The organism is Pseudarthrobacter sp. AL07 (assembly GCF_029960665.1).
GTDB lineage: Bacteria > Actinomycetota > Actinomycetes > Actinomycetales > Micrococcaceae > Arthrobacter.
In genome coordinates this window covers 1-54,751 of the sequence record NZ_JASBRB010000020.1, presented here as the reverse complement: position 1 = coordinate 54,751, position 54,751 = coordinate 1, and the positions used below count along the sequence as shown (strand labels likewise).

General features: G+C 64.7%; 52 protein-coding genes and 2 pseudogenes. 27 read left to right on the top strand and 27 right to left on the bottom strand.

Translation table 11 applies throughout. The features are described 5' to 3' along the window. Window positions 1-345 precede the first annotated feature (345 nt). Entirely contained in the window at window positions 346-1,023 is a 678-nt protein-coding gene (locus QK290_RS14175) for a hypothetical protein (RefSeq protein WP_282331283.1), read from the top strand. Window positions 1,024-1,494: 471 nt separating this feature from the next. Here the strand turns inward: QK290_RS14175 and QK290_RS14170 are convergent, their stop codons facing one another. The 3 genes from QK290_RS14170 to QK290_RS14160 all read right to left on the bottom strand — a co-directional run bounded on the left by QK290_RS14170 (window position 1,495) and on the right by QK290_RS14160 (window position 5,809). Then, window positions 1,495-2,097 carry a recombinase family protein gene (locus tag QK290_RS14170; RefSeq protein ID WP_282331282.1) on the bottom strand — a complete coding sequence of 201 codons (603 nt, stop codon included), beginning with the start codon at window positions 2,095-2,097 and terminating at the stop codon, window positions 1,495-1,497. A 274-nt stretch (window positions 2,098-2,371) separates the two neighbouring features. Further along, entirely contained in the window at window positions 2,372-5,509 is a 3,138-nt protein-coding gene (locus QK290_RS14165) for a Tn3 family transposase (protein ID WP_282331281.1), read from the bottom strand. Window positions 5,510-5,605: 96 nt separating this feature from the next. After that, window positions 5,606-5,809: a hypothetical protein gene (locus QK290_RS14160; RefSeq protein WP_282331286.1), complete on the bottom strand. Its 204-nt coding sequence runs from the start codon at window positions 5,807-5,809 to the stop codon at window positions 5,606-5,608. A 132-nt stretch (window positions 5,810-5,941) separates the two neighbouring features. Between QK290_RS14160 and QK290_RS14155 the strand changes: the two genes are divergently transcribed. Further along, complete coding sequence (locus tag QK290_RS14155; protein WP_348994478.1) at window positions 5,942-6,139, top strand: hypothetical protein; 198 nt, start codon at window positions 5,942-5,944, stop codon at window positions 6,137-6,139. A 210-nt stretch (window positions 6,140-6,349) separates the two neighbouring features. Further along, a complete protein-coding gene (locus QK290_RS14150) occupies window positions 6,350-6,742 on the top strand; it encodes a hypothetical protein (protein WP_282331280.1) in 393 nt (130 codons plus the stop codon). 237 nt (window positions 6,743-6,979) lie between these two features. Here the strand turns inward: QK290_RS14150 and QK290_RS14145 are convergent, their stop codons facing one another. From QK290_RS14145 to QK290_RS14115, 7 genes are all read right to left on the bottom strand, one after another. Beyond that, window positions 6,980-8,485, bottom strand: a complete 1,506-nt coding sequence (locus QK290_RS14145) for an NAD-dependent succinate-semialdehyde dehydrogenase (protein WP_282331279.1) — start codon at window positions 8,483-8,485, stop codon at window positions 6,980-6,982. Window positions 8,486-8,506: 21 nt separating this feature from the next. After that, entirely contained in the window at window positions 8,507-9,310 is an 804-nt protein-coding gene (locus tag QK290_RS14140) for an HpcH/HpaI aldolase/citrate lyase family protein (protein WP_282331278.1), read from the bottom strand. Then, window positions 9,295-10,080, bottom strand: coding sequence for a 2-oxo-hept-4-ene-1,7-dioate hydratase (hpaH, locus tag QK290_RS14135; RefSeq protein ID WP_282331277.1), 786 nt, complete (start codon window positions 10,078-10,080; stop codon window positions 9,295-9,297). Before hpaH ends, QK290_RS14140 begins: the two co-directional genes overlap by 16 nt. A gap of 2 nt (window positions 10,081-10,082) precedes the next feature. Further along, on the bottom strand, window positions 10,083-11,162 hold the full coding sequence (gene hpaD, locus QK290_RS14130; RefSeq protein ID WP_282331276.1) for a 3,4-dihydroxyphenylacetate 2,3-dioxygenase: 1,080 nt from the start codon (window positions 11,160-11,162) through the stop codon (window positions 10,083-10,085). 39 nt (window positions 11,163-11,201) lie between these two features. Then, complete coding sequence (gene hpaE / locus QK290_RS14125) at window positions 11,202-12,746, bottom strand: 5-carboxymethyl-2-hydroxymuconate semialdehyde dehydrogenase (RefSeq protein ID WP_282331275.1); 1,545 nt, start codon at window positions 12,744-12,746, stop codon at window positions 11,202-11,204. Between the two features lie 61 nt (window positions 12,747-12,807). After that, window positions 12,808-13,506 (bottom strand): GntR family transcriptional regulator, encoded by a 699-nt coding sequence (locus tag QK290_RS14120; RefSeq protein WP_282331274.1) that lies wholly within the window; start codon window positions 13,504-13,506, stop codon window positions 12,808-12,810. After that, the gene (locus QK290_RS14115; RefSeq protein ID WP_282331273.1) at window positions 13,499-14,986 is read right to left on the bottom strand and encodes a fumarylacetoacetate hydrolase family protein; all 1,488 of its coding nucleotides are present in this window, start codon (window positions 14,984-14,986) and stop codon (window positions 13,499-13,501) included. The genes QK290_RS14120 and QK290_RS14115 overlap by 8 nt, the downstream gene beginning before the upstream one ends. A gap of 220 nt (window positions 14,987-15,206) precedes the next feature. Between QK290_RS14115 and QK290_RS14110 the strand changes: the two genes are divergently transcribed. Beyond that, window positions 15,207-17,192, top strand: coding sequence for an FAD-binding monooxygenase (locus QK290_RS14110; protein ID WP_282331272.1), 1,986 nt, complete (start codon window positions 15,207-15,209; stop codon window positions 17,190-17,192). A 218-nt stretch (window positions 17,193-17,410) separates the two neighbouring features. Next, window positions 17,411-17,569 carry a hypothetical protein gene (locus QK290_RS14105; protein WP_282331271.1) on the top strand — a complete coding sequence of 53 codons (159 nt, stop codon included), beginning with the start codon at window positions 17,411-17,413 and terminating at the stop codon, window positions 17,567-17,569. A gap of 125 nt (window positions 17,570-17,694) precedes the next feature. Here the strand turns inward: QK290_RS14105 and QK290_RS14100 are convergent, their stop codons facing one another. From QK290_RS14100 to QK290_RS18680, 3 genes and pseudogenes are all read right to left on the bottom strand, one after another. After that, window positions 17,695-17,943 (bottom strand): hypothetical protein, encoded by a 249-nt coding sequence (locus QK290_RS14100; protein ID WP_282331270.1) that lies wholly within the window; start codon window positions 17,941-17,943, stop codon window positions 17,695-17,697. A gap of 180 nt (window positions 17,944-18,123) precedes the next feature. Then, window positions 18,124-18,435 carry an AGE family epimerase/isomerase gene (locus QK290_RS14095; RefSeq protein ID WP_282331285.1) on the bottom strand — a complete coding sequence of 104 codons (312 nt, stop codon included), beginning with the start codon at window positions 18,433-18,435 and terminating at the stop codon, window positions 18,124-18,126. A gap of 119 nt (window positions 18,436-18,554) precedes the next feature. Beyond that, window positions 18,555-18,680, bottom strand: a pseudogene (locus QK290_RS18680) (AGE family epimerase/isomerase); the annotation flags it as partial. Between QK290_RS18680 and QK290_RS14085 the strand changes: the two are divergent. The 3 genes from QK290_RS14085 to QK290_RS14075 all read left to right on the top strand — a co-directional run bounded on the left by QK290_RS14085 (window position 18,630) and on the right by QK290_RS14075 (window position 21,485). After that, the gene (locus tag QK290_RS14085) at window positions 18,630-19,712 is read left to right on the top strand and encodes a Gfo/Idh/MocA family oxidoreductase (protein ID WP_282337325.1); all 1,083 of its coding nucleotides are present in this window, start codon (window positions 18,630-18,632) and stop codon (window positions 19,710-19,712) included. The pseudogene QK290_RS18680 and the gene QK290_RS14085 overlap by 51 nt on opposite strands. Before the next feature lie 73 nt (window positions 19,713-19,785). Beyond that, window positions 19,786-20,568: a DeoR/GlpR family DNA-binding transcription regulator gene (locus QK290_RS14080; protein WP_282331268.1), complete on the top strand. Its 783-nt coding sequence runs from the start codon at window positions 19,786-19,788 to the stop codon at window positions 20,566-20,568. After that, on the top strand, window positions 20,565-21,485 hold the full coding sequence (locus QK290_RS14075) for a 2-hydroxyacid dehydrogenase (RefSeq protein ID WP_282331267.1): 921 nt from the start codon (window positions 20,565-20,567) through the stop codon (window positions 21,483-21,485). Before QK290_RS14080 ends, QK290_RS14075 begins: the two co-directional genes overlap by 4 nt. On the opposite strand, the gene QK290_RS14070 is transcribed toward QK290_RS14075, so the two are convergent. Further along, window positions 21,482-22,870 (bottom strand): phosphomannomutase/phosphoglucomutase, encoded by a 1,389-nt coding sequence (locus tag QK290_RS14070; protein ID WP_282331266.1) that lies wholly within the window; start codon window positions 22,868-22,870, stop codon window positions 21,482-21,484. The genes QK290_RS14075 and QK290_RS14070 overlap by 4 nt on opposite strands. Window positions 22,871-23,188: 318 nt before the next feature. Between QK290_RS14070 and QK290_RS14065 the strand changes: the two genes are divergently transcribed. After that, complete coding sequence (locus tag QK290_RS14065; protein ID WP_348994662.1) at window positions 23,189-23,842, top strand: alpha/beta fold hydrolase; 654 nt, start codon at window positions 23,189-23,191, stop codon at window positions 23,840-23,842. A gap of 47 nt (window positions 23,843-23,889) precedes the next feature. On the opposite strand, the gene QK290_RS14060 is transcribed toward QK290_RS14065, so the two are convergent. The 6 genes from QK290_RS14060 to QK290_RS14035 all read right to left on the bottom strand — a co-directional run bounded on the left by QK290_RS14060 (window position 23,890) and on the right by QK290_RS14035 (window position 29,847). Further along, window positions 23,890-24,018, bottom strand: a complete 129-nt coding sequence (locus QK290_RS14060; protein ID WP_282331265.1) for a hypothetical protein — start codon at window positions 24,016-24,018, stop codon at window positions 23,890-23,892. 431 nt (window positions 24,019-24,449) lie between these two features. Next, window positions 24,450-24,827, bottom strand: a complete 378-nt coding sequence (locus QK290_RS14055; RefSeq protein ID WP_282331264.1) for a RidA family protein — start codon at window positions 24,825-24,827, stop codon at window positions 24,450-24,452. Beyond that, the gene (locus tag QK290_RS14050) at window positions 24,824-25,564 is read right to left on the bottom strand and encodes a hypothetical protein (RefSeq protein WP_282331263.1); all 741 of its coding nucleotides are present in this window, start codon (window positions 25,562-25,564) and stop codon (window positions 24,824-24,826) included. The genes QK290_RS14055 and QK290_RS14050 overlap by 4 nt, the downstream gene beginning before the upstream one ends. Beyond that, window positions 25,564-26,640, bottom strand: a complete 1,077-nt coding sequence (locus QK290_RS14045) for a membrane dipeptidase (RefSeq protein ID WP_282331262.1) — start codon at window positions 26,638-26,640, stop codon at window positions 25,564-25,566. Before QK290_RS14045 ends, QK290_RS14050 begins: the two co-directional genes overlap by 1 nt. Next, on the bottom strand, window positions 26,633-28,360 hold the full coding sequence (locus QK290_RS14040) for a hypothetical protein (RefSeq protein ID WP_282331261.1): 1,728 nt from the start codon (window positions 28,358-28,360) through the stop codon (window positions 26,633-26,635). Before QK290_RS14040 ends, QK290_RS14045 begins: the two co-directional genes overlap by 8 nt. A gap of 11 nt (window positions 28,361-28,371) precedes the next feature. Next, window positions 28,372-29,847 carry an aldehyde dehydrogenase family protein gene (locus tag QK290_RS14035; RefSeq protein WP_282331260.1) on the bottom strand — a complete coding sequence of 492 codons (1,476 nt, stop codon included), beginning with the start codon at window positions 29,845-29,847 and terminating at the stop codon, window positions 28,372-28,374. Window positions 29,848-29,966: 119 nt separating this feature from the next. Between QK290_RS14035 and QK290_RS14030 the strand changes: the two genes are divergently transcribed. After that, window positions 29,967-30,842 carry a LysR family transcriptional regulator gene (locus QK290_RS14030; protein ID WP_282331259.1) on the top strand — a complete coding sequence of 292 codons (876 nt, stop codon included), beginning with the start codon at window positions 29,967-29,969 and terminating at the stop codon, window positions 30,840-30,842. A gap of 92 nt (window positions 30,843-30,934) precedes the next feature. Here QK290_RS14030 and QK290_RS14025 read toward each other — a convergent pair whose 3' ends face one another. Beyond that, the gene (locus QK290_RS14025) at window positions 30,935-32,554 is read right to left on the bottom strand and encodes a BCCT family transporter (protein WP_282331258.1); all 1,620 of its coding nucleotides are present in this window, start codon (window positions 32,552-32,554) and stop codon (window positions 30,935-30,937) included. Window positions 32,555-32,993: 439 nt separating this feature from the next. Between QK290_RS14025 and QK290_RS14020 the strand changes: the two genes are divergently transcribed. From QK290_RS14020 to QK290_RS14005, 4 genes are all read left to right on the top strand, one after another. Beyond that, window positions 32,994-33,296 (top strand): DUF427 domain-containing protein, encoded by a 303-nt coding sequence (locus tag QK290_RS14020; protein WP_282331257.1) that lies wholly within the window; start codon window positions 32,994-32,996, stop codon window positions 33,294-33,296. 287 nt (window positions 33,297-33,583) lie between these two features. Continuing rightward, window positions 33,584-35,431, top strand: coding sequence for a glycoside hydrolase family 15 protein (locus tag QK290_RS14015; RefSeq protein WP_282331256.1), 1,848 nt, complete (start codon window positions 33,584-33,586; stop codon window positions 35,429-35,431). Between the two features lie 32 nt (window positions 35,432-35,463). Further along, window positions 35,464-36,099 (top strand): TVP38/TMEM64 family protein, encoded by a 636-nt coding sequence (locus QK290_RS14010; protein WP_282331255.1) that lies wholly within the window; start codon window positions 35,464-35,466, stop codon window positions 36,097-36,099. Further along, on the top strand, window positions 36,092-36,805 hold the full coding sequence (locus tag QK290_RS14005) for a CDP-alcohol phosphatidyltransferase family protein (protein ID WP_282331254.1): 714 nt from the start codon (window positions 36,092-36,094) through the stop codon (window positions 36,803-36,805). Before QK290_RS14010 ends, QK290_RS14005 begins: the two co-directional genes overlap by 8 nt. Here QK290_RS14005 and QK290_RS14000 read toward each other — a convergent pair. After that, a complete protein-coding gene (locus QK290_RS14000; RefSeq protein ID WP_282331253.1) occupies window positions 36,690-38,129 on the bottom strand; it encodes an NAD(P)/FAD-dependent oxidoreductase in 1,440 nt (479 codons plus the stop codon). The genes QK290_RS14005 and QK290_RS14000 overlap by 116 nt on opposite strands. Window positions 38,130-38,155: 26 nt before the next feature. Between QK290_RS14000 and QK290_RS13995 the strand changes: the two genes are divergently transcribed. The 9 genes from QK290_RS13995 (at window position 38,156) to nhaA (ending at window position 44,458) form a co-directional block, all read left to right on the top strand. Further along, on the top strand, window positions 38,156-38,884 hold the full coding sequence (locus tag QK290_RS13995; RefSeq protein ID WP_282331252.1) for a class I SAM-dependent methyltransferase: 729 nt from the start codon (window positions 38,156-38,158) through the stop codon (window positions 38,882-38,884). A 155-nt stretch (window positions 38,885-39,039) separates the two neighbouring features. Then, window positions 39,040-39,492 carry a hypothetical protein gene (locus QK290_RS13990; RefSeq protein WP_282331251.1) on the top strand — a complete coding sequence of 151 codons (453 nt, stop codon included), beginning with the start codon at window positions 39,040-39,042 and terminating at the stop codon, window positions 39,490-39,492. After that, window positions 39,489-40,277 carry a Crp/Fnr family transcriptional regulator gene (locus QK290_RS13985; protein ID WP_282331250.1) on the top strand — a complete coding sequence of 263 codons (789 nt, stop codon included), beginning with the start codon at window positions 39,489-39,491 and terminating at the stop codon, window positions 40,275-40,277. The genes QK290_RS13990 and QK290_RS13985 overlap by 4 nt, the downstream gene beginning before the upstream one ends. After that, on the top strand, window positions 40,274-40,573 hold the full coding sequence (locus QK290_RS13980; protein ID WP_282331249.1) for a DUF427 domain-containing protein: 300 nt from the start codon (window positions 40,274-40,276) through the stop codon (window positions 40,571-40,573). Before QK290_RS13985 ends, QK290_RS13980 begins: the two co-directional genes overlap by 4 nt. 70 nt (window positions 40,574-40,643) lie before the next feature. Beyond that, window positions 40,644-40,937, top strand: a complete 294-nt coding sequence (locus QK290_RS13975; RefSeq protein WP_282331248.1) for a carboxymuconolactone decarboxylase family protein — start codon at window positions 40,644-40,646, stop codon at window positions 40,935-40,937. 19 nt (window positions 40,938-40,956) lie between these two features. Beyond that, window positions 40,957-41,331 (top strand): hypothetical protein, encoded by a 375-nt coding sequence (locus QK290_RS13970; RefSeq protein ID WP_282331247.1) that lies wholly within the window; start codon window positions 40,957-40,959, stop codon window positions 41,329-41,331. 261 nt (window positions 41,332-41,592) lie between these two features. Beyond that, a complete protein-coding gene (locus QK290_RS13965; RefSeq protein WP_144662938.1) occupies window positions 41,593-41,850 on the top strand; it encodes a metal-sensitive transcriptional regulator in 258 nt (85 codons plus the stop codon). Between the two features lie 108 nt (window positions 41,851-41,958). After that, window positions 41,959-42,393 (top strand): DUF302 domain-containing protein, encoded by a 435-nt coding sequence (locus QK290_RS13960; RefSeq protein ID WP_282331246.1) that lies wholly within the window; start codon window positions 41,959-41,961, stop codon window positions 42,391-42,393. 721 nt (window positions 42,394-43,114) lie between these two features. Continuing rightward, window positions 43,115-44,458 (top strand): Na+/H+ antiporter NhaA, encoded by a 1,344-nt coding sequence (gene nhaA / locus QK290_RS13955; protein ID WP_282331245.1) that lies wholly within the window; start codon window positions 43,115-43,117, stop codon window positions 44,456-44,458. 79 nt (window positions 44,459-44,537) lie between these two features. On the opposite strand, the gene QK290_RS13950 is transcribed toward nhaA, so the two are convergent. Then, the gene (locus QK290_RS13950; RefSeq protein WP_282331244.1) at window positions 44,538-46,058 is read right to left on the bottom strand and encodes a SulP family inorganic anion transporter; all 1,521 of its coding nucleotides are present in this window, start codon (window positions 46,056-46,058) and stop codon (window positions 44,538-44,540) included. 179 nt (window positions 46,059-46,237) lie between these two features. Here QK290_RS13950 and QK290_RS13945 point away from each other — a divergent pair, with 179 nt between their 5' ends. The 3 genes from QK290_RS13945 (at window position 46,238) to QK290_RS13935 (ending at window position 50,131) form a co-directional block, all read left to right on the top strand. Beyond that, window positions 46,238-46,621, top strand: coding sequence for a MerR family transcriptional regulator (locus QK290_RS13945; protein ID WP_282331243.1), 384 nt, complete (start codon window positions 46,238-46,240; stop codon window positions 46,619-46,621). Window positions 46,622-47,588: 967 nt separating this feature from the next. After that, window positions 47,589-48,512, top strand: coding sequence for an ABC transporter ATP-binding protein (locus tag QK290_RS13940; protein WP_282331242.1), 924 nt, complete (start codon window positions 47,589-47,591; stop codon window positions 48,510-48,512). Further along, window positions 48,512-50,131 (top strand): polyketide antibiotic transporter, encoded by a 1,620-nt coding sequence (locus QK290_RS13935; RefSeq protein ID WP_282331241.1) that lies wholly within the window; start codon window positions 48,512-48,514, stop codon window positions 50,129-50,131. The genes QK290_RS13940 and QK290_RS13935 overlap by 1 nt, the downstream gene beginning before the upstream one ends. 609 nt (window positions 50,132-50,740) lie before the next feature. On the opposite strand, the gene QK290_RS13930 is transcribed toward QK290_RS13935, so the two are convergent. From QK290_RS13930 to QK290_RS13915, 4 genes and pseudogenes are all read right to left on the bottom strand, one after another. Beyond that, a complete protein-coding gene (locus tag QK290_RS13930) occupies window positions 50,741-51,148 on the bottom strand; it encodes a four-helix bundle copper-binding protein (protein WP_282331240.1) in 408 nt (135 codons plus the stop codon). Between the two features lie 60 nt (window positions 51,149-51,208). Beyond that, window positions 51,209-51,682 carry a hypothetical protein gene (locus QK290_RS13925; protein ID WP_282331239.1) on the bottom strand — a complete coding sequence of 158 codons (474 nt, stop codon included), beginning with the start codon at window positions 51,680-51,682 and terminating at the stop codon, window positions 51,209-51,211. A gap of 221 nt (window positions 51,683-51,903) precedes the next feature. Next, on the bottom strand, window positions 51,904-53,274 hold the full coding sequence (locus QK290_RS13920) for a DUF2254 domain-containing protein (protein ID WP_282331238.1): 1,371 nt from the start codon (window positions 53,272-53,274) through the stop codon (window positions 51,904-51,906). A 371-nt stretch (window positions 53,275-53,645) separates the two neighbouring features. Beyond that, a pseudogene (locus QK290_RS13915) lies at window positions 53,646-53,951 on the bottom strand (Na+/H+ antiporter NhaA); the annotation flags it as partial. A gap of 106 nt (window positions 53,952-54,057) precedes the next feature. On the opposite strand from QK290_RS13915, the gene QK290_RS13910 reads away from it, so the two are divergent. Further along, the coding region (locus tag QK290_RS13910) for a CHRD domain-containing protein (protein WP_282331237.1) at window positions 54,058-54,751 on the top strand (694 nt) is incomplete at its 3' end.

Genomic DNA, 54,751 nt, shown 5'->3' with positions numbered 1-54,751 from the left:
AACCAACACCAACCCTGCCAGCCAGTCCCAGACCAGCCACATCAAGACTCACAGTTGGATATTTCACTTTTTCACAAGCCAGCCCTATTCCACGTTGCACGGAAAGAAGCTACCCGTTACGGTGATTGACACTGGATGGAACGCATTGGGGGTTTCTCGACCCACATCTCATGGCGCCCGGAAATAATGGTCGATTATTCATGGTCAAAATTGACAACCGTTGCTAGACTCCGATCACCGATTTGTCCAATTGGTTGAATAAGGGCATCCGGGGCAATGCCCTCGGCTGGGTTTTGGTTATTTGGGGGCACCGCCAATTCTCAAGACAGGAGCACTACGTGAAGTTTGGATACCCTTACCGGTCTTGCAGTCCTGGCACTGCTGGCCACCACGGGCCTCTCATCGGCAACCGCAGCACCGAGAAAGTCGCCGGACGCGGTAGCTGTCGCACCCACACCCGAGAATGCCAAGAAAGCGGAGCTCATTTCCCGTGAAATTGCCACCTCGGCCGACCCTAAAGCCGCCGAACGAGCGCTGAGTGCATTCGATCGGGCTCTCCTCAAAGCCTTCAATACCGTCACCGGCACAGTTAACCTTCCAGAAGTCACGACCCCCGCGCCCGGCCCGGGAGAAGGAGCCACCCTGGTCAAAGGTGACAAACGAGAAATGACCCTCATGGCAGCCGGCTGCTGGAATACCTCGTACTCGTATGCCCAAACGAACGCATTCGGAAACTGGCTGTACAAGCTGACGGTGAGCGGCGGCTTCTGCTCCAACGGATCGTATGTCTACGCCTCATGGTTCAACGGAACCTGGGGGGAGACGTATTGGATCGGCTGGCGCGACGGCGGCCAGCAGTACAGCAACGCCATTATTGCCGGTGGCAGCGCTAGAATCGTCGGACAACGGGCCTTCTATTATGGTGTGGGCGGCTGGGATATTCAGTCCAACTACCCCTGCATTCGGATATTCGGCTGCTCAAGCGGCGGAACAGGAGCGGACCTATCATGCAACCCCTGGTAACCCCGAAGACCCACAGGGTCACGGTCTCCACGTACTTCCTGATTGCTGCAGCGGCAGCCATGCTCATACCGGTATTCCCATTTACTGGTGTGTCCGCAGCACTATCCGGAATAGGCCTTCTCCTAGCCATACGTGAAGCTCCCGGACGCAACCGGACCATCACGATCGTGCTGGCATCGCTATTCCTGGTGGCAGCCGTCGGCATAACGTTATTGTCGCTCCAGACCGGATCTACTGGGCCGGTTATGGGGGAAACAACAGAGACAACACCCAGGTAACCCACGCCGAGATGGAAAGCCCTTCCCTGGATGAACAGGGAAGGGCTCTCCATTGTGTGTCCAGGGACCGAAGACCGGACGCGGAACCGATGGACGACTGACTGGTACTGCAGGATAGGGATGCTGACCCAGACGGAAAGCCACTTCAGTTCAAGAAGCCGGGGTCTTGGTAGTAATCGGGACGGATTGAGCGCTAAGCCTGTCCAGGCTTACTGACGGTTGGGCGGCGGCCGATGCTTACCTTGTTGAGGTGCCCGTAGATCGTGGATCGCGGGACTTGCAGGAGGTCTGCGATGCGTTGGACTGTGTGATTTCCCGCGTCGTAGAGCTGCTGCGCGTGGTTCGCCTGGTCCGGTGTGAGTTTGGGGCGTCGGCCGCCTGTTCGACCGCGGGCGCGGGCGGCCGCGAGGCCGTCCCGGGTGTTGGCGATGATGAGTTCTCTTTGGAGTTCAGCGAGAACGGAAAGCATCCCGAACATCGCCCGCCCTTCCGCGGTCGTGGTGTCGATGCCTTGCTCGAGGACACGCAATCCCACACCACGTTCCCGGAGATCCGCGCCGAGGGTGACGAGGTGGAGTACCGACCGGCCGAGTCTGTCGAGGCGGGTGATGACGAACTGATCACCTGCCCTGTTGGCTGAGGCGAGTGCCTTTTCGAGCTCGGGCCTACTGGCTTTGGCGCCGCTTGCGTGGTCGAGGTAGATGTTTGCTGGGTCGACGCCTGCGCGGACGAGAGCATCCGTTTGGTGGTCAGGGTTTTGCTCGGCGGTGGAGACCCTCGCGTATCCGATCAACATGTGTCGATAATAGCGCGATAGGGTTTGCCGACATTGATTTCCGGCGCGGGTTTTCGACATGGATTTCTCGGCGTGTCGCCGGCGTGTTCGGGGTGTCGGTAGATGATCCTTTCCCGACACCGGTCTAAGCGTGGCTTTTTCGAGCATTGGTCCTCAACCTCGGACATGAGCCAGGGCCGTTAGCGCCGGATCCGGTTCCATCGTTCGTGACGAATAGCGGCACTTCGGTGGTGGCTAGGACGCTGATCACCGCCCTAGCCGGCCTTGGCACCGTTCAGTCTTCCGCGCCGTCCTCGTCGTCGTCGAGTCCGGCTGTGTCCGGATTACGCAGCGGTCGTAGGTTGCCGCCCGACGGCTGGGTGGCGGTGAAGTTGTAGCGGCCAAGGAGGTTGAGGTTCTTGTGTTTGAGCGGGGAGAGCCGGGCCGCGTCCTCGTCGCGGATCTCATGGCCATCGGTGCGGAGTTGGGCAACTGCGGCGTCGATGTAGCGGGTCGTCCAGAGCACGACGGCGTTGAGGACCAGGCCGAGCGAGCCGAGCTGGTCTTCCATTCCGTCACGGTACGCCTGGTGAATGGTGCCCTTCTTGCCGTGGCAGATGTCGCGGGCCAACTTGTGCCGGGACTCCTGCACGGTGAGCTGCTTGTGCATTTGCCGCCGGTAGGTGTCATCCACGGGGTCGACGACGGCAAGTAGGTGCAGCGTCTTGGCGATCCGCCCGTATTCAGCGAACGCCTGACCGAGCGGTGTGGGGCGGCCCTCGTGGCCGAACATCCGCAGCAGGTCATAGGCGCGCACCTGGTTGGTGACCAGGGAGCCGGCCACCCGCAACATGTCCGGCCAGGCGGTGAGCACTTTGTTCACGTTCACTTTGTTGTTGCGGGCCAGCGCCTCCAACGGTCCGTAGTCATCTGCCGGCTCGGCGCCGGGCATCTGGGCTTTCCAGAACCGTTGGTCTTCAAGGTCCTTGAACCGCGGGGAGAAGCGGTAACCGAGCATCTTGAAGATACCGAAGACCATGTCGGAGTAGGAGGCGTTGTCGGTGGCGATCATCTCCGGTTTCACCCCGCCGTCCAGGTTCAACAGGGCGTCCAGGATGAACAGGGAGTCGCGCGGGGTGCCAGGCACCACCATCTGCCCGATGCCCGCCACCTGGTCATTGATCGCGTTTAGCCAGGTGATGCCCTTCTTCTTAGCGAAGTACTTCGGCGAGGGCGCGGCGTTGATGGTGCGGACGGGAACGACGAAGCGCAGGCCGTCGACGGAGGCGAGCAGGCCCTTGCCCCAGAACTGCACTATAGGCACCTGGGCCTGGGCTTCGATCAGTGCAGCGTTCGCCGCGGCGATGGTGTTGGTGCGCAGGTAGTACTGGTCAACGTGGACCAGCCTGGCGCGGGTGAGTGCCTCATGGCCGGGGTTGATCACTGGGGTCATGCCGATGTTGCAGGCCTCCGAGACGAGCAGCGCGACGATCGAGGTCGTCAGGTCCTTCATCCGGGTCCTGCCATCGCCCAGGTGCACGAAGGCGTCCAGGAATCCGGTCCAAGCGTGTACCTCGAAGAGAAGGTCCGGCAGGTCGATCTTCGGGAGCATCTTCTCCACCCGTTCTCGTAGCCAGGCCAGCGACTTCGGCTCGCCGAGCGCGTGGAGCTTCTCCACATTCAGTTTCGCCCGCCCATTTGGCATCACCTCGATGCTGATCTTCGCGTCGCCACCGGCTTCTTCGAGGCGCTCGGCCATCTGCTTCCAGGTGGCGTCCAGTACGTCGATCAGCTCCCGCAGGTGCTGATCGACATCCTCATCCAGGCTCAGGCCAGCCAGGATGTCCTCTCGTACCGCTTCCCAACCCGTGCCAATGAGCAGGCGGGCACGAGGGTCCGACCAGCGGTGGGAAGGCGAAGCGAAGATATCCCGGCGCTTCAGAGCGCGGAAGAGCTGTTCCAGGACGCACACCACGTACGCGTCGCGGTCCACCGCGCCATACGGCAGCTCGGCGTTCGCATACACTGCCTTGTGCCAGTGCGCCGGCACGATCTTGTCGTCGATCTCCCGGGGCAGCAGTGGTCTCTCGCTTATCTTCCGACGCGAAAGTGCGGGCAGCTTCTTCACCCCGGCCAAGATGCGCACCCCGCCAGCCGCGGCCTCCAGCGCCGAGGTCTCACCCAGCGGAGACAGGAACGGCTTGACGGTGTTGTAGCGCAGCGCCAGCGCCCCGCGCAGTGCGGTTTGCGCCGAATCGCCGTCCTCCGGCACCAAGGTCACCACTGTGGCCGCTGCGCCCGACATGACCGACCGAGGCGCGACGTCCTCCAACGCCCGCCATAGCGCGGCCACATCCACATCACCCCCAGCCTCATCGAGCAACTCCAGCTCCTCGATGAACACCTTCGCCGCCCTTGCCAGGATTCGGGACGCCTTCTCCAGCTGCGGCAGGGTGGACAAGCGCTGTTTATCCGTGGATCGCTTCGCAGTGCTGATCAGTCTGGTCGCCATCAGGATCTCGAACAGGTCCAGGGCATCATCAATCGCCTTGGCCTCCAGATGGCGCATCACTGCAGTGAGAATCGCCGTGAGCTTGGGTTCCGCCGTCCGCTCCAACTTCGGGGCCTTGGTGCCCAGCCCGTACCGAGCCAGCACGGAAAGACGGTTCGGCGGTACCTGTTCCAGCTTCAGCCTGCCCAGCTGGAAGATGGCTATGTCCTCAACCCGCTGCAACGCACCCTTCATCGCTGTGCCGGTGGTTCGCGTTGGCGGACGGCGCATCCGCTCCAGTTCCGAGTACCGTTTGCCCGCCGGTGTCTTCAGCGTGGCAACCAAGTCCCCGGGCAGCGCCGGATCCGCCCGCAGGGCAGCCTTGGCGATAGTGGCATGCAGCCGCTTCTCGGAGATGGTGCGGACCTCGGAAACCTGCCGTGCCAGCACGTTCACCCCGGGTAGTAGCACCCGGTGCCGACGCAACCAACCTGCCGCGTGGTCGAACAACGCGACCGGTCCCTCGGCGTGCGTCCATGCCCGCCCGTGCAGGAACGCCCTAAACTTCCGGGCGTGAGCGGGGTCCTCGTACTGGTGGTAACCGTACGCATCGCGGATCTCCCACGCGTGCTCGTACGCCGTCTTCGGGCGCTCGGTGTACTCCTTGACGCAGGAGGCATCCTCAATCTCCAGCTGCTCCGCCAGATGCTCAACGACCACCCACGGCACAGCCAAGGGGTCCTCCAGGAACAGCCCGATGTACCGGACCGTACACATCTGCAGGGCAAAACCCAAGCGATTGTGGTCACCACGCCGCTTCGCGATCAGGCTCAGGTCCTCGTCGTCGAGGAAGAAGAAGCGCTCCAACTCAGGCCGCGTCGGTTCCTCGGCGAACCTTCCATAGGCCTCAGCCTGCTCATCAGTCAGAAATTCCACTGGCATGAGACCGACAATAGCCGCCCCACCAGCAATCGACAGTCTTCCGACGAAACTCCGCGCACCATGGCTCGCCTGCGTTAAACGATCACGGTCAAGTGCTTACCGCCATCCGCTGTACCGATAGTCCCCAAGGCCGGGGGCGTAGTCGATGTTGTAGAGCAGAGCGTCATTCCTGGTCGCGGCAACTCCGGACTGGTCCGTGATGCCCGGCCAATGAATGATCATCGGCAGCCGGTGCCCAGGCTCGGAGGCCAGGCTGGCGACGCCGAGTCCCCGGACAGGCCAGCGAAGACGATTCCGCAACCGACAACATACCTGCCGGCCAAGAAGCACGAGATTTTTTCGACGGCAATAAGGACTGATGCCGGGGGGCAGGTGCAGTGTGCGGGCCTGTGGGCCCTATTTATCGGTGGGGTGGTGGCCCCGGCAGGACGCATGGCTACGGTCATGACGGTGCTGGCCAGCGGGATCGTGGCCGGCACGGCCTTCGGGTCCTCCATCGCCGGCCAGCTGGCGGAGACCCGGGGCCCGGCGGCGGCGTTCGTGGTCGCCATGGCCGCGTCTGTTGCATTGTTCGTCCTGGGCGGGATCGCCGCGATGGTTCTGCGGCGCAGCCAGCACGCTGCACCCTGAAACACGCTTCGCGCTGAACACGGCCGGTCCCTGCGGGCAGCGGCGCGCTATCCGTGCGCGGGAAATCAAACCCTGAGCGCGGCCGCTGCTGACGTCGTCGCCGGCCGCGGGAAACAATGATGGTCATCGGAACCGTGAAGGAGGACCACGACCCACGGCCTGGCCACCCCGCCGCAGTGGCAGGGCCGACCGCTTCCGGCCAAGCCCGGGATGCTGCATCCGCGGCTCGCGGCAGCAGCGGCAGGGGCGTTGTCATACGTCTTCATGCTCTCCACGCACACGAATCCCGTGGCGGTGGCGCTGGCGGCGGTCATGACGGCTGCTTGCGTGCCGTGTGCTGTGTCGCTGTGGCGCCGCGGAGATCCCGGGTCTGCGCGGATGCCCATGGCGGTGTCGCTTGCGATGGTGACAATTCACGGATTTATGCTGACCGGGAGCCTCACAAGTGCAGCTCCGCACGCCGGGCATACCGCCGGTACCGGCCACGTTGCCGGTGGGGGAGCGGAGAGTGGAGCGGTGTCGATGATCGCCGTGATGGGGTGTGACTACATTGCCGCAGCCTTGGCCGGTCTCTGGCAGAGTGTCCGACGGCCAACAGAATAGCCTGGGGACGGCCTCCTGAGTTTGCCGTCCCTGAGCTGGTCAGGCGTAGTCGAGGCTTCGGGCCAGACCGCGCGCGAGCAGTTCGACGAGCTGCTTGGACCTGGCTTCGTCCGGATCTGCCAGATGCGATAAAGCGCGGGCCGACGTGGGCGTGGGCCAGCAACTGGATCCTGGCGACTCGATAGGGCCCTTGTCGTCGCCGGAACGACAACGGGACGGACGCCCACTCGGGCGTGGTCAGCGAGCGTATGGGTCTGCTATGCCGATGTATTGGGTGGTGGTGTATTCGGCGATCCCTTCGGATCCGCCTTCACGTCCGAGCCCGGATTGCTTGACTCCGCCGAAGGGCGCGGCCGCGTTGGAGATGACCCCGGCGTTGAAACCGACCATGCCGAACTCGATCTGTTCGGCCACGCGCAGTAAACGGTTGAAGTTGCGGCTGTAGACGTAGGACGCGAGGCCGTATTCGCTGGCATTAGCCAATCCGATGGCGTCTTCCTCGGTGGCAAAGGTGGTGACCGGGGCGACGGGGCCGAAGATTTCCTGTCGGAGGATCTCCGCGTCGTTCGGCACGTTGGCCAGGACGGTGGGCTGGTAGAAGTATCCGGGCCCGTCTACGGGGGCTCCTCCGGTTACGGCGGTGGCACCGGCGTCGACGGCGGCGCTTACCAGGGCGTGCACGTCATCCCGGGCGTCGGCGTCAATGAGCGGGCCCACCTGGGTGGCTGGTTCGGTGCCCCGGCCGGTGGTGAGGGCGCCCATGGCGGCGGCGAACCTTTTCGTGAACTCGGCGGCCACGGATTCCTGGACCAGGAAGCGGTTGGCGGCGGTGCAGGCTTCGCCCATGTTCCGCATTTTCGCGGCCATGGCACCTTCGACGGCTTTGTCCAGGTCGGCGTCCTCGAAGACGATGAACGGGGCGTTCCCTCCGAGCTCCATGGAGGTACGCAGCACGTTCTGCGCGGCGTCGGCGATGAGGCGTTTGCCCACGGGGGTGGAGCCAGTGAAGGAAACCTTTCGCAGGCGGGAGTCCTTCAGTAGCGGAGCGGAAATCCCGGCAGCCGATGAGGAGGAGACCACGTTCAGGACACCGGCCGGGAGGCCGGCCTCCATCATGGTCTGCGCGAACAGATGCGATGTCAGGGGTGTGAGTTTGGCGGGTTTGAGGACCATGGTGCAGCCGGCGGCGACTGCCGGGGCGACTTTGCGGGTGGCCATGGCGAGGGGGAAGTTCCAGGGCGTGATGAGCAGGCAGGGGCCCACGGGTTTGTGCTGGACCAGGATCTTGTTTTTGCCCTCGGGGGTGGTGAGGTAGCGGCCGTAGTCCCGGACGGCTTCTTCGGAGAACCAGCGCAGGAATTCGGCGCCGTAGGTGACTTCGCCGCGGGCTTCGGCCAGTGGCTTGCCCATTTCCAGGGTCATGAGCAACGCGAAGTCTTCGGCGCGTTCGGTGATCAGGTCGAAGGCGCGGCGCAGGATCTCGGCGCGTTCACGGGGTGCGGTGCGCGCCCAGGATGCCTGGGCTGCATCGGCTGCGTCGAGTGCGGCGAGTGCGTCGTCGCTCGTGGCGGACGCTAGGGTGGCGAGCACCTCCCCGGTGGCGGGGTCGTGGACATCGAACGTGCCGCCGTCGGACGCGTCCCGCCACTGCCCGCCGATGAGCAGGCCGGTGGGCACGGAGGCGAGCAGCGCGGATTCACGTTCCGGTGACACGGCAGGAGAGAGAGTTGAAGAAGCTGTCATCTAAGAAGTCCTTTGGAGTGGTCAGTAGCTGGCGGGCGTTTCGTCGCCGTCGGGCGTGATGAATTCGGCCGCGAGGGCTTCGGAGCCGCGGGCCAGGAGGGCGACGTCGGCGCCCACCAGGAAGAAGCTGGCACCGCTGTCGAGGTAGTGCCGGGCGGTATCGGGGTTGAAGGCGTTCACACCGGCCGGTTTGCCGGCCCTCTTGGCTGCAGCGAGGCAGTGCTCGACGGCGGCGCGAACCTCTTCGTGTTCCTGCTGTCCCAGCAGGCCCATGGAGGCGGCGAGGTCGGATGGTCCCAGGAAGATGGCGTCCACACCGTCCACCGCGAGGATCTCCTCGACGGCCTCAACTGACGCCGTCGATTCAATTTGCACGGTGACGCTGATGGTCTCGCTGGCGCGGGTGAGGTAGTCCGGGATCCGGTTCCAGCGGGCGGCGCGGGCCAGCGCGGATCCCACACCCCGGACGCCGTGGGGCGGGTAACGGGTGGCGGCAACTGCCGCTTCCGCTTCGGCCGCAGAGTTCACCATGGGGATCAGCAGGTTCTGCACGCCGACGTCCAGGTACTGCTTGATGAGCACGGTGTCGTTGACCGGCGGGCGGACGAGCGTGTGGACCGGGTAGCCGTGGATGGCCTGGAGTTGGACGAGGATGGATTCGAGGCTGTTGGGGCTGTGCTCGGCGTCCACCAGAAGCCAGTCCAGGCCGGATCCGGCGCAAAGTTCGGCGATCAGCGGGCTGCCGGAGCAGACCCACATCCCCGCCAGCGGCCGGTCCGCCGCGGTGAGGGCGTGACGGAAGGTGTCTTCTATTCGAAGCGGCATGTCACTACCCCCAGTGGTCCGTAGTCGGCGTGGACGGTGTCGCCTTTGTGTACCCACATGGGGCGGGTGAAAGAGCCGGCGAGGATGATGTCCCCGGCCTTCATCCCGTCCCCGTGGGCGGCGATCTTGTTCGCCAGCCAGTGCACGCCGTTGGCGGGGTGGTCCAGGACGCCGGCGGCCACACCGGTTTCCTCCACGGTTTGGTTTTTGTAGAGGATTGCTGCGACCCAGCGGAGGTCGACGGCGTCGGGCTTGACGGGGTTGCCGCCGATCACCATGGCGCCCATCGCGGCGTTGTCGGCGATGGTGTCCACGATGGTCCGGCCCTCCATTTCGATCCGCGAGTCCAGGATCTCGAGGGCCGGAACCACGTAGTCGGTGGCGTTGAGGACATCGAAGATGGTGCAGCCGGGGCCTTTGAGTGCGCTCTTGAGGACAAACGCGAGTTCCACTTCCACCCGGGGGTGGGTGTATTTGTCCCACTCCACGGAGCAGCCGGTGTCCAGAACCATGTCATCGAAGATGGCGCCGTAGTCCGGTTCGGTGATGCCTGTGGCGGCCTGCATGGCCTTGGACGTGAGGCCGATTTTGCGGCCCACCAGGGTGCGTCCGGCTTCCTCGTTCCGCCGCCGCCACAACTGCTGCACGGCGTACGAATCCTCCACCGTCATCCCTGGATATCGCGCAGTCAGCCGGGGGACGGGGGTGCGGGACCGGCCAGCCTCCAGCAATTCGTCGGCGATGGCCTCAATGGTCTTGGCATCTAGCATGGCTACAGCTGCGCCCCGAGCTTGAACCCTTCGGCTGCGCTCTCTGCGTCCTTACGGGTGTAGGAGAAGCCGTCGGCGCCGACGGTGACGGCCATTTCGGAGGCGTCGGTGCGTTCGATGACGGGCTGGGGGTTGCCGTCGAGGTCCAGGACCAGGGAGGCCTCGGTGTACCAGGAGGGGACTACGGGGTTGCCCCACCAGTCGCGGCGCTGGTTGTCGTGGACGTCCCAGGTGACGGTGGGGTTGTCGGGATCGCCGGTGTAGTAGTCCTGGGTGTAGATCTCGATGCGGTGCCCGTCGGGGTCCAGGATGTAGAGGTAGAAGGCGTTCGAGACGCCGTGCCGGCCGGGGCCGCGTTCGATCCGGTCGCTGATGCGCAGGGCGCCCATTTTGTCGCAGATCTGGATGATGTTGTGTTTTTCGTGGGTGGCGAAGGCGACGTGGTGCATGCGCGGGCCGTTGCCGCCGGTCAGGGCGGTGTCGTGGACGGTCTGTTTGCGGTGCATCCACGCGGCGTAGGTCACGCCGTCGGAGTCCTTGATGTCTTCAGAGACGCGGAAGCCGAGGTCTTCGAGGTAGGCACGCCCGCGGGGCACGTCGGGGGTGACCTGGTTGAAGTGGTCCAGGCGGACCAGTTCACCGGCGGAGTAGAGGTCGTAGCGCTGGGTGAGGCGTTCCACATGCTCCACGTCGTAGAAGAATTCGTAGGGGAAGCCCAGCGGGTCCTCGACGCGGACGGAATCACCGATTCCCTTGGTGAAGCCGTCCTTGCGGCGCTCAACCCGGCACCCGAGTTCCTTGTAGTAGGCCTCGGCGGCGTCCACTTCGGCGGGCGACTTCACCCGGTAGGCGAAAGCGGCGACGGCGGCGATGGGTCCCTTGCGCAGGACCAGGTTGTGGTGGATGAACTCCTCGAGGGGGCGCAGATAGATGTTGTTTTCGTCTTCCTCGGTGACGTGCAGGCCCAGGACGTCGACGTAGAACTCGCGCGATTTAGCGAGGTCGGTGACCACAATTTCCATGTAGGCGCAGCGGACGATGTCCGGGGCCGGAACGGTGGGGGTGGGAACGAAGTTGGTCATGGTGTTCTCTCTTCTTTGAGCAGGTAAGGGGGGCGGGGACTAGCTGTCGCCGGCTGCCGCGGCGTCGTCGATGCTGCCAAATTTTGGCGTGTGGACCGTGCCGAGACTGATGTGCACGGCTTGCTGGTCGGTGTAGAAGTCGATGGAGCGGTAGCCGCCTTCGTGGCCCAGGCCCGAGGCTTTGACGCCGCCGAAGGGGGTGCGGAGGTCCCGGACGTTGTGGCTGTTGAGCCAGACCATGCCGGCTTCGACGTTCTGGGAGAAGTTGTGCGCGCGGGTCAGGTTCTGGGTCCAGATGTAGGCGGCCAGCCCGTAGCGGGTGTTGTTCGCCAGGGCCAGGGCTTCCTCGTCCGAGTCGAAGGGGGTGATGGCGACGACGGGGCCGAAGATCTCCTCCTGGAAGATCCGCGCGTCCGGGGCGACGTCGGCGAATACGGTGGGTGCGATGTAGTTGCCTTCGGGGAGGTGGTCAGGCCGTCCGCCGCCGGCGAGGAGCCGGCCTTCGGACTTGCCGATTTCCACGTAGGAGGCGACCTTGTCGTAGTGCTCGGGGTGGACCAGGGCGCCGACTTCGGTTTTGGGGTCGTGCGGATCCCCGACCACGATCTTCTTGGCCCGGGCGGCGTACTTTTCGCAGAACTCGTCGTAGATGGCGCGTTCGACGAGGATGCGGGAGCCGGCGGTGCAGCGTTCGCCGTTGAGCGAGAAGACACCGAACAGGGCGGAGTCGATCGCGGCGTCGAGGTCGGCGTCGGCGAACACCACGCACGGGGATTTGCCGCCGAGTTCCATGGACAGGCCCTTGAGGTTGGCGGCGGCGTTGCGGAAGATCGTCTGCCCGGTGGTGGTCTCGCCGGTGAAGGAGATCAGCGGGACGTCCGGGTGCTTGACGAGGGCGTCGCCGGCTTCCTCGCCGAGGCCGTTGACCAGGTTGAACACACCGTCCGGCAGGCCGGCGTCTTTGAAGATCTGTGCCCAGAGTGATGCGGAGAGCGGGGTGAATTCGGCGGGTTTGAGAACCACGGTGTTGCCGGTGGCCAGGGCTGGGGCGAGCTTCCAGGACTCGAGCATGAACGGGGTGTTCCACGGGGTGATGAGGCCGGCGACGCCGATTGGTTTGCGGTTGACGTAGTTGATCTGGGCGCCGGGGACCTTCATGGCATCGTCGAACTGGGCCACGATCAGGTCCGCGAAGAACCGGAAGTTCTCCGCGGCGCGGAGGGCCTGGCCCTTGGCCTGGGTGATGGGCAGGCCGGTGTCAAAGGTCTCGAGTTCCGCGAGCCGTGCTTCCTGGGCCTCGACGGCATCGGCAATCCTGTTCAGGACGCGGGCACGTTCGCGTGGCTTCATCTTCGGCCACGGGCCGTTGGTGAACGCTTTACGGGCGGCGGCGACGGCGAGGTCGATGTCTTCCTTCTGGCCGGCCGCGGCGGTGGCGTAGTTCGTGTTGGAAACCGGGTCCAGGACATCAAAGGTCTTGCCACCCACGGAGTCAACGAACTGGCCGTTGATGTAGTGCTGGATGTGCGTGGGAAGGTCCTGCGGAACGTAGTGGGTGGTGGTAACAGGAGCGGTGAACGTCATTGTTGTTTCCTAACTAACTGATCTTGCAACGCGGGGTCACTTCTGGCCCATGAGGGGGCCATTAATGGGCGCTAAGTGACCCCGCGTTGCTTTGTGGGAGGGGTTGAGCCTGGGCGAGGTAGGCGTCCAGGGTGGCGGAGCGGTGGAGGCGGGCGGACTTCTCGATCACGTCCGCGTCTGCGCCGGTCTCGATGAGTTGCAGGAGCGCTTCGTGCTCGTCCACGGACTCGTGGGCGCGGCCGGGGACGAAGCGGAACGTCGAGGACCGGAGGGAGGCGAGCCGGTTCCAGCCCCGGTGGACGAGGTCCAGGATGTGCGGGTTGGGGCAGTGCTCAAACAGGATGCTGTGGAAATCCTGGTTCAGCTGCGTGAAGCGGACGGGGTTGAAGTGCTCCAGGCATTCGCGCATGTCCTCGTTCACGGCCCGGGCGCGGGCGATCGCCACGGAATCGATCAGCGGTGCGGACAAGGCGGTGGCGGCGCCTTCGACGATGCTCAGGGTCTGCATCGTGTAGAGGTACTCGGTCGGGTCGATCCCGGAGACCGTGGCTCCGACGTTCCGCTCGAACGTCACCAGCCCTTCGGCCTCGAGGCGGCGGATCGCCTCCCGGACCGGGACGACGCTGACGCCCAGATCCTTGGCGATGGCGGCCAGGACCAGGCGGTAACCGGGGGAGTAGGCGCCTTCGACGATGCGCGCCTTCACCGCGGCGTAGGCTTGCTCCGATTTGCTGCCTATGGCCATCAAGGTCTCAGTCATTGGCTTGGCCCGCTTCCCATGCTTCATACTTTGCCCGCCAGTCCGCGTTCAGCGGGTAGAGCCCGTCCACGCTGTGGCCCTGTGCCACCATTTCCGCGATGAAAGTCTCCTCGCGTTCCTGGCTGATGGAGTCGTCGGCGAGCTCTTCGGCGAGGGCCGGCGGGATCACCAGAATGCCGTCCGCGTCAGCCACGATGATGTCCCCGGGCTGCACGGTGGTGCCGCCGCAGGCGATGGTGATGTCCGTGTCCCACGGGATATGCCGGCGCCCCAGGACCGCGGGGTGCGGATTGGCATAGTACGTGGGCATGTCCATCGCGGCCACCGCGGAGAAGTCCCGGACGCCGCCGTCGGTGATGATCGCCGCAGCACCCCTGACCTGGGCGCGCAGGGCCAGGATGTCCCCGATGGTGCCGGTGCCTTTCTCGCCGCGCGCTTCCATGACCAGGATCTCGCCCTTGTTCACGGAATCGATGGCCTTCTTCTGGGCGTTGAACCCACCGCCATGGGTCTTGAACAGGTCCTCGCGGTTGGGCACATACCGGAGCGTCCGGGCCAGGCCCACGATCCGCTTCTCCGGACGGGTGGCCTGCAGGCCGTCGATGCTCACGTTGTTCAGGCCGCGCTTGCGCAGCTGGGAAGAGAGCGTGGCGGTGCAGACACTTTCCAACTTCGCTTTCAGTTCCGGGGTCAGGACATGCCCGACGGCGGCGCTTTCCACCGCGGGAAGGCCCGCCGCTTCCCGGGAACCGTACGCCTCCTCCCGCTGTGCGTCGTCAGCCTTGGGCCGGGCACCAAAGTCAGCGAACGCCGTCGTGCCTTCCTGCACCCGGGTGACTAAGCGCCCGGTGTTCAATACACCAGCGCTGACCTCAACCTCGACGACGTCACCCGGGTTTGCCACCGAAGCGCCGGCAGGGGTGCCGGTGAGGATGATATCGCCCTCCTCGAGGGTCAGCAACTGGGACAGGTCTGCGACAAGCCGGGCGAACGGAAAGAGCAGGTCTTCGGTGGTGTCGTCCTGGACGAGGTCCCCGTTGTGCCAGGTCCGGATCCGCAAGGCTGCGGGGTCAACGGCGTCCGCGGCGATCAGTCCCGGGCCAACCGGGGTGAAGCCATCGCCGCCCTTGGACCGGAGGTTGGAGCCCTTGTCCGCATAACGCAGGTCGTAGACTCCGAGGTCGTTGCTCGCGGTGACCCATTCAACGTGGCTCCAGGCATCCTGGATGCCTACGCGGCGGGCGGGTCTGCCGATGATCAGGGCAATCTCACCTTCATAGCCCAGCAGCTCGCAGCCCGCAGGCCGCTCCACTGTTGAAGGGGCCTCCGACGAGGCGAGCGCCAAGGACGACGACGGTTTGAGGAAGTAGGAGGGCTGCGCGGGAGTACGGCCGCGCTGCGCGGCGCGGCTGGGGTAATTGATGTGCACCGCGATGACCTTGCGGGCCGCGGCCACGGTGCCCTCGTTAACCTGCTCCAAAATTAACTCCTCATGAAGTACGAAATCGTATATGATGACTATTGCCTACGACGAGGGCTTCGTCAAGCCCCTATTTTCAGCGCCGATTGAGTCTCTTGTTGTTCGGATCACACTGGCGTACAGTGATGGACCAACCCCCGCGCCTCTAATATAGAACCACAAATTCGCATATAGAACACCAGTTTGGTGATCAATACCCACAGTGAAGTGAGGAAAGCCCGTGCAGTTTCACCATCATGGATACGTATCCGGAGATCCGCGGGTGCAGCCCGCCGCCGGAGTCGGCATCAATCGGCCCGCAGAGCTTCCCGACGAGGTAGACGTGCTCATTGTGGGGTCCGGGCCTGCCGGCATGCTCGCCGCGGCTCAGCTGTCCCGGTTCCCGAACGTCACAACGCGGATTGTGGAGCGCCGGGATGGCCGGCTCGCCATCGGCCAGGCCGATGGCATCCAGGCCCGCAGTGTGGAGACCTTTCAGGCTTTTGGCTTCGCCGAGCGGATCATCGCCGAGGCGTACCGCATCACCGAGATGGCGTTCTGGAAGCCGGACCCGTTGGATTCCACGCGCATCATCCGGACCGCGCGCGCCGCGGACGACCCGGCTGGCGTCAGCGAGTTCCCGCACCTGATCGTCAACCAGGCCCGCGTGCTGGACTACTTCGCAGAGTTCATGGCGAACTCTCCCACGCGGATGTCGCCCGACTATGGCCTGGAATTCCGCAGCCTCGACACCGCGGGCGAGGGGGAATATCCCGTGACCGTAACGCTCATCCATACGGCCGGCCCCGACGCTGGCCGGGAGCGAATCGTCCGGGCCAAGTACGTCATCGGCGCGGACGGCGCGCGAAGCAAGGTCCGGGAGTCGATCGGCTGCACGCTCGCCGGCGACAAAGCCAACCATGCCTGGGGCGTGATGGACGTCGTCGCCGTCACGGACTTCCCTGACATCCGTACCAAGTGCGCGATCCAGTCCGGTACGGGCGGCAGCATCCTGCTGATCCCGCGCGAAGGCGGGCATCTGTTCCGGATGTACGTTGACCTCGGTGAGGTCGACGAGAACGATAACGGTGCGGTGCGCAACACCACGATCAACGAGATCATCGGCAAGGCCAACGCGATCCTCCACCCCTACACACTCGACGTCCGCAACGTCGCCTGGCATAGCGTGTACGAGGTCGGTCACCGCCTGACCGACAGGTTCGACGACGTTCTCCCGGAGCAGCGGGGCACCCGCTCCCCGCGGGTGTTCATCACGGGAGACGCCTGCCACACGCACAGCGCCAAGGCCGGCCAGGGGATGAACGTCTCCATGCAGGACGGCTTTAACATCGGCTGGAAGCTCGGACACGTGCTTGAAGGCCGCAGCCCGGAGAGCCTGCTCGCCACATACTCGGCCGAGCGCCAGGTCATCGCAAAGGACCTCATCGCCTTCGACAAGGAGTGGTCCACGCTGATGGCGAAGAAGCCCGAGGAGTTCGATAGCCCCTCCGAGCTTGAGGATTTCTACGTGCGCACCGCAGAGTTCCCCGCCGGATTCATGACCCAGTACGCACCCTCCATGATCATCGGCGCGCCCGCACATCAGGACCTGGCCACCGGGTTTACAATCGGCAAGCGCTTCAAGTCCGCGCCCGTGGTACGGGTCTGCGACACCAACCCGGTCCAGCTCGGCCACCACGCCACGGCGGACGGCCGGTGGCGCATCTACGTCTTCGCCGACCGTGCGGCGCCCCAAACGGGAGAACAGGCTACGGGCTCGGCTGTCGCGGACTTCGCCGAATGGATCGCAAACGCGCCGGACTCACCGCTGGCGGCAACGCCGGCGGGGGCCGACCGTGACGCGTGGTTTGACCTGAAGGTGATTTACCAGCAGGACCACACCAGCGTCGACATCGGAGCCGTGCCCGAGGTGTTCAAGCCGCAGGTCGGACCGTTCCGGCTCGCGGACTATGAGAAGGTCTACGCCACTGATCCCGCGGCGGACATCTTCGAACTCCGAGGTCTCGACCGCGGCGGCGTCGTCGTCGTCGTGCGGCCTGACCAGTACGTGGCAAATGTCCTGCCGCTGAAGGCGATGAGCGAACTGGCCGCCTTCTTCGGGCCCCTCCTGCCGGCCCGGCACGCAGAAGCAACTGCACCCGAAGCGCAATCCGCCGGATCCGGGCCGCGCGCCGGCCTCGTCTTCAATCGGACATCAGCACAATGATCGGCGACACCGAGCGCGCTGGGTCGTTCATCCGCGCCGCGGAGGTGGACGGACAGGTGTACCACGCGGGTGCACCGAAGCGGGAATGCTGATGCCAGGCGCCAGCAGCGAGCGGCACCTGCAGGCCCAACAACGACAAGAACCACCCATCGGAGACGTGGAACCCAACGCCCAACCGCCAGAATCAATACCAGGACCGGACACCCAACCCGACCATCATGAAAAATCCCGACCATCATGAAAAATTCAGTACGCTCGGAGACGGGGCTTCGGGACCTTACTCCGGCTTTTCCTTGGACAAGGCGATGATCCAGTCCGGCGTCACGTCGCCGGTGAGCTTATCCAAGGTGATCCTTGCTCTGGCGGCAGCGATCTGAACTTTCCGGTCTTGTGGGCTGACAGATGCAGGACGGCGGGACTGATTCCACACTTGTTTGAGTGGGCCTGCGACGGGTTCCCGGGTGTGCCATGGCCATCGTCGACCTCCTACCTGCTTGTGCCGTCATTTGTTGTCCTCTTCATCGTCGCGCCTTGCTTCCGGGTCGTCCAGCCTCGTCAGGCGAGCCTCGAGGTGATCTGAGATGGCAACTGCGTCGGCGGCTTCTGCAAGGCGGGCGGTGTTCGCCGCTTCGAGCGGATCGTCGGTTCCAATTTTCAGGAGAATGCCGTCCCCGGGCGTGGCCAGTTTGCTTCGGCCCAGGAGGTTGATGGCCTGCTGTCCCATCTCGGCCCGCTTGGGCTCATCCGACATGGAAGCGTCCAGGGCCCATTGCGCGCGGCGCCACCATTCGGCGCGGTTATCAGCCCGGCGTTGTGAAGGTGTGGCGTGGATTCGGTGAACCCGTGCGATCTCGGCAGCGATCTTGCGCAGCTCCAGCTCCGCGGCGACCTCGGTGGCGGTGAACGGGAACAGCGCGGCAGGTTTCTCGTGTTACCTGGACGCAGCAAGACGTGCATCCAGCAAGCCGGCAGCGACTGCTGGAGCAAGCCCTGGTGCCAAGGGAAGTCGCGGGACCACCAGGCAGTGCCAGAGGTGATAGACGTCCGCCTTGCCGGACCACACGGTTGAGGTGACATTGCCATTCTCGTCGAGTTCCTGCTTCCAGGACCCGTGCTCGTAGTCGATGAACCAGTCGCGGGCGTGGTCCCAGATTCGCTCGTACCAGTCCGCGTACTTCTGGTCACCGGTGGCGATGTAGAGGGCGGCCGCGCCTCCAATTGCCTCGGCGGGAACCCAGCGGATGCGGGTAGTGACAACCGGCTTGCCGTTCCAGTCGACGGTGTAACGAATCCCGGATGACCGTCCGGTTCCCAGGCGTCGCGAATGGCGGCGTCGAACAAGCCCCGTGCATCCTCCAGCAGCCAGGGCGGAACCTCCATGCCGCGGGCTTCGAGCCCGGCACGGACATGCAGGAGCAGGCGTGCCCACTCAACCCAGTGGCCTGGGGTTCCGCCGTACGCGCGGAACTGGCTGGCCCGGGAAGCCACATCGCCGCCGTAGCCGATCCCCAGCCGTCATCGGTGGCAGAGACCGTTGCGGAAATTGGCTACGAGGTACAGACCTTCTCCCGCCACCAGGACCTGCTCGCGTCCGGGCTGGTGGATGCCTTGGTGATCGCCAGCCCCAACGACACGCACCTGGCCATCCTCAAGGACATCTTCGCGAGCGATACCAACCTGCCCGTGCTGGTGGAAAAGCCCGTGTGCACCACGGCGGAACAGGCGGACGAGCTTGAATCGCTGGCAGCTGACTACACCGCGCCGGTGTGGGTTGCCATGGAGTACCGCTACATGCCGCCGGTGCAGGAGATCATCCAGGCAGCCCACGGCGGCAGGCTCGGCAACGTGTACATGCTCTCCATCGTGGAGCACCGCTTCCCCTTCCTGCACAAGGTGGACGCCTGGAACCGCTTCACGGAGCGGACCGGAGGCACGCTGGTGGAGAAGTGCTGCCACTTCTTTGACCTGATGCGGCTGATCCTGCAGGACGAACCCGTCCGCGTCTACGCCAGCGGCGGCCACGACGTCAACCACATGGACGAGGTGTACAACGGCAGGGTGTCGGACATGATCGACAACGCGTACGTGATTGTGGATTTCAAGGGCGGGCGCCGGGCCATGCTGGAGCTGTCCATGTTCGCCGAGGGTTCCAAGTTTCAGGAGCGGATCTCCGTTGTGGGCGATGCCGCCAAGATCGAGACCCTCATCCCGGTGGCAGCCAACCACTGGATTGAAGGCGACGAGGCGGAGGCGACGGTGGAATTCAGCCCGCGCTCGCCGCTGGGGCCGGAAACGCACAAGGTTCCTGTGGACGAGGCCGTCCTCGCTGCCGGCGCCCACCACGGCTCCACGTACTATGAACACCTTGGCTACCGCAAGGCCATCCTCGGTGACGGGCCTGTGGAAGTTACGGTTGCCGACGGCCTGCAGTCCGTGCGCATGGGCCTGGCGGCCGAGCGCTCCATCATCGAAGGACGCCCCGTAGAGCTGACGAATGCGGGTGCCGGGCTCAGTCTCTGAGTAGATTTGAGTTGGAATTGCAACACCCTGGCAGGCCAAAGTCGCCCGGTTAAGGGAAGCAGGAGAAGGGTATATGAGCAGCTCACCGAAAGAGGCGCCGTTGACGCCCCGCCAGCGCACCATACTGGACCAGCTCGAGCAGCGGGGCTTCATCTCCACGATGGACCTCGCCGAAGCGTTCGCGGTCTCGGACATGACGGTGCGCCGGGACACACGAGTGCTGTCCCAGAAGGGGCTGGCGCGGGTGGTTCACGGCGGGGTCAGTGCCGTCAACGCCAGCGGGCAGAACGCGGACTTCGCGGCCCGGGTCCGGGCGGATGCTGACGCCAAGCAGCGGGTGGCGCGGGCCTGCGTGTCCATGATCGGCGAGCGGGACGCCATCATCTTGGACGCCGGGACCACCACGTACCAAATTGCTCTGGAGCTGCCGCCGACGTTCGCGGGCACCATCATCACGCACTCCGCGCCCGCGATCCAACGCTGCCTGCAACTGTCGGCGGCGCGGACCATCTGCCTCGGCGGTGAGCTGCTCCTGGACAGCCAGGCGTTCAACGGTCCCATGACAGTGAACGCCGCCGCCGGCCTCCGGGCCAAAACGGCGTTTATCGGGGTCAGCGGGCTCCACGACGAGGCGTTCTACATTGAGCGGGACGTGGAGCGCGCCACTAAGATCGCCCTTATGGACGCAGCTGAACAGGTGGTGGTGGTGGCAACGCACCAGAAAATGCTGCGGTACGCGCTGGCGCGGCTCGCCGCCTTCGACGCCGTGGACGTGCTGGTGACGGACGCGCCGCCGCCCCGGGAGATCGAGGACGCACTGGGTGCCGCCAACGTCAAGATCGTGGTGGCCGCGTGACCGGGCCGCTGCGGGTGGTCCTGCCCGACCGGAAGATGCTGGACGCGCTCGAGCCGATTGCCGGCGTCGAGCTCGTCCTGTGGGACCTCAACGGCCCGCCGCCGTCGGGCCGTTTCGACCTGCTGGTGCCGCCCTACATGGGCAAGCCTGCCGCGCTGGCCGCGCTGGACTGCGTTGAGGTGGGGCTGGTGCAGAGCCAGTCGATCGGGTACGACGGCGTGGCTGCAGTTCTGCCCGGCGGCTGCCTTTTCGCCAACGCGGCCGGGGTCCATGAGACGTCGACGGCGGAACTCGCGTTGGGCATGATGATCGCCAGCCAGCGCGGGATGCCAGACCTTGCCCGGAACCAGGCGTCCGGGACGTGGGACAACAGCCATCGGCCCAGCCTCGCGGACCGGCGCGTGCTGCTGCTGGGCTACGGGGGAGTGGGGAAGGCCATCGAGGCCAGGCTCCTGCCGTTCGAAACCCACGTGACGCGGATGGCCAGCCGGGAACGCGACGACCAGCGGGGCCGGATCCACGGGATCGACGCACTCTACGAACAATTGCCGCTGCACGACATCGTGGTGATCAGCGTCCCCCTGAGTGAGCGCACACACCAGCTGGTGGACCGGACGTTCCTGGCCGCGATGCCGGATGGAGCGTTGCTGGTGAATGTGTCCCGAGGCCCGGTGGCGAACACGGATGCCCTGCAGGCCGAGACGTCGTCCGGGCGGCTGCGGGCCGCCCTGGACGTCACCGACCCCGAGCCGCTGCCGGCCAGCCACCCGCTGTGGACTACCCCCGGCGTGCTCATCACCCCGCACGTGGGCGGGGCAAGCTCGGCGATGTTCCCGCGGATGGTCCGGCTGGTCAGGCAGCAGATCTCGCTGCTCCTGGCGGGCGAGGAGCCGGTGAACGTGGTGCTGGGCCGCTAGGCCCGGATCTGCTGCAGGACGGCGTCGCGCACCTGGGCCATGGTGGCGGCGTCGGCGGCTTCGACGTTAAGCCGCAGCAGTTCCTCCGTGTTGGAGGCCCTCAGGTTGAACCACCAGTCCCCGCCCTCGCTGCTGACACTGAGCCCGTCGAGTTCATCGATCACGCCACCATTCGCGTAGCTGGCCCGCACGTCCGCCACCTTGCCGTCGACGCCGTCCACGGAGGAGTTGATTTCGCCGCTGGCCGCGTACGGGTCGAACTCGCGGGCCAGTTCGGACAAGGGCAGCTCTTGTTCGCCGAGGGCGGCCAGGACGTGCATTGCGGCAAGCATGCCCGTGTCCGCGTTGTAGAAGTCGCGGAAGTAGTAGTGGGCCGAGTGTTCGCCGCCGAACACGGCGCCCTCCTCGGCCATCCGGGCCTTAATAAAGGAATGACCCACCCGGGTCCGGACCGGCCATCCGCCCGCGGCGGCAACAATTTCCGGCACCGCGCGCGACGTGATCAGGTTGTGGATGATCACCGGGTTGGCTTCCCCGGCGGCCTGGGCGCGGCGGATCTCCCGCACGGCAATCAATGCCGTAACGGCCGACGGCGTCACTGGCCTTCCGTTCTCGTCGACCACGAAGCAGCGGTCGGCGTCGCCGTCGAAGGCCAGGCCAATGTCGGCGCCGTGGGCGATGACGGCGGACTGCAGGTCGCGGAGGTTCTCCGGCTCAAGGGGGTTGGCAGGATGGTTGGGGAACGTCCCGTCGAGCTCAAAGTACAGCGGCACAACCGTGAGCGGCAACGCAGGGTGGAACTGGTCCCCAAGGACCGCTGGAACGGTCAGGCCCGCCATGCCGTTCCCGGCGTCCACCACCACCTTCAGCGGCCGGACGGCATCCAAGGGCACCAGCGAGCGGAGCTTTTCGGCATAACCGGCGAGCACGTCAAGCGTGGACACGGTGCCCTGGGCCGCGGCTGCAGGGATCCCGTGGTCGACATACTGCTGGGCCAGGTCCCGGATGGCCGTGAGCCCGGTTTCGGCGGAGACCGGCACGGCGCCGGCCTTGGCCATCTTGATCCCGTTGTATTCCGCGGGGTTATGGCTCGCGGTGAAAATGGCCCCGGCCATGTCCAGGGCGCCGCACACGTAGTAGAGCTCATCAGTGGAGATAAGGCCCAGGGACTTCACGTCCGCACCGCGCCGGGCAGCGCCGGCCGCAAAGGCAAGGCTGAAGCCTGGTGAAGAGGGCCGCATGTCCCCTCCGCAGGCGATGGTCTGGCCGGACAGGCCCAGCACGTCCACAAACGCGGCGCCCACGGCTTCGGCGCTTTCCGCGCTAATGGAAACGCCGACGAGGCCCCTCACGTCATAGGCCTTGAAGGAGGTTGTCAGGTCCATATTGCTCCCGGGAAGTCATGGCCATGCGCATTAGTAGCTATGCAAACATGGATTGTTGAAATTTCAACACAACTTTAGCAGGTGAAGGTGCCATCGCACGGAAACGGCTCAGCAACAATTTCGCCGTCTGACTGGGCTTTACAGCCGCCGGACTGGCCCGGATCCCCCATGTTTCCGCGGGTGCCCAGTATCCACAGGGGCTGGAATGCAGTCCGAGTCCCACCTCGGGCACGCAACTGAGCCGCCGTGCAAGGTCCGCAAGTCAGCAGGGGAAGAACCGCCATGATCTAGACCGTCCAGTCCGCTGACGGAACCACCATCGCCTATGAGCAGGCGGGGACCGGGCCGGCGCTGATCCTCGTGGGCGGGGCGCTGAACAACCGGCATTCCGCCGCCAGCCTGGTCCCCTTGCTGGCGGACACGTTCACAGTGGTCAGCTGCGATCGCCGCGGGCGCGGTGACAGCACGAACATGCCGCCCTATGCCGGCGACCGCGAAGTCGAAGACCTGCGAGCACTCGCGGCCGCAGCGGAGGGCCCCGTGCATCTGTATGGACACTCCTCGGGCGGGATTCTGTCCCTGGAGGCGGCCGCGGCGGGAGGCAAAGTACGCTCCCTGGCGGACAGCGGCCGCGGTAGTGAAGCGGTCGAGGCATTTTTCCGGCACGCCGGTGCCGGCTTTGACCCTGGAATGACCAGGGCGCCCTGGTGGCCGGCGTTGGTGTCCCTGGCATACACGTTGCCCTACGACCTGGCGCTTTCGGCCGATGGCGGTGTGCCGGCAGACCGGTTTGCGGGCATCGCCGCCCCCGTCCTTGCCCTGCATGGTGGCGCCAGTGCTTCCTGGGCGGCGGCCTCGGCCACCGCAGTGGCCGCTGCCGTGCAGGACGGGCGGAAGAACGTCATCGGCGGCCAGGTTCACGCGGTGGCGCCCGACGCCGTCGCTCCCGTCCTGCTGGAATTCTTCCGCTGACACTCAATCACGGTCTTGCCCATCGCGGGCGGTTTTTAACCCCTCGGTCAGTGACGGAAGTGGATGCTCCACTGAAGCTGCCAGGCCTGGGCGGGGCCGAGCCAGCGCAACCCTTCACCGCTGTTGAACGCATCGGGGGGAGCGGTCATCGGCTCCACCGCGACTGCGGTAACCATCCCGTTCTCCGTTGGGAAGCGCTTAGTGGTGAATGCCTGGACATACCCGAATGAGGCGTCCATGTGCAAACGTACCTGTCTGCCGTCCGGCGCCTCCAAGTAGTGGGCGGAGCCGCCGGAGCGGTCCAGACGCGCCTGTTGTCCTGGGCATGACGACCGCGGTTTTCATACTGACGAAGGCTCCTGAGCTTACTTTCTACAGTGTTGCTGACTCGATTCTGCTACCGCTGCGTTATCAGCGCGTTACAGGGCAACGAGGATGGCTGGAGTGGCGATGTGACCAACTCCTCCCGATGCGGTCACAAGACCGAACTGATCTTCGTCACGCATGCCGGGACGCCGGTGGCCGTCCCACTGGCGGCCACCGGTCGATCACGACGGCGGGCTGTGGCACCTTTCGGCTTCAAAGGAGACCGTTCCGGAATGGTCAGTTAAATAGCTGCTGCGACTGCATCCATTTCAATGCGCTTTTCCCCCCGGAACCGCGAAACCTCCACGGTGGTGCGTGGCGGGAGCGTGAGATCGCCGAAACGCGCCAGGTAGGCGCTGTTGTATTCGTCGAATTCATCCAGGTTGGCAAGGAACACGGTGATCTTGAGGACGCTCGACAGATCGGCTCCGGCATCGGCCAGGACCTTCTCCAGGTTGTCGAACACCACGTTAACCTGGTCGCGCAGCGATTCCGGGGTGGAACCGTCCGCCCTGGTCGGAACCTGCCCACAAGCCCAGACCACTCCTCCAAACGTTGCCGATGCAGTGTAGGGGCGCGGCTTTCCGTCTTCGTGCCAACGACGCTGAATCCCGCTCATGCGTCAGCCACCAAGTAGCCTGCCGCCACGGCGCGGACTTCGGCCCAAGTCTCGGCGTCCACGAGTATTCCGGCATGGGCGGTGTCGGCCCGCTTCCGGTCCCGTTCCTCTGGTGTCGACACGATGAAGGTCCCTTCCGGTGAGGTTTCGGCTGTATAGAAGCGCGAACCGTGCCCGGCCAGCAGGTCGTTGTGCGGTGCGGCCTGGCCGGCCGTGCTGAAACCGGTGCCGAGGTCTCCGGTGGGCGTGGCGAACGTGGTGCGGTTCGCGTCCCCGGCGCTGCGGTGCACCACGGTGAAGCCTGAGCTCGCGGCGGCATTCAGGAGAGCCTCGTCAAGCAGATGCGAATCGTGTTCGACGCCGTTGCACAACACCTCGCTGCCGACTCCGGTGCTGGCCACATCAACCAGCAATACCCCGTGCACCAGCGCATCGCAGCGCGAACCGGAGTCCACCGCGAAGCTCTGCCCGGCGGGAGTCGTCGAGCGGATGTACGTCAACGCATCCAACGCCCACGATGCCTCCCGCAGCCACGAGGCCAGGGTCGCCAATCCGCTGCCATGGTGCACCTCGGCGAAAAGGACCTGCCGGGCTGCTGCCTGTGCCTCGGCATTGCTTGCTCCGCGGGCCATCAGCGCGCGGTATGCGGCCTCACGCACTTCCCGCATAGCCAGACGCACCACGGGCGCCGAACCGCTGGTTTCCATTGTTGCTACTTTCTCGGTGATAACGGTCATCAGATCTTCCTTCCGGGGAAAACATCGTCGAAGAGGCGCAGCCAGTTCTCACCAAGCACGCCGCGAATGGTTTTTTCGTCGAGTCCCACCTTGACCAGCCCATCGGTCAAGCGGGGGAAATCCTCGGGTCCGACAAACCACTCGGGCCATTCGGGCCAAAGGGGCTTGTTGTCCCCCGGGGGCTGCCAGCGGCCATTGCGCAACCAGCCAACATAGTTCTCGTCCCAGTTGCGCGTGCAGTCACTGCCCAAACCAACCCGCCCGGGTCCCAGCTCATCAACCAGGCGCGCGATCATCTGGCAGAACTGTTCCAGGGTCGTCTTCTTCCCGCCAATGACAAGCGGGTAAAGGCAGCAGCCCAGCATCCCGCCCTTATCGGTGACCGCACGGATAACCTCGTCGGGCTTGTTGCGCGGATTCTCCACAAACCAGGTGGGGTTCGAGTGGGTGATTGCCACCGGGGCAATCGAAGCCTCGACCGCGTCCAGGGAGGTCCGGTTGCCTACGTGTGAGAGGTCGATGAGCATGCCCACACGGTTCATTTCCGACACGATGGTTCGACCGAACCGAGTCAGCCCGGAATCCTCGGGTTCATAGCAGGCTCCGCCGACCAGGTTCTGGATGTTGTAGGTCAGTTGGGCAACCTTCACTCCCAGCTTGTGGAAGACCTCCACCAGGCGGAAGTCGTCCCCGAAGGAGCTCGTGTTCTGGAATCCCAGCAGCACCGCGACACGCTGGTCCAGTTTCGCCTGGCGGATATCCTGGCTGTTCTGCGCCAGCACCATCAGGTCAGGATTCTGTACGGCAAGCTGATACCAGTCCCCGATGGCCTTCAGGGTATCGGCCGGCCCTTCCCAGACCGCGCAGGTGGCGTTGACTCCGCTGATGCCGCCAGCGCGCAATTCCTCCAGGACGCCTCGGTCCCAGTTGTTAATCTGTAGGCCGTCGACGATAGTGGCCGCGGCATGGAGTTCAGCGGCGTCCTGTCGGTTCCCCGGGTCCAACGCCGAATGGCTCTGAACCGTTTCGATTTGTGGCCCGTCAACGACAGTGGCCGGACCTTGGAAGCTAGACATGATCTGCTGCCGTCCGGGGACGACGGGTGAACATCCACGAATCATCGGCAGTCCCGGACGCCAGGTCTGCGATGCGCGGAGCCCCGGCCATCAATGTCACGCGCAGCCAGTCGGTGGACTGGGGGGTGTAATTCTCCATGCCGTAGACCGCCAGCTGGAATCGCTGGAGATTCAGCGGCAGGAATTCGGCGGCCAACAGGTTGTCCCGCACCTCACCATAGGTCAGCTTGCCGACCTTCTGCACGCGGGCCACGGTGGCACGATGCCAAGGATGGGACAGCAGGAACTCGCCCACGCTGATGGTTTCATCGGCACCGGCCAAATCCGCGCGCAGTTTGGCGACGGCCCGGGCAATATCCACGGGGTGTTGGACGTTTTCTCCCGGGGCCGCTCCCAGCCGTGCGCGCCGGGGCTCCTCGTTGTCCGCTGAGGAGAACCAGAAGTGCTGCTGCGCCGAAGGGTCTGAGAAGTCGAACGTCCCGGTCCAGGAGTATTCGTCCTCCATCCTCTCGGACAGGCCGGCGCAGGTGTCACCCGCGGCGATGCGGCGGGACTCATCGCAGCGCAGCAGCGCTTCGACTGTTTCATCCAGGTCCTCGCTGAGTTCGGTAAGCACGGAGGCCACCATGCCGCGGCACCCCGGTCCACGCAGGGCCGCCGCATCATGCAGATCTCTCCAGATGTGGCTGGTTTTGTTCCCCGCGAAGCGCCCTGTCAGGACCCATGAGCGCAGCTCATCCAGCAGTTCCTCAAGCTGTACGGCCAACTCGGGGCCGGCCGCGAAGGGCGCGCTCTGAATGTCTGCCTGCTCGGCCAGATAGTCGATTGACTCGCGCAGTAGGTCCACGACGCGCTGTACCGCCGCCTCGGCGGGTGCGACGGTCCGGGAGATGACCGAAGCCAACGGGAGCTCCCGCAGCAGCGCCCAGGAGTTGATGACCTCGGGGTGATTGATGGCGTAGGGCACCATGCCCAGTCCGGTGGCATTGCCCATGCCCAGGTAGCGGCGCCAGGGTCCGCTGAGCCTTGCCGCCTTCGGGTTGCGGGCCGCGGCGCAGGCCTCCACCAAGTCATAGCTGAATTCGCGCATCAGCCAGGCCGTGAGCATGTGTGCCCGGTAGGGAACCGCCAGCGGGTGGCCGTCCGCAAAACCTTCATAGTCGGCCAGTCCGCATTTACCGTTGCTGTAGAACGCCGTGCTGCGAATGATGTAAGGCGATCCGCCGAACTTTTCGCTCTCGGGTTGCTCTCCCCGGGCCAAGCGGTCCGCGACGTATTCAAAGAAACGTTCGCTGCGGTTGGCGCGGGTCCAGATCAGGGATCCCTGCTCGGCGCGGCCGGCTTCCTGCAACGGCACCTGGGTCCGCATCCGGGCCAGGCGATCCGCATTCACACTGCCTTCGACCAGTGCAGCGGTGATGTCCCAGGCCTTCGCGATCACCCGGTCGGTGCGCTCTGCTTCGCTCAGACGCTGCGAGAAAGCCACAAAGCTCCACAGGTGGGTTTCTGCACGGACCTCATAGATTGCCTCGCCGCGGCCTTGGGCATCGACATCAAAGTAGGTGCGCTCGATCTGCCAGCCGGCACGCACCGCACGGCGGATCATCGAACGGATGAAGCTGTGCCGGGTTGCCCGGGCACCGCCCATGTCCGCCGGATCCATCACGGTGTTTGGGGGGCGCAACATCGATTGCGTGGTCATCTCAATGCCTTTGGTCATTGCGGGTGCGCTCACGAGACACGCCCCTGCGGTGCGACGCGTACGTAGGCGGTCTTGGTCTCGGTGAAGAAGTCCGCGACAACATCGCTGTTTTGTTCGCGCGGGGCCGGGAAGGAGGAATCGCGAAGTCCGCCAAACGGCGCATGGACCTCCGAACCGGTGGAAGGTGCGTTGACCTTGATCAATCCGGCCACCACTTCGTTGAGGCAGCGGCGGATGGCGTGCTCGTCGCGGGTGAAGACCGATGCGGTCAGGCCGAAGTCGGTGGCATTGGCCAAAGTGATGGCCTCATCGAGGTCCGCGACGCGCATCAGCGTCACGATCGGACCGAACACTTCTTCGTGGGTGATGGTCAAGGCATCGGTTCCGGCGAGCAGCGTGGGCAGGACGTAGTGCCCCGGAGCGTCCGACTTTGATCCTTGCGCCAAAACCGTTGCACCCTCGGCTTGGGCCTGGGACAGTGCGGCTTCGATGTCGCTTCGGGCGCGGTCTGAGACAACCGGGCCCATGTCCGATGTTGCTTCGGTTCCCGGGCCGGCGACCAGCGCGTTGACCAGCGGCACCAGGGCTTCGACCAGACGGTCGTGGACGTCCCCGACGGCGATGATGCGGCGGGTGGCAGTGCATTTCTGGCCGGTGCTGCTCATGGCGGCCGCCACAATGGCGGCCGCGGCATTGGCGACGTCCGCATCCGGCATGACGATGGCGGCATTGTGCCCGCCCAGTTCCATCTGCAGCTTCGCGCCACGAAGCACCACACGTTCGCGGATCTGGTGGCCCACCGGAACGGAGCCCGTAAAGGTCACTGCGGCGATTCCCTCGTGTTCGACCAGACTCGATCCCAGGGAGCCCGGGCCCAGGACCAGGTTCAGGACACCGGCGGGAACGCCGGCTTCAACCAGGATCTCGGCGAAGGCCACGGCGACGGCGGGGGTATCGCTGGCCGGCTTCCACACGACGGTGTTGCCCCAGAGCAGCGCCGGTGCGATTTTCCAGGCCGGAATCTGCAGCGGGAAGTTCCAGGGGGTGATGACCCCGACCACGCCTACCGGGCGGCGGATGGTACGGACGAGTTCATCGGCATTGCCCGACGGGTAAGTCGCGCCGTCGGCGCGGCGGGCCGAGCCGGCCTGGTAGTACAGGGTCTCCACGGTGGCACCGACTTCGCCTCGGGAGTCGGCCAGGGTCTTGCCCTGTTCGCGGGTCATCAACACAGAAATGTCTTCGCCGCGCTCCTCCAGGAGCTGTGCAGCACGCCGCAGCACGCGTCCGCGGCCCAGGATTCCCACCCGGTCCCAGCTCGCCAGCGCGGCACGGCCGGCGGCGATGGCTGCTTCCAGCGTTTGAGTGGTGGCTGTGGAGTAGCGGGCAACCACTTCGCCGGGATCGGCCGGGTTGAAACTTTGGGCTTCGGCTCCGGTCGCGCTGTCCCACTGGCCGTTGATGAGCTGTTTGAGTTCCAGGGTTTGGGTGGTTGTGGTGTTCACGGGGTGGCTCCTGCTTTCTAGCTGCGGTGTGTCGAATCTGTGATCCACGATACGTGGGTCGCTTATCATAGAGAAGTATTTATTGCCTATTGATTCATAAGTAGAGACACTTAGTATTTATGGAACTGAGACAGCTTCGCTACTTCATCGCGGTCGCCGAGGAAATGCATTTCAACCGGGCCGCTGCGCGCCTGCACATCGCCCAACCGGCGCTGAGCCAGCAGATCCAGCGCCTGGAAAGAAACCTGAAAACCCAGCTCTTCGTCCGCACCACCCGATCGGTGGAGATCACGGACACAGGCCGCGTGCTCCTCGAGGCAGCCCGCCGGGTCATCTCCGAAGCGGAGCGCGCAGAAAGCCAAGTGGAATTGGCCACCCGTGGCAGCACGGGGCTTCTCAGGGTTGGATTTGTCAGCTCCGCTGCCCTGTTCCTGTTGCCGGGCATGGTCAACAGCATGCATGAGCAGTGGCCGCAGGTGCAGTTTCAGCTCCAGGAAAGCACCACCGAACGGCAAATCCAGGGGGTGCTGGCGGGCCAGCTGGATGTCGGCATCGTTCGGGAAATCGAGCCCATCGAAGGAATTCATGTCACCGCGCTGAGGCGTGAACCGCTGATCGTTGCGGTGCCGCATTCCCACGCTCTGGCCCAGCGGGCAAGCGTCCCGTTGAAGGAACTCGCGGGGCAGGATTTCGTGGTTTTCCCGCGCCATCAGGTCTCGCGGCTTTACGACCTGATTTCCGCCCTGTGCATCCAGGCGGGGTTCCATATCAGGGTCGCCCAGGAAGCCATTCAGTTCCCCACCATCCTGGGGCTCGTGGCGGCCCGCACGGGGATCGCTATCGTCCCGGAGTCGCTGCGCGCGCTGCAGATCCCCGGCGTGGCCTATCTCGACCTAACCGACGCCGCTGCCTATTCACGGGTATCACTGATTTGTGCCGAGGGCCGGCAGGATTCGGCGCTCGTGGAACGATTCATGGAAGCTGGCGGCGTGTGAGACCGCCACGCGCCGGGACAGGCGATGGGGCCCCGGCACGATGCCGGGGCCCCATCGCCTGCTCACAGGAAAGGGCGTGTCGGGTACCGCCTTTAGGGCCTCACACCGCGGGTCTTCCGGTCGAGGACTCCCTGCTCCAGCGCCATACGCCGGACGAACACCGGGGCCGCGAACAAGGACGGCAGGATGATGAAGCCCACGGGAACCGCAGTGATGACAATGAATGATTGCAGCGCGCTGATTCCACCGTCGCCAACGGAGATCAGCACCGCGGCTGCCACGCCCATGGTCACAGCCCAGGCGGCACGCAGCTTCGTCGAAGGCTCGCCCTCAATGGTGCACGATTGGGCAATGCTGAAGGACATCGAGTCCGCCGTGGTCGCCACAAACATGATGGTCAGGACCAGGAACGCTGTGGCAATGATTCCGGAGAAGGGCAACTGCTCGGCGATGGTCATCACCACGGCCGGCAGGCCGTCACTGGCCAGAGGGCCGGAAATGGAGCCAGGATTCTGCTGCTCGAACATAATGCCGGTGCCACCGAGCACGGTAAACCAGAAACAGGTGACGATCGGCGGCAGGACCGCCGTAAACAGGATGAGTTCACGAACTGTGCGGCCGCGGGAAATGGTGGCCACGAAGATGGCCATCAACGGCGCGTAGCCCAGGAACCAGGCGAAGAAGAAGACCGTCCAGCCCGAGACCCACCCCTGGTCCCCCTGGTAGAGCGAGGTGCCCACAAAGTTCTGAAGATACACGCCGAAACCGCCGACGAAGGACTTGAATATGTAAGCGGCCGAGCCCAATACCAACACGGCTGCCATGAGACCCAGGGCCAGCCAGACATTGAGCCGGCTCATCAGCTGGATGCCCTTGCTCAAGCCGGAGGAGACCGAAAGGGCGGCCAGTCCGGTGAGCACCGCGATGATGATCAGCTGCGTGCCGTAGTTGTTGGGAACCCCGAAGAGCCTCGAAAGTCCGTAGGAGACCTGGAGCCCCAGGAAGCCGATCGGACCAACCGTCCCGGCCACCACGGCGATGATGCAGACCACGTCGGCCACGGTGCCGATCCAGCTTTTGAGTACCCGGCGCCCCATGACGGGGTAGAGCAGCGTTCGCGGCCGCAGCGGCATGCCTTTGGATACGGCATGGGTCATAACAATGGCCCCAAGCGAACCCAAAATGGCCCAAGCCAGGAAGCCCCAGTGCACAAAAGTCTGCCCCAGCGCGATGTGTGCCGCTTCGGCCGGATCGCCACTAGGCTCACCGTAATACGGCGGACTGGCGATGTAGTGGGAGATCGGCTCCGCAGCGGCCCAGAAGACGCCGCCGCCGGCCAGGAGGGTGCACATGATCATCGCAACCCACTTGAAGCGACCGTAGTCGGGAGAAACGTGTCCTCCAAGCCTGGCCCTTGCATAAGGCGTCAACGCCAGCGCAATGGAACACACGAAGGTTGCCAGCAAAAGCGCTTGCCAGTAGAAGCCCACCCATTTCGCGGAGAAGGCAAATCCTTCGTTGATTGCGTCGGATGACTGCTTCGGGAAGATGAGGGTGGCAAGCACGAAGACGGCCAGTATCCCGAGGCTCGCAATCGTGACCTTTCGATCTGCGACGGGCGCGATCCCTTCTTTGGGGGCGCTCTGAGGATGTTCCGTGGCGATTAGAGGCTCGCCGTCTTCATGTTTCGGTGGGGCGGTCGGGGTATTCATCGGGATCGACAACTCTCCTGTTAGCTGTATCACGCGCAATGCGTCTAACTGAGAGTAACTTCACATCATTCACTGGGTCCAAGACTTAGTTGATCATTATTGATAACCTGTTGATATAGATGCTCCCGATGAACTACATACTCTGACCGGCCTGTCTCAAGCCGCGGCCCACGCGGGCGAACACCATGTCGCCTCCGCGTTCGGGACGTCTGCAAGCTCGCCGCCGTCGGACGTTCTGCTGGCGACCGCTTCGGTTCCGGAGGCCAGCCCTGATCGCTCCATCGACTGCCGGGACAGGATCCGGGCCCGGTCGCTGCAGGGGAGACCGCCACCGGCTAACTCACGGATCATCTCTTATGTGTCCCGGATCGCAGAACTCGGACGAGGATCGCACCTAGAGTCGTGGGGACAACGATTTCACCACGATAGGGTCGCCCTCATGAAGGCAGTACTTAACGGCACCGTGCTTGCGGACGCACCCCGGGACGAGCTGATCAAGATCGAGGGAAACTGGTACTTCCCGCCCCAAAGCGTCGACTCAGCACTGCTTATAGCCAGTGCAACACCGTACATTTGCGGGTGGAAAGGGCGGTGCCAGTACTTCAGTATCCGAGACGGCGGGAACCTGCTGCCGGACCGCGCTTTTAGCTACCCAGACCCGTATCCCGCGTGGCTGGAGCGGGTGGGCCGGGATTACAGCAACTACGTCGCCTTCTGGAGAGAAATCCAAATCACCGAATAGCAGGCGTGCGTGTCGGTCTCACCGACCTGACCACGTCCGCCCGCGGCTGGCTCCACAGGTCTGGCAACCAGGGATTCATCAAACTCGTCGAAGACGCCGAACACGGGGTTAAGGTGGGTGCGATATCTGCCGGGCCCGCCGGGGGAGGGGTACCCGGCCCTGACTTTTGCCGTCCACGCCAGGATTCCGGTCCGCACACTGCGGCGGATGATCTACGCATATCCGACCTTCCACCGCGCCATTGAGGACGCATTGGACCGTTTCGAGTGAATCAGGCAGGTGTCCCGATGACCAGTGAGCCCATCGCCAACTACGCCATGCTCTTCGATTGCCGCTCTGCCGCGCTCGTGAGCGCCGCAGGTTCCGTGGACTGGTTGTGTTTCCCCCGTTTTGATAGCCCCTCGGTGTTCGGACGGATCCTGGGCGAGGACGCGGGTTATTGGGCGATCCGGCCCGCGGGCCCGCACATTTCGAAGCGGAGGTACCTCGGGCCGACGATGGTGTTGGAAACACTCCACACCACAGCAAGCGGGACCGTGAAAGTCACCGACGCCCTGGTGCTGGGAGACGGGAACCGGGGCCACGAACTCGGCGCCGGGGCTCCAGGCACGATGCTGCGGCAGGTGGACTGTGTCGATGGCGAAGTTGAGATGGAGGTGGTCTTCGCGCCGCGGCCGGACTACGGCCTCGTCCGGCCGCTCCTTGAGGACACCGCCGGCGGAATCCTCGTCCACGGCGGGGCCGACATGCTGGCCTTCTCCACCCCGGTCCCCTTCGAACTCGATGATGGCGAAGCGCGTGCGAAGCCGGTTCTCCAGGCCGGAGACGTTCTGGGATTCGCGCTTCACCACCGCAACGCCGGGACGGTACCGCCGGTGTTCTGGAGCCAGCTGGACATCGCGCGCCGGCTTGAGGACACACTGGAGGGCTGGGCCAGCTGGTCCCGGATGCATCAGAGCTACGACGGACCCTGGCATGACCTGGTCGCTTCCAGCGGCAGAATCCTGCAGGCACTGACCTTCTATCCGAGCGGGGCGATTGTCGCGGCCCCGACGACCTCCCTGCCCGAGGTCGCCGGCGGCACCCGGAACTGGGACTACCGGTACACCTGGATCCGGGACGCCAGCATGACCCTACAGGCACTGTGGGTGGCCGCCTGCCCGGATGAGGCCGGAAAGTTTTTCCAGTTCCTCGCAACCGCGGCCGCTGGCCGGCTGAGCAGCGGCGACGAACTACAGATCATGTACGGCGTCGGCGGGGAACGCGACCTGTCCGAACGCGAACTGGCCCACCTTCCGGGCTGGCGCGACAGCGCCCCGGTCCGGGTAGGCAACGGCGCTTGGGACCAGCGCCAGCTCGATGTCTACGGCGAACTCCTCGACGCCGCAGCGACCCTCCCGGAGTATCTGAACGATCTGGACCCCGGGACGCGGCAGTTCCTTGCCGACGCGGCCGACGCGGCAGCATCCCGCTGGCAGTCCACGGACCAGGGCATCTGGGAGGTCCGCGGCGCTCCCCGGCACTACCTTCACTCAAAGCTGATGTGTTGGGTGGCCGTGGACCGGGCCATCGGCCTCGCCGGGGTCCTGAACGCCGAAGACCGGGTTCCCCGCTGGGAACAGACCCGGGAACAGCTCGCCGACTCGATCCGGATGAACGGCTGGAACGAAACAGCCAACGCCTACACTCAGGCCTACAGCTCCGAAGACCTCGACGCGTCGGTCCTGATGCTCTCCATCGTTGGGTTCGTGCCCGCCGATGATCCCCGGATGCTCGCGACGATCGATGCCATCGAAGAACGGCTCACCGACAGCCGGGGCCTGGTGTACCGGTACCAGGGCGACGACGGGCTCGCCGGGGAAGAAGGTACGTTCCTGCTGTGCACGTTCTGGCTGGCCCATGCCCTGGCCCTGGCCGGACAGCCGCGACGCGCCCGGGCCGTCTTCGAACGGGCTGCGGGATTCGCCACGGACCTGGGACTGCTTGCCGAAGAGGTTGCCCCGGACAGCAACGAGCTGCTCGGCAACTTTCCGCAGGCCTTCAGCCATATCGGCCTCGTCAATGCCGCCTGGGCCATCCGCACCGCCGAGGACAAAACCCGGGCCCCTGCCGCCGTCGTGGGTAACGCCCCGTGACGGCTTCTGTCCCGGGCAGCAGACGCCGGGCCGTGATTAGGCTAGGAATCCTGCTGGTTCTCGTCGCCGCCGCCGCCGTGGTTGCGCTGGTTGTTCCGCTTCCGCCGGTCGAGGACATCCGGAGCTATTTCGGAACCGCCGGTTGGTGGGGGCCGGCGGCCTTCATCCTGGGCTACGCCGTGCTGACGCTGGCGCCGGTGCCCAAAAACGTCCTCTCAGTAGCCGCGGGGCTGGTCTTTGGGTTCGCCGGCGGAATCGCCGTCGTCTTTATCGCCGCGATCCTAGGGTCCGTCGCCGCGTTCTGGCTGGGCCGCTGGCTGGGCCGGGAGGCGGTGGAGAATTTCACCGGGGCACGGGTGGAGAAAGTCGATGAGCTGCTACGGCGCCGCGGCCTGCCGGCCATGATCGGTGTCCGGCTGGTACCCGTGCTGCCGTTTACGGCCATCAACTATACCGCCGGGCTGACCTCCATCCGATGGTGGCCCTACTTCCTCGGGACCGCCATCGGCATCCTTCCGGGAACGGTGAGTTTCGTGACCCTGGGTGCGTTCGGCCTGCAGCCGGGATGGCAACTCAACCTTGCCCTCGTGGCACTCGGCATTCTCACGGTGGCCGGGCTGGCGGTCGCGGTCCGGCGACGCCGGAAGGGCAGGGCCACCGATGTTTGATGCCCGGTTGCGGCGGGTCATGGAGCCAGCTCTGGGGCGGGCCGCCGGCTGGCTGGACCGGCCGTGGATCACTCCGGACCGGCTGACGGGCCTGAACCTGGTTCTTGGCCTTGCCAGCGCGGTCCTTGCGGCGGTGCAATGGTGGCTGCCGGCCCTGGCCGCGTGGCTGCTCTGCCGGGTGGCCGACGGCCTCGACGGCCCCCTGGCCCGGCGCCGGAACGCCCGCGCGGGGACTGAAGACACCGGGCGGGGCGGATTCTGGGACATCTGCGCTGATTTCATCGTCTATGGCGCCACAGTGGTCGGCGTCGGGATCGGCGCGACAGAGGGCTTCGGTGCCCCGTGGCTGCCGTTCCTGCTGGTCCTTTTCGCCTACTACATCAACGGCACGGCGTTCCTGGCCTTCTCCTCCATCGCCGAAAAGACCGGCCGCCAGCTCCGGGACGGCCGGTCCTTGTCGTTCCTGGGCGGCCTGACCGAAGGCGCCGAGACCGTGGCCGTACACAGCTTGTGGCTGGTCTTGCCGGGTGCCGCCTGGGAAATCGCGGCTGTCTGGGCGCTTTTAGTGACCGCCAGCGGCGTCCAGCGGATCATCGCCGGCTACCGGTCGCTAGGCGAGGTATGGGCCGGTCCAGCCAGCGGCGCCGGAACCAGACCAGCACCGCCATTGCCCCGCGCATGCTTGGCGATGCCAGACGCTCCCTGACGTCGGCGACGGCGGCAGTCCACACCCCGTCCGAAAAGGTCGGGTAGGGGTGGGTTGTTCCGGCAATGTCCGAGGTGGTCATCCCTTTCTGGACGGCCAGGGTTAGTTCAGCAAGGGATTCCCCTGCCCTCGGGCCGACGATCGTGCCGCCCAGGATTTTTCCCCGCCGGTCCACGATCAGCCGGGTGAACCCGCCCGTCGTGTCCTCCGTGACGGCCCGATCGACATGGGTATGGCGGACAGTCCGGGCGCGGTGCTGCAGCCCGCCGTCGGGGGTGGTGAGCCCGACGGCGGCCACCTCCGGGGAGGTGAACGTCACCCGCGGCACGGTGCCGCTGACTTGGCGTTTAAGCCCGAGCACCGCGTTCGACGCCGCCACAGACGCGTGGACTCCGGCCAGGTGGGTGAACTGGGGGTTCGCGGTCACATCTCCCGCCGCCCAGATGAGCGGGTTGGAGGTCATCATCCGGGTGTCCGTGATCACCTGGCCGTCCTTGTCCAGGTTTACCCCGACCCGCTCCAGGCCCAGACCCGCGGTCCGGGGCGTGCGTCCGGTGGCCAGCAGGACCGTGTCGGCGTCAACGGCGGCGCCGTCCCGAAGCAGGAGCTGGGATCCGGTGCCCGTGGTGACCGCGTTCTCGACGGTTGTGTTTTCCAGGATGCGGACACCGTCGGATGCCAGGCTGTCCCGGACGAGGTCGACGGCGTCGGGATCTTCCTTAGGGAGGATCCGGGAGCGGACGATCATGGTGACCTCGGATCCGAGGCGGGCAAAGGCTTGTCCGAGTTCGCAGGCGATCGGGCCGCCGCCGAGAATCGCCAGCCGCCCCGGAAGCGTGGCGAGTTCCCAGATCGTGTCCGAGGTCACGGTGACCTCCGGGTCCAGGCCCGGGATGCCGGTGCTGACCGGGGCCCCACCGGTGGCGATCAGTGCCTGCCGGAAGCGGATCGTCCTGCCGTCCACCTCGGCCACCCCGGGGGAGCGGAACGTCAGAGCGCCCTTGATGACTTCAACTCCGGCGGCTTCGAGTGCGTCCGGGGAGTCGACGGGCTCGATCGTATCGATCGCGGCATAGATGCGCTTCCGTACATCAGCGAATGCCGCGGGTCGGCCGGTCAGTGCGCGGGCTGTCGTGGCGTGTTCGGCTGCCGAGAGGAGGGTCTTGGACGGCACACATCCGGTCCACAAGCAGTCACCGCCGGTGCGGGCCTGTTCGACCAGCAGGGTTTGCGCTCCGAGCCCGGCCGCCGTTTTGGCGCCCACGATTCCCGCAGTTCCCCCGCCCACAACCAGCAGGTCAACGATCGGGTTCTCGACTGCCATGATGGACTCCTCGTAAGTGATGTTCAATGCCGGACAAAAGCGCCCGGCGGTGCGGTCTTCCGGGACCGTGCCGCTGCGGCGGATCGAACCAGAAGGAGACCACCATCCGCGATAAATACACGCTGTTCGCCCCGTTTTATGATCTGTTCTCGGGCGAATACCCTGTCTATCATGCCGGACGGGTGCTCGGCATTGACGCCCTGGCCCCCACCACGGGCCAGCAGGTGCTGGACATCGGCTGCGGAACCGGGTTGAACTTTCCCCTGCTGCAGGAGCGCGTTGGTTCCTCCGGGACCATCGTCGGCATCGACCGCAGCGCCGAAATGCTACAACAGGCGCGGCGCCGCGCCCAGGCCCACGGCTGGCAGAACGTGATCCTGCTCCAGGCCGACATGGTGCTGCTCGATCCCGGGACCGTCGCTGCCCGCATTGAAGAAAGCGGGGGAGCCGAGGTTTCGGATGCAGCCCTGGCGACCTATTCGTTGTCCCTGATGGGGGACTGGGAGCAGGCGTGGACGAACATGACGAGACTGCTGGGCACACAGGCACGGGTCGGTGTTGTGGACTTGCAGGAACCGGAGGGATGGGCGCGGTGGTTGTCTCCGCTGGCGCGGCTGGCCTGCGCGGTCGGCGGATCCGACATCACCGCCGCCCCTTGGCGGGCCGTGGAGGAACGGTGCGTCGACGTCGTCCGGGCGTCCGCGCGGGGCGGACACCTCCAGATCCGGGCCGGGAACTTGAGGCACGACAGATGAGGGTAGCCGCCGCGTTCACATCCCGGCTTTGCAGGGGCGCAATGATCCGCTTCCGCCATTAGTTTCTGCTGTGTAGTGCAGATTACTGAAGGGTGTCCCGGTCCAGTCATACCTTGAAGATGTCAGCAAAACCTCTCCCATGGAAGGTCCCCGTTATGGCTTCTGCTTCAGCTCTTTCCCGCCCCACGTCAGCTACCGGCATTGGACGGCGCGTCCTCGCCGGGGTAGCCGGAGGCATCGCCGGCGGTATCGTTTTCGGCATGCTCATGGCCATGATGGGCATGCTGCCCGTCATCGCGTCCATGGTCGGCTCCACCTCGGCCGTGGTCGGGTTCGGCGTCCACCTGATGATTTCGGTGATGATCGGGCTCGGCCTGACGGTACTCTTCGGCAACCGGTTTCTCACCGGGTACGGCCGCGGCGCCCTCGTCGGACTCGGCTACGGGGCCATCTGGTGGATCCTGGGCCCGCTGATGATCATGCCGGTCATGATGGGCATGCCCTTTTTTACTATTGATCTCAACGCGCTGATGAGCCTCATGGGCCACATGATTTATGGCGTTATTCTGGGAGTGGTGGCGGTCCGCGTCCTCAAGAGCCGGGCATGACCGATTCCTGCCGGGTCGATGTGGGGGCCACCGTCTCCGGAGACCTGCGACCGTGGGCCCCGCGGCAACGAGAGGCCGATCCCCTCATGGCAGGACCCACCGACCCGTTCAGTTGTTTGAATGAAGTTGATCTGTTCGCTGATCTAAGCGCACAGGAGATCGAGGCCATGGACTTCATGGCCCCGGCCCGGCTGTTCCGCCGAGGAGAGCTGTTGTTCAGCCAAAGCCAGCCCGTCACGGCCCTGTTCATCCTCAAATCCGGCCGGGTGCGCATTTTCCGGGTCGCTGAGGATGGCAAGGCCCTGACGATGGCCATTCTGGAGCCGGGCGCGGTGTTCGGAGAAATGATGCTCGTGGGCCAGCGGATGTATGACAACTACGCCGAGGCCATCGAGGACGCGGCGATCTGCCAGCTCAGCGTGGACGAGGTGGAACGGTTCCTGCTCTCCGATCCGCGCATAGCGATCCGGATCTCGCGGCTCCTGGGCGAGCAGGTAGCCCGCCTCGAAGAACGTCTCACCGACCTGGCATTGCGGCCGCTATCGGCCCAGGTGGCGTCCACCTTGCTCAAACTCGGTGACGCCGCGGGGCCGCCGCGCTTCGGACAGGCCCGGACCATCCACCTGACCCACGAACAGCTCGCCGGCCTCCTCGGCGCCTCACGGGAGGCCACCAGCAAGATCATGGGTGACCTCACAGCCAAAAAAGCCATCCGCCAGGGCCGCGGACGCATCGTCATCCAGGACCGCGAGGTCCTGCGCACACTGGCCCGGAGCTCCTCATGATCACCGCCACGTTCCACGGCCAGGTGATCGCCCGCTCTGGCCAGACGGTGTATCTGGAAGGCAACCATTACTTCCCCCGGGAGTCGCTGGTGCCGGACACGCTGGAAAACAGCTGGGTCCGCACGCTGTGCTTCTGGAAGGGTGTTGCCCGATACCACCACGTCCGCGCCGGGGACCGCAGGGCACCGAACGCCGCCTGGTCCTACCCGCGGCCGACGCCCCTGGCCCGGATGATCAAAGGCCATGTGGCGTTCGCCCCCGGCGGGGGCGTCATCGTCAGCGGCGCCCGGCCCTGACCGGTCGCGTCTGTTGCTTCCTCCGCCCCACAGTTTGTCGTGTAAGCCCAATAGATAAGAGGGTTTCCGCATGCCACGCATTCCCGCCCACACCGTTGCCACAGCCCCCGAAGCGTCCCAAGGCAACGCACGGAAACTGGAGCAGAAGATGGGCAAACTGTTCAACATCCATGCCGGGATGGCCCACTCACCGGCCGTGATCGCCTCCTACATGGGGATGTCCGCCGCCATCGCCGAACACGGCAGCTTTGACGCCCACACCCGCGAAGCGTTTGCCCTGGCCGTTGGAAACCAGAACGGCTGCGACTACTGCCAGGCCGCCCTGAACGCCGGCTGGAGCGCCGAGGAACTCTCGGAGGCGTGACCAGGAACTAAGCTCCAGCATGCACGAGCTGCTGGCACAGCTGCGGGAGCGGCTGGCCCCCACCATCCTCATGATCACCCATGACCGCGACGAAGCGGCCGCCGTCGCCGACCCCATCGCGCTCCTCAGCCGAGGCAGGCTGCTCCAGCACGACCGCGTCGACCTCGTATACTCCCGGCCCGCGTCCCTGGAAGTCCACCGGCTCATGGGCGGCACAAACGAAATCACAGGAACCGTCCGGGGCGGAGTCCACTACTCGGCCCTGGGCGACCTTGACCTGCCCGCGGACACCGACTGGCCCGACGGCCCCGGCGTGATGGTCATCCGCCAGGAAAGCATCAGCATCCAGGACGATGCCAGGGCTCCGCAGGGCACGGCGTACCCGCTATCGTGACGGATATCCGGGTGCTGGGACCCGCCTGCTGGTCACCGTCGACGTGATGACCATATGGTCCTGATGCTCGGCGACCCGGCTGCGTAAGGTTCTGGCGCCAGAGCGCCAACGGCGGTGGAAGGGGAAACGGGAAGACCTGGGGCCGCTCGAAAAGGTCGTTGGTGTATACCCCACTGAGTATTATAGATACCCCAGTGGGTATACGAAACACCCGAGGGGGTATATAGTAAATGGCAAGATGCCCACTTTCTTGGAGACTTCATGCAACTCGATTCGACTGAACTGACCCCTGTGGTCAACCGCCTCAAGCGCGCGCAGGGCCAGCTCGCTGCTGTCACGCGCATGCTGGAGGAGGGGAAGGACTGCAAGGACATCGTCACGCAGCTGGCTGCCGTTTCGAAGGCCCTGGACAGGGCCGGCTTCGCGATCATCGCCAGCGGGCTGGAGCAGTGCATCGTCCGCGAAGACACCACCATGGACAAAAAAGAACTGGAAAAGCTCTTCCTCTCCCTCGCCTGACAGGCAGGGACCCAAGACCCGGTGCCGGGGGAGTTTCCCCGAACTGTCCCGGCATGGCGACGGACTGGCCCGGACCCGAACATGTCACGAGACATCAGGAGCAAGCCGATGAGCTACACGTATACCGTTAACGTCCCGCTGTCCTGGGAGGACGCAGTCCAGCGCACGCGTGCGGTGCTCAGCGAACAGGGCTTTGGCATCCTTACTGAAATTGATGTCCGCTCCACTTTCGAGACCAAACTCGGGATCGACGCCGGGGATGCCGTCGGTGACTACATAATCCTCGGGGCCTGCAACCCCACGCTGGCGAGCCGTGCCCTCGCGGCCGATCCGGCGCTCGGAGCATTACTGCCGTGCAATGTCGTTGTCCGGCGAGGCAAGAACGCGCGCGAAACCACCGTCGAAGCCATGGACCCACAAACCATGGTCCAGCTCAGCGACAGCCCCGTCGTCCGCGCCGTCGCGGACGACGCCGACGCCAGACTCCGCGAAGCCCTCCACAGGCTGACCGATGCTGCGGGCGCAAGCCCAGCGGCCCTCTAAAACCGCCCCGACACCGTCCGCGCCGGGGATATCACTGTACCCGCCGCTGCACGTCGAACCGGCGGCGAAATCTTACGGTACGGGCCCCCCTATTTTCATGTCAGTAGTACTTAGTCAGGTCGGCGTGGCGGCATTTAGTCCTGATCGATCCTGACATTTTTCGAGGCATGAAACCCGATGCGGTTGCCGAGATCAGGACTGAGTTGGAATCGTTCGGAGGGGGATGTGTTCGCCCTCGTCGCCGGTAGGGGCGGGTACTGCCCCTACCGGCAACCACGCCGCACAACCTAACTAAGTGCGTATTGATACCGGCGATGACCACCATGTCGCCGGTTGGAACCGTCAGAACATAGATCGTCCGGCTGGCCGCATGTAGTGCTGAGCCGTTGCCGAGTTTGCTCTTGTGGTTCACCCCGATGCTCCCGTCAAGCACCGCGTTCGCCACGTTGGGAAGATCGCCGGAACGCACCGTCTGCAGTCCTCTGAGCAGCGCCAACGCAGCCAATGTCCTTTGCCCGGGATCCGCAGGCCCAAGGCTGCATACGACACTGTGCCGATGATCAGGCGGGCGGGAGGTTGTCCCTTGCCTTCTCCAGTGAGGGCTGCCAGCCCCAGGTACCGGGTTGGGCAATGGGAGGGGCAAAATGTGTAGACTTACTGGAGGTGAGCCGGGAAGTCTGGTCGGCACGTTCTTTGCCGCCCCAAAGTTTAGGACACCTTCATGGGTAAAAGCCCTTCTGCTCCTCCGCGTTCCTCCGTTTTGGGACGGGGGAGCTACGGCGAAGTGCTGCGAATCGGTGAAATCCTGCGGAAGGAAACCGTTGGCGGGATCTTACTGGTCGCCGCGGCAGTCATTGCCCTGATCTGGGCCAATTCCCCGGTCTCCGATAGCTACTTCGCGTTGCGGGACTACCGCCTCGGGTTTGAGCCCTGGCATCTGGAACTCAGCTTGGGGGCATGGGCTTCAGACGGTTTGTTGGCGATCTTTTTCTTTCTTGTGGGGCTGGAACTCAAACGTGAGTTCGTGGCCGGAGACCTTCGTCAGTTCAGTAAATCCGTGGTGCCCATCGCGGCGGCTGTCGGCGGTGTAGCAGTTCCTGCCGTTATTTATGCGCTGATCAATCTGGCCAGTCCTGAGACCCTGCAGGGCTGGGCCATCCCTACGGCGACCGACATTGCGTTCGCCGTGGCTGTGCTGGCGATCATCGGGTCGCACCTGCCCAGTGCGCTGCGGATCTTCCTGCTGACTTTGGCCGTGGTTGATGACCTTCTGGCCATCAGCATCATCGCGGTGTTCTACTCCTCCGATATCCAGGCCGGGCCACTGCTGCTGGCCATCCTTCCGCTGGCGGTGTACACGTTCCTGGCTCAGAAGTACCGCCGGTTCTTTGGCACCAGACCCGCCGCGGCGTGGGTAATCCTTCTCCCTCTGGGAGTAATCACCTGGGCGGTGGTGCATGCCTCCGGTATCCACGCCACCGTCGCCGGTGTACTCCTGGGGTTTGCCATCCCTGTCATCCGGTCCCAGGCCAGCGGTGGCCCCGCTGCCGGACCTGGCCTCTCCGAGATCTTCGAACACCGGTTCCGGCCCATTTCCGCCGGTATCGCAGTCCCCGTTTTCGCTTTCTTCGCCGCCGGTGTCGCCGTGGGTGGCTGGGACGGTCTGATCTCGGCTCTAACCGATCCCGTAGCCATCGGCATTATCGTGGCGTTGGTGCTGGGCAAACCAATCGGAATCCTGGGCACCACCTGGCTCCTCACCAAGGCCACCCGCGCGTCTCTGGACAAGTCCCTGAAGTGGATCGATGTATTCGGAGTCTCGCTTTTGGCTGGGATCGGCTTCACGGTTTCACTCCTCGTGGCCGAGCTGAGCTTCGGACAGGGCAGCGCCCACGATGACCACGCCAAGGTCGGGATCCTCGCCGCGTCGCTGCTGGCCGCCCTCCTGGCGGCGGCAGTACTGGTCACGCGGAACCGTCAGTACCGGGCCGTGCAGGCCGAAGAAGCCGTAGATACGGACCAAGACGGCATCCCGGACGTTTACCAGGAAGACCGCCGCGGGTGATCTGACCCGATCCACACACCTGAAGGGTCCCCTGCCGGTTATGCGGTAGGGGGCCCTTCACGTAAGGGCGGCCGCGGGGTCAGTGGCCGCCGAGTTTGCCTCCGAGGCGTTCGCGCATCAGGATGCTGGCATCGTTGAGGCCAATGATTTTCACGTCAATAGCGTGGTGGCGGTACTTCTCGGTGATCGCGTCAAGGGCCGCAATCGTGGACGCGTCCCAGAGATGGGAGGCGTGCATATCGATGATCACATGTGCAGGGTCCAGAGCGTATTCGAACTGGGTGTAGAGGTCGTTTGAGGAGGCAAAGAACAGCTCCCCGTCCACCACATAGGTCGCGGTTTCGTGCCCGCCAACGGAGCTGACGGTGCGTTCGACTGTGACGAGGTGTGCGACCCTGCGGGCGAACAGCACCATCGCCACAAGGACACCGACGCCGACGCCGATGGCTAGGTTGTGGGTGGCGACGACCACGATGACAGTGGCGACCATGACCAGGGTTTCGCTCTTGGGCATCATCTTTAGGGTCCGGGGGCGGATGCTGTGCCAGTCGAAGGTGGCCCAGGAAACGAAGATCATGACCGCGACGAGGGCGGCCATCGGTATCACGGAGACGAAATCCCCGAGGGCTACGACGAGGATAAGCAGGAAAACGCCGGCGAGGAAGGTGGAGATCCGGGTGCGGGCGCCGGAGGCTTTGACGTTGATCATGGTCTGGCCGATCATCGCGCAGCCGCCCATGCCGCCGGTGAACCCGGTAACGATGTTTGCCACGCCCTGGCCCCAGGCCTCGCGGGTCTTGTGCGAGCGGGTATCGGTGACGTCGTCAACCAATTTGGCGGTCATCAGGGATTCGAGCAGACCCACGAAGGCCATGGCGAGGGCGAAGGGAAAGATGATCTGCAGCGTCTCCAGGTTGATCGGGACGTTCGGGATGAACAGGGTCGGCAACGACTGGGGGAGTTCGCCCTTGTCTCCCACGGTCGGGACAGCCACGGAGACGAAAACCGTGATGAGTGTGAGCACTACGATGGCGACCAGCGGGGCCGGCACAGCCTTGGTCAGCTTCGGCAGGCCGAACACGATCACGAGCGCCAACACGACGAGGGGGAAGACCAGCCACGGAACATTGATGAGTTCGGGAACCTGGGACATGAAGATCAGGATGGCCAGGGCGTTGACGAAGCCCACCATCACCGAGCGTGGAATAAAGAGCATCAGCTTTGCCACACCTGACAGACCTAGAACGATTTGGAAGACTCCGGCCAGGATGACGGCGGCGACGAAATAGTCCAGGCCATGGGACTTCACCAGCGGCGCGATGACCAAGGCGATCGCACCGGTCGCCGCCGAGATCATGGCCGGACGGCCGCCGACGAAGGCAATCGTCACGGCCATGGTGAAGGAAGCAAAGAGCCCGATCCGCGGATCGACGCCGGCGATGATTGAGAAGGCGATCGCTTCAGGGATCAGGGCGAGGGCGACGACCAGTCCGGCGAGGACTTCGGTCTTTAGCCGGCGCGGAGACTTGAGGGTTTCCCGGACAGACTGCAGTTGTTCAGGGGTATAGGCCGGGATATCCCCGGCGGTCTTAACGGCCATTGCTGGCTCCGTTCATGGTCAGGAAGACGCACGCATGCGGCTTCGCTCTGTCGAAGAATGAAGGGGCGCAACACCGCGCCGGGAAGAGCGGGAACTGCCCTGGTAGGTCTCACCACTCACCAGAAACTCTACCCTAACGTGATGGTAGGGTTTGAAATCAGAACAGGACGGAGGCCCTGATGACGGCAAAAACAAGCACGGGCACGATGCACATTGGTGAATTGGCAGAACGGACGGGTCTGTCCCTGCGGACCATTCGCCATTACGACGACGTCGGTCTGTTGCCGGCGACTGCGCGGACCGACGGGGGCTTCCGGGTCTATTCGGAGGCTGATTTCGAGCGTCTAATGGTCATCAAGCAAATGAAGCCGCTGGGGTTTTCACTGGAAGAAATGGCCGGCATCCTCGGTATCCTTACCCCGGACGAGGCCTCTGCCGCCACGGAGGAGGCGCACGCCCGACTCCGTGGGTTCCTGGAGAAAGCGGTCCATCAACGGGCCAAGATAGCCCGGAACCTGGCCCAAGCGGACGAGTTCATCCAGCGGCTCAGCGCACGGCCCTAACGAGCACTGCCCGTGGCTCTTCCCTGGCGGGTTGGACCGGACCTAGGCGGTGGATCGGAGACCATCAAAATGACGGCGGTGAGCCCGGCGTTCCTGTCCGTCCGCGGCCTGTCCGACGGGCTATGAAGTCACGAGACTGACCACACTGGGGGAGACCGGGTACATGCTGCTGGTCAACGACCAGATTCGCCGGGGAGCCCTGCGTTTTCGTGTACAAGGGGGGCCGTCGACGTGGGGAAAGAGCGCCGGCATCCGCGACCTTCAGGCTCTTGCGGAGGACAACACGGATGACCACATGCGGAATCACGGCTTGCTGCGGGCTGGGAAGGGCTGGAGACTGTCTCCTTCATTCGAGGTGAACCCGGTGCCCTCCGGGGTCTCTGAGACACCACTGACCCCTGGCGGGAGCCTGTGGGATCGGTATGTCAGGGATTTGATCGACTACGCCCTGGAGTTTCGGCTGATGCGGGAGTAGGCAAGCAAACGGCTGCGGCTTGGAAGTTTGGGTCACCGAACACTCTCGCCGGGGCAAGATCGTGCGCGGGCACTTTTGGAAACGCCGGGGCTGGACGGCACCGCTGGACATCTGCCGTAGGAGACGCCGGGCAGATGCCTCTCCCGGCGGCGGTATCCAGCGAGGCTTCAATCATTGATCTACATGGGTGCACTATGGCCGAGGCCTGGGGAGGAATGTTCTCTCGTCTTTTCTGCTTCGACCAACCGAGGCATGGCCGGTGTATCCGGGGTCTTCTTTTAGTAGCTTTCAGCTGCCGGGAATCGGTCGCTGAAAGTGATGGCGAAGGGTGGATTTTCGGGTTCTGTGGGGCCAGCCTTCCTAGTCTGTTCCGGTGCTTGTATGCTGTGGATCGGAGAGCCGGGAAGCCTGGTCGGCCCGTGGGCGGTGCCCACGGAATGCCCTAGCGACCGCCTCGGGCGTTCGTGCGTGGACCTGAGGAGCGGGCAGCTCATGAGTGCAGAAGTACAACCTATCATTGAAACCCTTGGTCTTGTGAAGAATTTCGGCAGGACACGGGCACTGGACGGACTGAACCTGAGCGTCGCCGTCGGCGAAGTCCACGGTTTTCTGGGCCCCAATGGTGCAGGTAAGTCGACCACGCTGCGGGTGCTGTTAGGGCTGATTCGCGCGACGTCCGGCACGGCCCGGGTGTTCGGGCTGGATCCCTGGGCCGACCCTGTCCGCACGCATCGGGACATCGCCTACGTCTCAGGGGATGTGAGTCTATGGCCGAACTTGTCAGGCGGGGAAATCATCGACCTGATCACCGGCCTTCGCGGAGGCGCCGACGAGAATCTTCGCCGGGATCTCATCCAGGAGTTTGAGTTCGACCCGCGGAGTAAGGCCAGGACCTACTCGAAAGGCAACCGTCAGAAGGTCGCCTTGATTGCCGCGTTCGCCCGCCCTGCCCGCCTGTATCTGCTCGACGAGCCCAGCGCAGGCCTGGACCCGGTAATGGATGCCGTATTCCGCCGCCAGATCCGGCGGGTCAGCCGGGACGGGGCCACTGTCCTGCTCTCCAGCCACATTCTCAGCGAGGTCGAACAGCTGTGCGACCGGGTCACCATCATCCGTTCCGGAACCGCGGTCGAGACGGGAACGCTGGCCGATCTGCGGCACCTGAACCGCACACATTTCCGGGTCACCGGGCTCGCCGACCCGTCGCGGCTGGCGGGGCTGCCGGGCACGCACGGGATCAGCATCGACGGAGCCGCCGTCGATTTCGACGCGGACGCCACCGACCTTGGTGCTGTCCTGGCCGGCATCTCCGAGCCCGGGATCAGCGCGCTCACGGTGGCTCCGCCGTCCCTGGAGTCCTTGTTTCTGCGCCACTACAGCGATATCGATAGCGGCAACAGCGGTGGGGTGAAGTGATGCCCGGCGTGCTGCGGCTGGCACGGTTCCAGGCACGCAGGGATCGGGCGACGCTGCCCGTCTGGATCCTGGGCATCTCTCTGCTCGGCTTTGCGACTTCCAATGCGGTCGTCATCCAGTTCGGTGATGAGCCCTCGCAGGCGGCGATCCTGACCCTGGCAGCATCGAACCCGGCGTTCCTCTTCGTCCGCGGTCTGCCCGACGGGACCGGCGCCGGAGCTGTCGTGTTCTTCCAGGGCTTCGCGTTCATGGCGGTCCTGGCAGCACTGATGAGCACCTTCCTGGTGGTGCGACACACCCGCGCCGATGAGGAACTGGGACGCGCCGAACTCCTCGGCGCCGTCCCCCTGCAACGGGCAGCATCCCTGGTCGCGACGTTTCTGCTGGGCGGGGCCGCGAACCTGCTTCTGTCTGTGTTTGTTGCGGCCGGTTTCGTCGCGGCCGGGCTGCCGGTTGCCGGCGCAGTGGGGGCCGGTGCCGCCGTCGGGGCTGTTGGCGTCTTCTTTGCGGGCCTCGGCGCGGTCGTCGCCCAGGTCTTGCCCTCGGGCAGGAGCGCAAATGGTGCGGCCGCAGGCCTGGTGGGCGTTGCGTATCTGCTCCGAGGTGTCGGGGACGCGCTCGGGAGCCCGGCGGCGGACCTGCTGCACGTGAGCAGTGCGTGGCCCTCACTCCTGTCGCCCATCGGCTGGGGCCAGCGCTCACGGCCGTTCACCAGCCCGGACCTGGTCACGCTGCTGGTCCTTCTCGCTGCCGCGCTGGGTCTGGCAGCCGGTGCCGTGATGCTCCGTCGAGTGCGGGATGTGGGCGCGAGTCTCGTGCCCCAACGCGGCGGCAGGGAGAGGGCCGGAGTCGGGGGCACATCGTTCGTGGGCCTGGCCTGGCGGCTGCAGCGCGCCACTGTGGCCGGGTGGTGCATTGGGGCCGCTGTGTTGGGCGCCGTGGCTGGCGCCCTTGGCCCTCTGGTTTCCCAGACCGTGTCCAGTGTGGCACCGCTGAAGGAACTCATTTCCCGGCTCGTGCCGGGCGGGCAGGCCGGGCTGATCGACGTGTTCGTTACGGCCCTGCTTGGCGTGGCCGGGGTGTTCGCGGCGGCGGCAGGCATTCAGGCGGTGCTGCGGATGCGCGCCGAAGAAGCCGAAGGCAGGGCCGAGTTTCTCCTTGCGGCCCCGAAGTCGCGGGGCCGGTGGCTCGGCGCGAACCTGCTCATCGCGGCTGTCTCGACGGTACTTGTCTCTGGAACGACGGGCGTATCTGCCGCCGTAGGCCTGGGACTCTCGGGGAGCGCCAACGGGCCTGCAGTGTCTGTCGTCCCGGCAGCGCTGGCGCACGTCCCTGCTGCCCTGGTGTTCTTGGCGGCGGCCGCTGTGGTCTTCGCGTTCGCGCCGCGGTTCAGTGTTCTGCTGGGCTGGGGGATGCTGGCGGCTGGACTCGTGCTTGGCGAATTCGGGGAGCTGTTTGGTCTGCCGGTATGGCTCCAGGACATAAGCCCGTTCCGGCACTCCTCGGCCATGCCCGTAGAGTCCTTCGACCCGGCCGGTGCGTTGGTCCTGGCGCTCGTGGCCGCCGCGTTGGCCGGAATGGCCGCCTACTCCATCCGGCGTCGTGATCTCACCACCTGAACTTCGTCGCTCAAGTGGCATGCAGGGCCTTACCTGGACTTGGCGCAGTTCATCCATGACCAGGGCATTTCCCCCGGGCGCTGGCCCCAACGTTCGGGACGGTGATTCGACCAGGCGTCGGCCAGCTGCTGTCCGCCGCCGTCGAGCACATCATTACCTTCGCTCCGGATGTGGTGGTCCATCCTCGACGTGGTAGGTCACCGCGGCGAGACGAGGGTAGAGGCCGATCCGCTCCGCCGGATCATTCCTGACTCCTTCCCCGCAGGCGGGTCCACGCGAACGTCTCACCATCAGAGTGCGGACAGGAGCCTCCTGCAACCATGACCGCTGAACACCGTCCCGGTCAGTCCCGCCGTTGATCGAATCTAAACCCGCACGCGCACCTGTACGTCAGCAGGCCACCGTCATTCCTTCCTGGGGACCCGACAGGCGGGCCCGGGTCCACGGGTACCGGCTGCATGGGCTCACCACAGTGGATGTGTGTGGTCAGCATCCGGCGCAGTTGCGGATCCTCTGAGAGCCCGCCACGCGCTGCGTTGCTTGGCTGTGCCTTCTGCCGGGCACCACGATCCGCCCGGGAAATCTGTGAATGTGTCATTATTGCGCCCCTCAGCCCAACGAGGTGAGGAGATCAGCGCACGCCTGCTCGCAGCGGCGACAGGCTTCGACGCACACCTCGCAGGGGCGGTGCATGGACGCATGCTGCCCGCATTCATCGGCGCACGCCTTGCAGACGGTACGGCACGCTTCCAGCACTGCACGGGTCATGTCAGCGTCGTAGCTGCCCTGGCGCGAGAGGATCTTCCCGGCGGCCACGCAGATGTCGACGCAGTCAAGATTGGTGCGGATGCAGATGGTCAGCTCGGCGACCATCCCTTCACTGAGGCAGGCGTCGGCGCACGCGGTGCACGTCTGAGCGCACTCAAAGCACGCCTGGATGCATTCCACGAGCTTGGCTTTATCAATGCTTCCGAGGTCCTCTGGATGGGCGTCCAGCATGGACTGTACATGTGTCATTGGTTTCTCTTTCCGGATCTGAAACAGCGGGTCGTGACGAAGTGGAACGGCGAACCGTTTCTACGTCCTGCTGATGGAAAGCTTGACCACGGTCAGCGCCGGCAAAGCCGGTTCCGAAGGCACAACGCTGCAAAGAATTCCGCCAGGCTCCTGATGGGTCAAGGGCGGCGGGTCCAATGCGCCAGTCCTCAGCGGTGCCGGTTCGCTCCGGGGAGCCAGACGCCGTTCACAGCATTCCTGAGCCAGAGCCTCAGGCTCAACGGACGGGTTGGCCTCGTGGACGACGCTGACGGGCTGGGACGCCGATGCCGAAGGGCCGGCCTGGCTGGCTGCGGTTTCCGGCGGCATTGCCTCAACGTCCCGTTTCTCCGCTGACTGGAAGGAACTGTGACCTGGGACGATGGCATACCTGCTGCCATGAGTGTAGGAGGCTGCCCCCGCGAGGAGGAGGGCCAGAAGGAACCACACGAATACGCTCCGCACCGGGACCGGGCAGCGCAGCATTCCTCTTGAAGACCCACTCAGCGCGGCCATTCCCACTTCCTGGTGGACACCATCTGTCCAGACTAACCTCCGGCCACAGTTCAAACCATCACGCGTGTGTTACTTTTGCGTCGGTTTGGAAGGCCACGATGCGGTACGTGCCTTGCCACCATGCAAGAGGCTACGACGAGTACGGTCGCCGCCTTGGCAACCTCAAGCGCAGGTCACAAGCCCCGGCCGGGCACTGACTGTCCCGTTCCGGGCAGGGAATCTCACGGGCTCGCCGGGTTGCCGGGGTGCAGGTTCTTTGGCTGCATGAGTTCTATGGAGTCGGCCTGCTCCAGCAGGCTCCGCCGCTCTGCCGGCGAATAGTCAGCGGCACCGATGGCGTTGCGCATCCGGCCCAGATGCTCTCGGATATCCACCCGGTATTTGTCCTTCCGGTCGCACCAGGTGAGCTCCGCAAGCAGGCCCAGGAGCCGGCCGGCAACGGCCGGATCGGCCGCTCCGTATTGCCGGGGCTGGTTCATCGCCATGTTGAGAAGGTCTTCGAGTTCCGGAAGCGAAACCACAACCCTCACCCGCCCGCCGTCGTCCCTGAGCTGCTCAGGGCCAGGGCTTCGCTCCGCCAGCCGGCACAGGAGTACGGAGAGGTGCCCGATGACGTGCACTGCGGTGGTGGGATCGTTGATGCCTGGGGAGAGGGCACGGGCAGCGACGTCGACCAGCTGGCGGAATCCGAATCCGACGTCCTGGACGTTGGTGCGTTCAAACCCGGTGGCCACAGCGGCGTTGACCTTTTCAATCAGCCTTTCCCTGGCTGAGGTGGTGAGCGTTGCTCCCGGTTGAACGGCCCAGACGGTGGCGAAGGGAACACCGGCCACCAGGGAACTGCCCGGTTCCCGGTCTATCCGTATCACTGCCCCCGCATCTTCCGCGGCCCGCTTCAGTGAGCCCTTGTCAACGGAGGTCAGGAATCCGGAACTGGTGGAGTTGATGAGGATCTTCCCCTCTGCCGGGACCGGATCCGGTCCCGGCGCCGGCAGGGGGCGGTTCTCCGGGAAGACGCGGTCGATGGTCTCCTGGGTTTCCACGTTGACCCTGCGCATCATGGTTTCCACCCGGATCTCCCGGGTGAGATGCGCCAAAAAGAGCACCAGCCCGATAACACTGCCTATGGCGAGAACGAACGCGACAGTGACGGAAATTTCCGGGACGAACGGGCTGGCTCCGCTGCCTTCGCCGCGGACGCTTCGAAGGACAGTCAACGCGAAAGCGAAGGCAGCCAGAAAGAGGGCCAGCGTCCCGTGGACGAAACGGTCCGAGGTGAAAGTCCGCAGCAGCCGCGGGGAAAATTGGCTGCTGGCCAGCTGCAGCGTGACCACGGTGAGCGAAAACGTCAGGGACGTCACCGTGATCAGGGAACCCGAGATCGCCTGCAGCACCGACCGGGCCGCCTCCGGCCCTCCACTGAAGAGAAGAACAGTGACACTTTCTGGCAGCTTGCCGTCAACTGCAGCATCCAGGGCAGGCACCGCCGTCCCGAGAACCACGGCCAGCGCAACCGCCAACACCGGAAGAGGCCACAGCTGCGTCCGCAACGCATCCATCCAATGGTCGACACGCCCAGTCATCGGGAACATGCCCCCAGCCTTACAGGTGCTTCAGTCATGGTCTTCACTCCTATCAGAGGATCAGATCCGGAGTCCTTTCTTCGTTATCAGTACCCTGGGTACTGGCTCCAAGCTCGCCGAACCTGAAAAATTAAGCGTACTGTCCACTACGTCCCGTTGTACGCAAAAAGCAGCTCGAAACCCTCCAACGGCTCACGAGTTCCCATGCAACAGCACTGGCGCCTTCGGATCGACTTTGGCCACACTCCTGCCCAGTTCCGACGTCGCAGGCTTTGAAGAGTCGACGGCGCATTAGACGTCCGGGATGCCGTTTCGGTCTGCATCGAAGGCTTCTTCGGCTTGCACGGCACGGTACGGTACTGACGGATCCGCCCAACCAGTAGTGCCGCCGCCACGAGGGCCGGCAGCAGTGGTCCGGCCTGGATATCGAATGAGTGGAACACCGCGATGATGCTGATGGCCAGAAGGTGATCGACCACGGCCAAAGTCAGCAGGAAGATCCGCAGCGCACTGGGCAGGTGCGACCCGATGATCGCCAGCACAGCCACGGCGAACGCAATGTCGGTCGCCGTAGGGGTCGCCGAGCCCTGCAGGGTCTCAGGAATGGCCAGATTGATCAGCGCATAAATAACGGCGGGAACTGCTACACCGCCGACAGCCGCTGCGATGGGCACAACGGATTTACTGAATTGCAATATCCACGCCCATCCAGTCCGCGAGTTGTTCCGAAGTACAGGTATCCCCGTCCGGGGGCACCAACATCACACTCGCGTGTATGAGGAGATCTTTTCAATGAATAAGACACTTCGCTTTATGGCCGTCCCCACTCTGGCTTTGGCCGCGCTGGCCCTTTCCAGTGCCCCCGCGATGGCAGCGGACCAGTCCTACCAGTCGACCCTGGGCCAGATTAACGGCAGCACGGGTTCGGGCACCGTCACTGTTGACGTTACGGGCAATCAGGCTCACGTTGTCCTGAATGTTTCGGGCCTGGCCGCGACTTTTATGGACGCACCGTACCCGCATGTCCAGCACATCCACGGCGGAGCCGAGGGCACGTGTCCGGCGCCGTCGGCCGATAAGGACGGCGACAAGGTCATTTCCACCACCGAAGGCGCCCCGTTCTACGGCGGAATTGTCACCACACTCTCCACCAGCGGTGACACCAGCCCGGCAGCGGGCTTGGACCTTAAGGTCGCCGGGCAGGGTGCCTCCTACACCATTGACCGCACGTTCGAGGTGAACGCCGAGACCAAGGCCGCCCTGAAAGCCGGTACCGCCGTTGTTGTGGTCCACGGTCTTGACCCCGCCACCCTCAGCGCAGCCGGCCAGGCCGCCAAGTCGGACCTCGCACCGACCCTGCCGCTGGCTGCCACGTCCCCCGCACTGTGCGGTACCTTGACGGCCGGGCAGATGAAAATGCCTGCCGGCGGCGCTGACACCGGTGTCAGCCAGGAGACAGGGAACGACGCCGGAGCCCTCGCCCTCG

What these genes read in the sequence shown, in the direction of transcription:
- QK290_RS14000 (WP_282331253.1), bottom strand. Translation starts at nt 38,129, where the DNA reads ATGGCAGTCGAGAACCCGATCGTTGACCTGCTGGTTGTGGGCGGGGGA.
- QK290_RS14145 (WP_282331279.1), bottom strand. Translation starts at nt 8,485, where the DNA reads ATGACAGCTTCTTCAACTCTCTCTCCTGCCGTGTCACCGGAACGTGAA.
- QK290_RS14165 (WP_282331281.1), bottom strand. Translation starts at nt 5,509, where the DNA reads ATGCCAGTGGAATTTCTGACTGATGAGCAGGCTGAGGCCTATGGAAGG.
- QK290_RS13975 (WP_282331248.1), top strand. Translation starts at nt 40,644, where the DNA reads ATGCCACGCATTCCCGCCCACACCGTTGCCACAGCCCCCGAAGCGTCC.
- QK290_RS14005 (WP_282331254.1), top strand. Translation starts at nt 36,092, where the DNA reads ATGTTTGATGCCCGGTTGCGGCGGGTCATGGAGCCAGCTCTGGGGCGG.
- QK290_RS13935 (WP_282331241.1), top strand. Translation starts at nt 48,512, where the DNA reads ATGCCCGGCGTGCTGCGGCTGGCACGGTTCCAGGCACGCAGGGATCGG.
- QK290_RS13950 (WP_282331244.1), bottom strand. Translation starts at nt 46,058, where the DNA reads ATGGCCGTTAAGACCGCCGGGGATATCCCGGCCTATACCCCTGAACAA.
- QK290_RS14055 (WP_282331264.1), bottom strand. Translation starts at nt 24,827, where the DNA reads ATGAGCGGGATTCAGCGTCGTTGGCACGAAGACGGAAAGCCGCGCCCC.
- QK290_RS13985 (WP_282331250.1), top strand. Translation starts at nt 39,489, where the DNA reads ATGACCGATTCCTGCCGGGTCGATGTGGGGGCCACCGTCTCCGGAGAC.
- QK290_RS13945 (WP_282331243.1), top strand. Translation starts at nt 46,238, where the DNA reads ATGACGGCAAAAACAAGCACGGGCACGATGCACATTGGTGAATTGGCA.
- QK290_RS13980 (WP_282331249.1), top strand. Translation starts at nt 40,274, where the DNA reads ATGATCACCGCCACGTTCCACGGCCAGGTGATCGCCCGCTCTGGCCAG.
- hpaH (WP_282331277.1), bottom strand. Translation starts at nt 10,080, where the DNA reads ATGCTAGATGCCAAGACCATTGAGGCCATCGCCGACGAATTGCTGGAG.
- QK290_RS13990 (WP_282331251.1), top strand. Translation starts at nt 39,040, where the DNA reads ATGGCTTCTGCTTCAGCTCTTTCCCGCCCCACGTCAGCTACCGGCATT.
- QK290_RS14080 (WP_282331268.1), top strand. Translation starts at nt 19,786, where the DNA reads ATGAGCAGCTCACCGAAAGAGGCGCCGTTGACGCCCCGCCAGCGCACC.
- QK290_RS13940 (WP_282331242.1), top strand. Translation starts at nt 47,589, where the DNA reads ATGAGTGCAGAAGTACAACCTATCATTGAAACCCTTGGTCTTGTGAAG.
- QK290_RS13920 (WP_282331238.1), bottom strand. Translation starts at nt 53,274, where the DNA reads ATGTTCCCGATGACTGGGCGTGTCGACCATTGGATGGATGCGTTGCGG.
- nhaA (WP_282331245.1), top strand. Translation starts at nt 43,115, where the DNA reads ATGGGTAAAAGCCCTTCTGCTCCTCCGCGTTCCTCCGTTTTGGGACGG.
- QK290_RS14105 (WP_282331271.1), top strand. Translation starts at nt 17,411, where the DNA reads ATGAAAAATCCCGACCATCATGAAAAATTCAGTACGCTCGGAGACGGG.
- QK290_RS14030 (WP_282331259.1), top strand. Translation starts at nt 29,967, where the DNA reads ATGGAACTGAGACAGCTTCGCTACTTCATCGCGGTCGCCGAGGAAATG.
- QK290_RS14070 (WP_282331266.1), bottom strand. Translation starts at nt 22,870, where the DNA reads ATGGACCTGACAACCTCCTTCAAGGCCTATGACGTGAGGGGCCTCGTC.
- hpaD (WP_282331276.1), bottom strand. Translation starts at nt 11,162, where the DNA reads ATGACCAACTTCGTTCCCACCCCCACCGTTCCGGCCCCGGACATCGTC.
- QK290_RS14050 (WP_282331263.1), bottom strand. Translation starts at nt 25,564, where the DNA reads ATGACCGTTATCACCGAGAAAGTAGCAACAATGGAAACCAGCGGTTCG.
- QK290_RS14155 (WP_348994478.1), top strand. Translation starts at nt 5,942, where the DNA reads ATGGCTACGGTCATGACGGTGCTGGCCAGCGGGATCGTGGCCGGCACG.
- QK290_RS14020 (WP_282331257.1), top strand. Translation starts at nt 32,994, where the DNA reads ATGAAGGCAGTACTTAACGGCACCGTGCTTGCGGACGCACCCCGGGAC.
- hpaE (WP_282331275.1), bottom strand. Translation starts at nt 12,746, where the DNA reads ATGACGTTCACCGCTCCTGTTACCACCACCCACTACGTTCCGCAGGAC.
- QK290_RS13970 (WP_282331247.1), top strand. Translation starts at nt 40,957, where the DNA reads ATGCACGAGCTGCTGGCACAGCTGCGGGAGCGGCTGGCCCCCACCATC.
- QK290_RS13925 (WP_282331239.1), bottom strand. Translation starts at nt 51,682, where the DNA reads ATGGCCGCGCTGAGTGGGTCTTCAAGAGGAATGCTGCGCTGCCCGGTC.
- QK290_RS14040 (WP_282331261.1), bottom strand. Translation starts at nt 28,360, where the DNA reads ATGACCAAAGGCATTGAGATGACCACGCAATCGATGTTGCGCCCCCCA.
- QK290_RS14045 (WP_282331262.1), bottom strand. Translation starts at nt 26,640, where the DNA reads ATGTCTAGCTTCCAAGGTCCGGCCACTGTCGTTGACGGGCCACAAATC.
- QK290_RS14015 (WP_282331256.1), top strand. Translation starts at nt 33,584, where the DNA reads ATGACCAGTGAGCCCATCGCCAACTACGCCATGCTCTTCGATTGCCGC.
- QK290_RS13995 (WP_282331252.1), top strand. Translation starts at nt 38,156, where the DNA reads ATGCCGGACAAAAGCGCCCGGCGGTGCGGTCTTCCGGGACCGTGCCGC.
- QK290_RS14025 (WP_282331258.1), bottom strand. Translation starts at nt 32,554, where the DNA reads ATGAATACCCCGACCGCCCCACCGAAACATGAAGACGGCGAGCCTCTA.
- QK290_RS14170 (WP_282331282.1), bottom strand. Translation starts at nt 2,097, where the DNA reads ATGTTGATCGGATACGCGAGGGTCTCCACCGCCGAGCAAAACCCTGAC.
- QK290_RS13960 (WP_282331246.1), top strand. Translation starts at nt 41,959, where the DNA reads ATGAGCTACACGTATACCGTTAACGTCCCGCTGTCCTGGGAGGACGCA.
- QK290_RS14060 (WP_282331265.1), bottom strand. Translation starts at nt 24,018, where the DNA reads ATGGTTACCGCAGTCGCGGTGGAGCCGATGACCGCTCCCCCCGATGCG.
- QK290_RS14140 (WP_282331278.1), bottom strand. Translation starts at nt 9,310, where the DNA reads ATGCCGCTTCGAATAGAAGACACCTTCCGTCACGCCCTCACCGCGGCG.
- QK290_RS13965 (WP_144662938.1), top strand. Translation starts at nt 41,593, where the DNA reads ATGCAACTCGATTCGACTGAACTGACCCCTGTGGTCAACCGCCTCAAG.
- QK290_RS14120 (WP_282331274.1), bottom strand. Translation starts at nt 13,506, where the DNA reads ATGACTGAGACCTTGATGGCCATAGGCAGCAAATCGGAGCAAGCCTAC.
- QK290_RS14150 (WP_282331280.1), top strand. Translation starts at nt 6,350, where the DNA reads ATGCTGCATCCGCGGCTCGCGGCAGCAGCGGCAGGGGCGTTGTCATAC.
- QK290_RS14100 (WP_282331270.1), bottom strand. Translation starts at nt 17,943, where the DNA reads ATGTCGGATGAGCCCAAGCGGGCCGAGATGGGACAGCAGGCCATCAAC.
- QK290_RS13930 (WP_282331240.1), bottom strand. Translation starts at nt 51,148, where the DNA reads ATGACACATGTACAGTCCATGCTGGACGCCCATCCAGAGGACCTCGGA.